This window comes from Idiomarina sp. A28L, from assembly GCF_000218785.1.
Classification (GTDB): Bacteria; Pseudomonadota; Gammaproteobacteria; order Enterobacterales; family Alteromonadaceae; genus Aliidiomarina.
On sequence record NZ_AFPO01000007.1, the window covers coordinates 57,672 to 115,342 of the forward strand.

A 57,671-nucleotide genomic window follows, 5' to 3' on the forward strand; every position below is an offset into this window, starting at 1 on the left:
GGGTGCCACAGCGGGCGCAGATAATATCGCTCGAGCACGGCGCACACATTATTGTGGGCACACCCGGCCGAATTCTTGATCATTTAAATAATCATCGCATCGATTTTTCTGAGCTTACTACATTGGTGCTTGATGAAGCCGACCGCATGTTAGAAATGGGCTTTCAAGACGATTTAAAAGCCATCACCAAAGCAACGCCAAGCACGCGGCAAACGCTATTGTTTAGTGCCACTTATCCGCCACAAATTGAACAGCTTGCCGCTGGCCTTTTAAAAGAACCAGAAACCATTATCGTGGCCGATGCTCCAGAACAAAGCAGCATTCGCCAGGTGTTTTATAGCCTAAATGGTGTACCACGCGATAACGCGGTGAAACGCATTCTGCAAGAATATCAGCCAGCCAGTTGTGTGGTGTTTTGTAATACCAAAAAGGCTACTCAAGCGATGGCCGATAGCTTGCGAACGCAAGGCTACAGCGCACTTGCACTGCACGGTGATTTAGAGCAAAAAGATCGCGATCAAACGTTGGTGCAATTTAATAACCGGAGTGCGCGCGTGTTAGTAGCAACCGATGTTGCCGCACGCGGGCTCGATATTACTGACCTAGATTTAGTTCTAAATTCAGAAATTGCCCACGATACCGATACTCACGTGCATCGAATTGGCCGCACCGGCCGAGCGGGCGCTGAAGGCCTTGCTGTTACTTTGGTAGGTGAAGGCGAAGAACATGGCTTAAGCCTAATCGAAGATCTGCTAGCCAAACAAAATCAACAATATCGTATTGAGCTACAGCAGCTACCTGAACAAAAGTTATTAACTCGCCCACCACTGGAAGCAGCAATGATCACGATTCAAATACTAGGTGGTAAAAAGCATAAATTGCGCCCGGGTGATATTGTGGGTGCCCTTACCAAAGATGATCAAGTGCCGTTTAGCGAGATTGGAAAAATTCAGGTACAAGCCGCTTGGAGTTATGTAGCCGTTACCCCGGGCAAAGAGCGTGTGGCCCTGCATATATTTAATAATAATCGTTTGAAAGGCCGCAGTTTCCGCGCTTTTCGTGTACGTTAGTTAATAATATTAGCAGCCTAGAAATAAGGGAAAACCATGAAATTATATGAAATGGCAGTAGCACCAAACCCTCGAAGAGTGCGCATGTTTCTTGCTGAAAAAGGCTTACTCGATAAGGTTGAGCGGATAGAAATGGATTTACAAAAGGGCGATAACCTTAAGCCCAATTTTGTGGCCAAGAACCCAATGAAAAAGGTGCCTGTATTAGAAACCGACGACGGTATTTTTATCTCTGAAACCATGGCTATTTGCCGCTACATTGAAGAAGCGCACCCAGAAACCCAAAGCCTGTTAGGCGATACCGCGCTTGAGAAAGCTGTTATCGAGCAATGGCTGCGCTGGATAGATTTCTACTTATTTATGCCTACCGGTATGAGTTTCCAGCACGGAAGTGGCTATTTCAACGATCGTATGAACTGTATTAAAGAATGGGCAGAAGAATGCCGCGGTAAAGCCGTTGAGTTTTTTGATTTTCTAGATGCACACTTCGCCAACAACGAGTTTGTTTGCTGCGAACGTTTTACCGCTGCCGATATTAATACATACACCACGGTACAATTTGGTAAAACTATTGGCCTGCGCGTAGGTGATGATCGCCCTCATCTAAAAGCATGGCACGATCGTATTCATGCTAGAGAAAGCGCTAAAGTTTAAGCATTGTTAACACTGCAGCTTATGGATTATGTGGCTTTGAGCTATTCAAGCTAACTTGCGGTTACCACATAATCCAAAGCAGCGAAGCTACCGAAACAATTAGCCAAAGCACTACCGCCAGCAGCATTGGCTTAAAGCCAGCCTGGCGAATAATATTTAGCGACATTGAAGCACCCACCAAATACAAACACACCACTAGCAAACGCTTGGCCCAATTGAAAATTTCGGTATACAGCATTTCACCCTGAGGTAGTAAGTTAGCAATCACTATCGCCAACACATAAAAAATTATGAAGGTAGGTATCAACTGCACTTTCGGCTTTGCCTCGGAAACCCTTCCTACATCACCTGAGGCTGAAGCTTGTGCTGCCCTACTTTGCTGAACGCGTTGATACACAAACGCCGAGAGCACCGCCAAAGGCGCAATAGCAAGCGCCCGCAACAGCTTTACTGAAGTGGCAACTTCAATCGAATCGCTGCTATACACCTCTGCAGCACCCACTACCGAAGAAGTATCATGAATAGCAATCGCCGCCCAAATACCAAACTCTTGTGGGCTCATGGCGAGCCAATGGCCTACCAGTGGGAAAACAATTAAACCCACTGCATTCAATACAAATACACAACCGAGCGCTACGGCAATTTGATCCGGGCGGGCTTGGATAGTAGGCGCCACAGCGGCCACCGCGCTACCACCGCAAATCGCAGTACCAGCACCAATCAAAGTGCCCGTTTTTCTGTCCATTTGCAGTAAACGCGAAAAGCCTAACGCCAGCAACAAGGTAACCACGATGAACACCACTATCATCGGCAAACTAGTGAGTGCTGCCGATTTAGCCGCAGCAAAACTTACGCCAAAACCTAGCCCAACAATTGAAATCGCTAGTAGTTTTTTCACCAATTTCGCTGGGTTAATTTGTGGTGGAACCCATTTGAGCAGTGCCATCGTTAACCCTAGCACTAACGCTAAAGATGAGGATATCAGCGGAGTTAAACAAAGCAGCCCAACAAACAGAAAAATAATATGTTTCAAAGCGATAACTTGCATTTAAGCTCCGGTTGCTGTGGTTATGTTCGCTTACCTTCTAATAGCAAAGAATATACAGTATTTGATACATAGATAGTAGAAAGCCGAGCCTATGTAAAGATAGGCTCGGCTGAGATTAAAAGCGAAACATATGGCTAATTAGATAAACTGCTTGAATGCATCGTCCACCGGAGTTTTCGCGATATGATTAATATAGTTACTCATGATTTTTTGCGAAACACCCAAAATTACCTCTAATACTTGCTGTTGCGTGTAACCAGCGCTAGTGAATTCTGCCAGTTCTTCCTGACTGATTTCACCACGTTTACGCACAACCGTTAAGGTAAAGTTAAGCAGGGCATTGAGTTTTTTATCACTGAGAGATTTTTTCTCACGCAGCGCATTGATGATCTCATCATCAACATTCATGCTTTTCGCTATGCCGGTATGCGCTGGAATACAATAATGGCAATCATGCTCCACGTTGATGGCTAACCAAATAACATTTAACTCGTTCGCGTTGAAGCTCGTTTCTGAAAACAAGGTATGCAAACGTTGATAAGCCTCAAGCACTTTTGGCGCTTCAGCCATTACCCCATGTAAATTTGGAATCATGCCAAAACTATCGCTCGAATCTTTTAATAACGGTTTGCTGCCTTCTGGTGCTGAATCGATATTATGAATTTTAAAATTACTCATTTATCACTCCTTCTTCATTTCGAGATCAAATCATTGTTACCCAATCAGGCAAATATTGAATTGCCCATATTTCTAAAACTTTATCGATACCGGTGAAAATTATTAGCGCAATAACTAACAACGAATAGCCCAGAATCAACTTTCCAATCTTTCCTGAAGTGCGCAATTTATTTAACTGCAAGCCAGCTGCATAGCCGATACCAATGAGAGGTAATGCTGTACCTAGCCCGAACGCTACCATCACTAAAAATGAGCTACCTAGGCTCTCGCCAGTTGATGCTAACGCAATAGCTGCGCCCAATGTTGGCCCTACACAAGGTAACCAAACTAAGCCTAGCGATCCGCCAACCAAAAATTGCATTGCCGTTCCGCTGCTCTGTACGTTCGTACCCGGTAATCTGCTTACCCAACCCGAGAGCACAGAACTAAACGCATTGGAAAGCCATGGAATTACCAAAACTAAGCCTATGATCAGCATTAATACTGCTGCAAAGCTGCGCATGATATCGGGTTGCAACCCTGCACTCATTAGCAAGTAGGTTAGTAGGGTGCCGCCTAACGCGAACGTTAGCGCTATACCCGCCGCAAGAAACCACAAGCCGGCTTTAGATGCCCGCATTGCCGAAGCAGTAACCGCGGGCACCATTGGCAAAACACATGGTGAAAGTAAACTCAAAATACCGGCAGCAAAAGCTAACGGAATTGCGGTAAATTCCATGCTTTACTCCGAACTTAAGCGTGCTTCTGCTTTTTTCAGCTCGCTGCTTATTGGCTCCTGCCGAGTTTCGGCAACACTAAACCATAATTGCTCTTCTCCATGAAAGAGAATAAACGTAGATTGACGTGGTGCTTTAAAGTAGCTCACCCATTCTTTTTGGCTATCGTAGTTCACTTCAAGAACTAAAATTTCGCTATCAGGGTTCGCTAGGAAATAATCATTTAAGCGATCTTGTTGGCGAGCGCAGGTTGGACACCATTCTGCCCATACATCCACAAGTATTATTTTATTATCAGCTTGAGCCGCTCTAAATACTGATTCAGTAAATGGCTGTTTTTGCTGCTCTAACGCCGTATTTTCTGCAGCTAGGCTTAATGGTGAAGCTAACATTAATAAAGTTGTGCTAGTGATAACCAGCATTTTTTTTAGGCATGAAAGAATTTTCATAAACCAACTCCTTTTATTGTTGAGTTGGTATTATTTTATGCCTTGGATAGGATTTCTTAGTGCTCTAAAACACCGATAAGATCAACTGAAATGCCGGATTTCGTGATGCTCCCGAAAATCACCAGGAGACATGCCAGAAAATTGTTTGAAAAAACGAATAAATGCGGTGGCAGATTGGTATCCAATCTTCTCTGCAATTACCTCTAACGGTAGTACAGTTTGCAAAAGTAGTTCACGCGCTTTTTGTAAACGTAATTCACCCACAAGATGCTTGGGAGCTAAACCCGTTATCTGGCGACAACGATCAGCAAACGCACTTTTTGATAAAAAACTAAGCTTCGCTAAATCTTCAACTGTCCATGGGTATTCTGGCTTATTCATCACATCAATAACAATTGTACGCAACTTTTCATCACAAATGGCCGCGAGTAATCCAGAGCTACTGACGTTGTCTTGCAGTGCTTGACGTAAAAAATACAGCACTAAAACATCACTTAATCGGCTTACCGCAACATCAGAACCAACACGCTGATTCTGGCTTTCGCTCATAATAAGTTGAATAAGCTGGTTTAAATCACCTGACTGCGCCTCTTGAGGAATGTGAACCACCTCGGGTAGCGATGAAAAAATTGTTTTGGTAAGTATTGATTGCACCTGAATATCGTAACAAACGAGGCCACCACTAACGTGATTGGGCTCACAATATTCGCCACCTATAGCTTTTCCAACATGCTCATTTTTAATGGGTTCCGCAGCAAACCAATGCCTTCGTGTAGCGGTAAACAAAACAACATCGCCAGCATTTAACACCAATTGATCATCTAAATTATCTGGGAAAGCTAACCAGCATGAACCTGCAGTGACAATATGTACACTTGGCCCAGTTGTTTCCTCATGCACTAAACGCCAGGAACCGCAAAGGCCCGATTCAAAAATAAGATGCGAATGAAAAGCGAGTTGCCCCAATAATGAATTTAGTGTTGCTTCATCGTTATCTAGTTTTTTTTGCTTCACCATACCCTCGATAAATTATTCGCTCGCAAACTTTGCACGCTTTGCCGAATACATAGCTTCATCGGCTTCTCTTAATAATTGATTAATATGCGTTGCTTTATCGGTTGTGTAATAGCCGATACTTACATCAATGGAAACGCTTTTCCCATTTGGCAAAATAATAGGTGCCCGAATAGCTTCGCGTAATCGATTACTAAATGCGGCTTCATCTATTTCTGCCTTATAGTTTTCGGCAACGATTATAAACTCATCGCCACCAAAGCGAGCGCACACCTCGTTTCCTCGAGCGTGAGAACGAATACGTTCAGCAGTTTGTTTCAAAACAAAATCGCCAACCTCATGGCCATGCTCATCATTTATCGGTTTGAACTCATCTAAATCGAGCATCAGCATCGTAATACTAGAATTGTTCCGCCGGCTTCGCTGCAGCGCCTCTTCTAATTTTTGATTCAAACCGTTTCTATTCAACAGCCCGGTGAGCATATCGGTAGTAGCCATAATACCAAGCTCGGCGGTGCGTGCGGCTACTTTCGCCTCAAGTAAAGCTTCTTGCCGCTGCATAGCATTCAGCATTGCGGCTTGTGCCCGCTCTTTTTGCCGCTTTAACTTGTTAAATCGAGCCGCTAGCGCAATCGAAAGCAACAGCATCTCAAACGCAGAGCCAATTTGAATGCCATACAAAGTGAAGAAATTAGAGGGCACTAAACCTAAATTACGTAAAGCAAATAAGGTAACACCCGTTAAGAATATTCCCCACGCAATAACGAACAAACGAGCACCCGGCACGCCTTTAACTGCACAATAAACACTGCAACTAACAATTAATAACGCTGTAATAAGACCATTAATATCCATCACATATAGCGCCAGTGGGCGGGGGAACAGCCAGGCTCCAACAACCGCAATAGGCACTAAACACAACCAAGCATTAAGTGCTTTATTCCATTTGGGGCTATGTATTTTCGTTTCTAAGAAATTTCGAGCAAACCAAGTGCCAAAGAATGCCGATAACGTAAAACCAAATATCATGATGCGGTTGCCATCGAACCCTAATTGCCCCCAGAACAGCATAGTGCCAAGCCCGTTCATAGTAACAATGCCAATACTAAACGAGCCCACAAATAATGCGTAAAGTAGGAACACTTTCTCTCTTAAGCCTATGGATAACAATAAATTATAGAGGCCAAGACCCAGCAGCATACCAAGATATACAGAAAGCCAAAAATTGCGGTAATCGTTTGCTGGAAAAAAGCTTTCTGGCGCTACCAAGTTAACATCAAGCGCAATACTGCCTTCGCTATCAATTAAGGCGAAAACTTGAATTCGTTCATTGGGCGCCAATTCAATCGGAAAAATAGGTTGGCGATTCGCCAACACCCGTTCATTGGCCGGCAACACATTGCCGCTGCGCATGATTTCAATATCATTCCCGCGTAAAACAAATACGGTTACTTGATCTAGAAACGCATACTCAAACTCAAGTAAACGCTGCTGCTTAGTGTTGGTTTGATTATAGATTTGGGTATGCAGCCAGATTCGATCTTGGGTGTAGCCAAAGTGCAAATCAGAACGGTTTGCTACCGGAGAAAACTCAGCAAGCCGCTCTTGAATATCAAAGAAGTTGAAGCTTTTAGTTGAATCGCGGAAAAACGATAAATGCTGCTCGAGCGGAGCACTTTCTAATCGTTCACCATTGATTTGCTCGGGGGCCTCGGAAGCAATAACGAAATAGTGTGGCTCGGCTGCTGCTGCAAAGTTGATGCAAGTGAAAATAGTAACAGCAAAAACATAACGAACGATCAATGCAACGCGGTACATTCAAGCCCCCATTTCAAACTTCCCGAATGCAACCTCAAAAAGCACGATCACATTTTGTTGTTATTCATCTGAATTTAACAAGTTTTTAAGCTGATCGCCAAGAACTTAGGAAAAAATGCCCATAGCTTGCCGAAACCTATAGGCTAACGCATACTCAAGATTATTCATCTAGAGGGTACTCACCATGAAAATTTCATTTGTTACCGGCATGTTATTGGCTATTGCCAGCTTTTCAGCACAAGCCAATTTACCTTGTAAAGAAACACGCACCATTCAGATGCAGTTAAACGCCGAATCGTTAGATATGTTAGAAGTAGCAATAGGTGCTGGTAAACTCGATATCACCGGCCACGATGAAAAGGCTGCTCAGCTTGAGATTCGCATGTGTGCCTCTTCACAAGAGCGCCTTGATAGAATGGCCGCGAACCATTCGCAGCGCGGAAATACAGCAGCTTTAAATTTAGAAACGGGTGGTGATAGTAATTCTTTTCGCGCTGGGTTATTTCGCAGTGCTAATTATGGCTATTTTAAAGTAACAGGATCTATTCCTGAACATTGGGGTATAGCACTAACATTAGGTTCAGGAAGTGCTGAACTGGAAAAAATAGCCCTACTTCGAGCAACTGTTGGCAGTGGCTCATTAACTGCAGAGCATATTGACGGTCATTCAATGGTGAGCATCGGAAGTGGTTCTATTGAGCTAGAACATACTCACAACATCGAAATTGGTACTGTTGGTTCGGGTAATTTTGCAGCTGAGGGAGTTCGAGGCTCAGTAACCATAGGCAGCATCGGTTCAGGTTCAGTTGAACTTGATAAAGTATCGGGTGGCGTAAGCGTAAACAGCATTGGCTCGGGTAGCCTTGATATTGACGGTGCGGGCAACGATGTTGGGATCGGCAGTTTAGGCTCCGGCAGCATTGTAGTGCGCAATGTGGATGGCAATGTGGTTGTTCGGGCTAAGGGGTCTGGCTCCGTGCGCACTCACAATGTTAGCGGTAATGTTAGCGTTCGCGATTAAGTTACCAGCGGCTCAGCCGATACTCACTAACTACCACCATAACTTTTCATATAAAAGTAAACTTTAGGAGTATCGCTTGCGCCATTTCCCAGTAGCACTACCGGCAACATTCATAGCCGCTTGTTTTGCGTTATCGGGTTGTTCACCTGCTGAACAATCCGCAACAGAGCCTACCTCTACGGCAACTCAAGCCAGCTTCGAAGCAGATAATCATTGGCGAGTAGAAACGCCCACAATTGATGAACACAGTTTTGCAAACAGCAATCAAGTGCGCACACCGCATTTACATCTTAGCTTGGCTGTTGATTTTAATGCGAAAGTGCTTTCTGGTTATGTGGAGTTTGAACTGGAATACTTAGAAGCAAATACCGATACCCTAATTTTAGATACCGAAATGCTCACCATTGCGCGTACTGAAGCCTATACCAACGGCGAATGGGCGCATACCGAGTTCAACCTTGGCGAACGCGATGTAATTCTTGGCACGCCACTTTCAGTAAGCTTACCGCCCGGTGCCGAAAAAGTTCGCGTGCATTATTCTTCTTCCCCAGAAGCCACCGGCCTTGATTGGGTTGCACCGGAAGGTACTGCAGGTGGTAAACATCCGTTTTTGTATAGCCAATCACAACCCCATTACGCTCGTACTTGGATTCCGATTCAAGATACACCAACTGAGCGCTTAACCTTTTCTGCCGAACTCAGAACACCCCCTGAACTCATTGGCTTAATGGGTGCAAATAACCCGCCGAATCCAGAACGAACTGGGGTTTACCAATTCGAAAGCCGGCAGAAAATACCTTCATATTTGATGGCTATTGCCGTGGGTGATTTGGCATTTCATGCGTTGAACGAACGCATGGCGATTTACGCCGAGCCCTCGGTGTTGGAATCTGCGGTTGCAGAGTTTGGTTACACTACCGATATGATGAACGTAACCGAAGAGCTATTCGGCCCGTTCGCGTGGGATCGGTATGACCAATTGGTATTACCGCCAAGCTTTCCGTTTGGTGGCATGGAAAATCCGCAACTCGCCTTTTTAACACCAACGGTGATCGCAGGTGATCAGAGTTTAGTGAGCTTGATTGCTCACGAGCTGGCGCATTCATGGTCAGGAAACTTGGTAACCAACGCTACCTGGCGTGATTTGTGGCTCAACGAAGGTTTCACCTCTTACGTTGAAAACCGCATTATGGAAGCCGTGTATGGTAAAGAGCGCGCGTTAATGGAACGTATGCTTGATGCACAATCACTTGATGCTGCTTTACCTAGCCTATCTGAGCGCCAGCAAGTTCTGCATATTGAACTTGCGCAACGGGATCCTGATTCTAGTTTCACTGCGGTGCCTTACACCAAAGCACAACAATTTTTATTCTTTTTAGAAGATCGTTTTGGCCGTGATACCTTTGATGCCTTTGTTCGTCAATACTTTGCAGATTTCGCCTTTCAAAGTTTAACTACTGAACAGTTTCAAGATTATATGGAACGTGAGTTAGTACTACCAAACCCCGGCCGGGTTTCACGTGAAGAAATTATGCAATGGTTATACGCACCCGGATTACCAAATAATTCACCGCGCCCACAAGTTGCTGCTTTTCAACGTGTAGCGGAAGCCCAAGAGCGCTGGTTTGCTGGCGAAACTATAGATATAAGTGCTTGGAGTATTCACGAACGTTTATATTTCTTAAGTAACTTGCCTGAAGATGTAAGCCAAAATCAGCTAGCCCGCATGGACCGCGAGTTTAATCTTACCCATACCAAGAATAATTCGGTTCTTTCAAATTGGTTGGTAATCGCCATTCAACATGATTATCAGCCCGCAATGCCAAGAGTTGAAGAAATGCTCATTAGCATGGGGCGTTTAGCTTATATACTCTCTGTTTATCGAGCGCTTGCAGCCACACCTGAAGGGTTAGAGCAAGCTCGGCTGATTTATGCAAAAGCGAAGCCGAGCTACCACGTACTTACTCGCGATCAAGTAGAAGATGTGCTGGGCTTGTAATAAAAAGAGCGTGTAAGGTACCGTTTTTTTAAAGTGCCGCCACAGGAAATAGCATTTAACCTTCCATGGCGGCAAACATTGATTGCACTTGATAACTAGAATTGTGAAAATCACTTATTCTCGCAGCTTCATTAGCCACGGTGTTTTTCATTGAAAAATCATATTCAAACTGCTCAACCTCTTTGAGCAAATCTCCGAGCGCTCCCTGATAGCGCAAAATAGCTTTACGAATCTGGTCCGATATATTCAATAAATCCAGAAAATCTTCTTTATCTACACCCAACAGAATATCGCAACCAGAGAGTAAGCCGGTGAGAAAGGCTTTGTTTCTTAGCGATTTATCCATGCTTTCGCTCGCCATTTCCGCACACATAAAAGCTCTAGTTAGCACTATACGCGCCTGCGCGGCCTCGGTGTGGCGCAACGAGGTGATTAACAAAACCCATTTTCGCAACGGCTCAATGCCGATCATTACAATTACTTCTTTCACCGATTCAATTTTTCGGCGCGAACCATAATAGGGGCTATTCACGATTCGCAATAGGTTCACCACCAAAACGGGATCTGAGCTCAGCGCCTCGGTTACTTCATCGATTTCTGGCTCATCACAAAACAACTTATCAATCAGCATAGTAAATTCAACCGCACCCGGCGGTACCTTAGTGCCCTCTATAATTTGTGGCCGGGCTAAATAAAATCCCTGAAATAAATCAAAGCCAAGATTTCGATAGGCATCATAGGTGTATTTATCTTCAACCCGCTCCGCTAACCAAAGTACATCAAGATGGCTGAATTTTTTAAAGAGCTTTGTGGCCTCTGAGAAAGTAGTTTGCTCAATATCAACCTTGATCATGCATGCTAACTCAAGCAGCGGCTCCCACTCAGGTTGAAATTCAAAATCATCAAGTGCAAACCGAAATCCCTCATTCACCCATGCACGAACCGCCCGAATAATTTCAGGTGTGGGAGTAATACGTTCTACCAATTCAATAATAACGAATTCAGGGTCTATCGGAAGGAAGGCTTTAGAAAGTAGGAATTCAGCAGAAACATTAATACAAACGGGTTGCTTGAAGTGCTCTACATACTCAGCGATACCGGTACATAAGTTATAAACAAGCTCCGTAGTTGCAGCTTCATCGCCGATATCAAGCGCAGTGAAGCCTTTATCGCTGCGATAGAGCAATTCGTGCGCATAAATCTCTTTGTTTCGCCCATAAATCGGCTGGGAGGCAAACAGTTGCTCAGCCATAAATATCCTTTTTTATCTGTTGTATTTAACAGAGAATGCACCGCAAAACATGCGCGTAATTCGGAATCATTCCACTGTTACAAAGATCGTTTTAAATCAATGCAATACGATGATGCTAACAACATAGCCTAATTTTTGTTCGTAATATAGCCACCTACTCAAATTTTCGTGAACTTAGAACACTAAAGGCCTATAGGTTCGCTTACAAAAACCTATCGCCGCCAGTTATGGAAACGCTCTAACCAACGCAAAGCGCCTGCTGGAGCGTTAGCTCGCCGCCAATTTCCGGCTACATATTTGTTCGCCTCGTTCATGGTTGGATAAATATGAATCGTACCTAGAATTTTATTCAAGCCGATCTTGTATTTCATCGCTAAAACAAACTCGGCAATCAAATCACCAGCCCTCGGGCCCGCAATAGTTACTCCAAGAATGGTATCTTTTCCGGGTTTAGTAAGCACTTTTACAAAACCATACGCTTGGTTATCGGCAATAGCACGATCCAGATCATCAATGCCATAACGCGTTACTTCATAATCTACACCGGCTGCGCGCGCCATTTCCTCATTCATACCAACCGTAGCAATTTCCGGCTGCGTGAAGGTAGCCCATGGAATAACTCGATAATCAGCTTTAAATTTTTTCAGCGGCGCAAACAACGCGTTTACGCTGGCATACCAAGCTTGATGCGATGCCGTATGAGTAAACTGATAAGGCCCGGTTACATCGCCTGCCGCATATATCGTGGGCACACTCGTTTGCATAAATTCATTACTGGGCAATATATGCGTGGTTTCGATGCCTAGCTCTTCGAGGCCAAAGCCTTTCAGGTTTGCTTGCCGGCCAACCGCCACAAGAACGGAATCAAATGCTACCTCATCATGGCCCACCACCTTGCCATTGGTATCCAATATTTCAAGTTGAGCAATGCCTTCAGATTGATTACCTGTGAAACCAATTACCCGATGCTGCAAGCGCAGATCAATGCCTTCAGCTTGCATGTGCTCAGCAAGCAATTCCGAAACTTCGGTATCCTCTTTACCCAACAAACGCTCGGCCATTTCTACTTGTATTACCGCACTTCCAAGTTGTTGGAATGCTTGTGCTAACTCGCAACCAATGGGCCCGCCACCCATTACCAACAAACGTTTTGGTAGTTTTTTGAGATCCCAGAGCGAATCGCTAGTTAACAGGTGCACTTGATCAATACCTGGTATCTTCGGCACCAACGGTTTACCACCCGTGGCTACAATAATGGCTTTCGTAGTTAGTTTTTGTTTTCCTGCTGCAGTTTCAATTTCCACTTCCCATGGCGAAACAATGCGGGCATAGCCAGAAACCACATCCACTCCAAGCTCAGTGTAACGTTCAATAGAATCGTGTGGCTCTATAGTTTTAATAACCTGCTGCACGTGCGCCATAACCTGCGGGAAATCAACTTCAGTTGCTACCGAAGGTAAGCCCATACCAGCAGTATTTCGCTGCTTAACTTGCCGCGCTACATTAATCAGTGCCTTTGAAGGTACGCACCCAGTATTAAGGCAATCGCCCCCCATTGCATTTGCTTCCACCAGCGTAACCTTCGCTTTAGTAGCCGCTGCAATATAGGCGGAAACCAAACCTGCGGAACCGGCACCAATCACCACTAAATTACGATCAAATTGCTTTGGTTTTTGCCAACCTTTCAATGCTCGGCGGCTTTCTAAAAAACCCAAAATAGCTTTGGCGATTAGTGGGAACATGCCTAACAAGGTGAAAGAAAGAAGCAACCGTGTAGAAAAGATATCGGCGGTACTCTCAATACTTGCCAGCTGCGTTCCGGCGTTTACATACACAGCAGTACCGGCAAGCATGCCCACTTGCGATACCCAGTAGAAGGTAAACGCCTTAATTTTAGTGAGCGACATTGCTAAGTTCACCACAAAAAACGGGAACAACGGCACTAAGCGTAGAGTAAGCAAATAGAATGCGCCGTCTTTGCGAAAGCGTTCATTAAATTTTTGCAGCCGATCACCAAATTTGTTCTGTACCCAATCATGCAAGAAAAAGCGCGCGATTAAAAATGCTAGGGTGGCGCCAAGGGTAGAAGCAAAAGATGCTATTAATAGCCCCCAGCCAAAACCAAATATGGCACCCACGCTGAGCGTCATTATGGTAGCGCCCGGCAACGAAAGCGCTGCTACAGTGATATAGACGGCAAAACAAATAACTACAAGCGTGACGAAATTCTGTTCCCGAAAGGCAACCAGCGATTGCTGTTGCTCGCGCAGTTGAGCGAGCGATAGATATTGGCCTAACTCAAGAACATAAAATGCCCCAATAACACCGGCGATAATAATGAGTAGCACAATCCTTATGAGGATTTTGGCGTTACCGTTCATGATTTGTCCTTGCTGTTAGTATTGTTTTTATCAGTTACTGCCGAGCGAGCATTAGCGCTCGTGAACGGCTGCAATAAAAGTGCGTGCAAACGATTGCGAGTTGACTCACGAAACTCATGGAGCCCCAACACCATACCTGCATGCCCATCTTTTGGATCACCTCGATAGGTATTAAACAACTTATCCCACCAAGGTAGATTAAACCCGAAATTACTATTGGTTTCTTCCTTATGCCAAGAATGATGAACCCGATGCATATCTGGGGTAACAACAAACCAACGGAGAACTTTATCTACTTTCTGCGGAAGCCGAATATTGCTGTGGTTAAACATAGAGGTGCCATTCAGTAGTACTTCAAAAAGTAGCACCGCCACTGCCGGTGCACCAAAGAGAACAACCACAGCCATTTTAATAAGCATAGAAAGCAGCATTTCCAAAGGATGAAAACGCACGGCAGTAGTAACATCAACATCTACATCGCTATGATGCATACGGTGCAAGCGCCATAACCACGGCACGTGATGAAACGTGAGGTGTTGCAACCAAATAGCGAAATCGAGCACTAAAATGGCAGCAATAACATGCAACCAAACTGGTAAGTTAGGAATTAAATAAAACAACCCAAACTGCGCTTCTGCTGCCCACAGTGCCGCACCAATGGCGGCAGTAGGAAAAACTAACCGCAATGCAATAGAATCAATAATGATAATGCCACTGTTGCTCACCCAGCGTTCACGGCGCGTGCGCTCACGTTTGCGCTTAGGTGCGAGGCCCTCCCATGAAAGGAACAAGGCTAATAACCCTAAAAAAGCGCTTAAACGCAGCCAAACTTCATAAGAAAGCAAGGTTTCCATTAAATTCTTTTCCCAGACAATGAACTATCATGATACACAGATACGTAATCTTTTCCTGAACATATTCATTTTGCTAAAAACTTTTCAAGCAACGGCAGTGTTTAACGCTATGATTAGAGAATACAACATGAATTGCATTTCTTGTTCTAATTTTGCGCATTCGAATAACTCGTTCTAGATTCAACTAATAACCAAAAATAAGAGGAAAGATTTATGAAGAAATTACTCTGCTGGATTGCCGGCCTTAGCGGCTTTGTAGCGCTGTTTATGCTATTTATATCTGGCCCACTATATCGCTTTGAAATTCTTGGCCTTGGCAATGCGTTTTTATTAATGCGCTGGGCCGCCTATGTAGGCATAGCTGCAATAGTTTTAGTGTTGTTAGCACTCATTATTTTACGCCCTAGTTCGAACAAGCATCGTGTTGTATTGGGCATTTCTTTGATTCTTGGCTTTATCTCCTTTTACATGCCCTACAGCCAACTTCAAACAGCGCGCAGCGTTCCAGCCATTCACGATATCACCACCGATACCGTTAATCCGCCTGCATTCGTTGCTGTTGCGCCATTGCGTGCCGATGCACCAAACCCTGTAGAGTATTCAGGCCCTGAAGTGGCGCGCCAGCAATTAGAAGCTTACCCTGATTTGCAAACTATGCGCTTCAATGAAGAACCTGCCGATGTATTTGCAGCGGCTCTAGCAGTGGTGCAAAGCCGTGGTTGGGATCTAGTAGCCGCAGCAGCTAATGATGGCCGCATTGAAGCAACCGTTACCACCACATGGTTCGGCTTTAAAGATGATGTGGTAATTCGTATTCAAAGCGATGGCGGTGAAACATTACTCGATATGCGCAGTAAATCACGTTTGGGTGGAAGCGATGTAGGCGCTAACGCAGCTCGCATACGCGGCTTCCGTGATGACCTGCAAAATCGCTTACGTTAATTTAAATTAAGTTTTTAATTAAGTGTGAGCAGGAATACCTGCTCACACTTTTCTAATTGCGGCGTTTTTGCAACCGGCGCTGCAAAGTTCTGCGGTGCATTTTTAGTGCCCTTGCCGTGGCAGAAATATTGCCCTCATGCTCTTGCAGGGCGCGCTGAATCATTTCCCATTCCAAGGTATCTACACCAACCGGCTCACTGCTAAGCTCTGGTGCTTCTTCATCGCCGGCAATAGCTTTTAATAATTGATTCATCTCTATTGGTTTCGTAAGGTAATCAACCGCACCGTGCTTGATAGCATGTACCGTAGTTGCAATGCTTGCATAGCCAGTAAGAATTATAATTCGAGCCCGAGGCCACTTTTCTTGTAGTGCCTCTAAATGCTTCAAACCAGATTCGCCCTGTAGATTCAAATCAAGGAGAATTACTGCAAAATCTTCACTGCCATAATTAGCGAACGCTTCTTCTGGTGAAGCACAGTGCACCGCTTGCCAATCGTGGTGGCTCAACCTTCTCACCATAACGCGAGCGAACGGCTCATCGTCGTCTATCATCAGTAGCTGCATATCAATGCTTCCGCTCTAGATATAATGGAATGCGAACTTCTTGAACTACTAAATTTTTGCGTGGCAAACTTACCGCTAAAGAGCCAGCGAAGCGCTCTAGCGTTGCATTACTGAGCAGCATACCAATACCAAACCCGTTCTCACTAGGGGTACGTTTGGTACCAAGGCTTTCAAGCCTTTCTTCTGTCATGGATTGATTGGGATTTTCTATCCGCAATAACCAATGCGTTTCGTTGTGTTGCGAAAAAATACTTACTTTACCCGAGCCAATTTTTTCAACTTCACGAGCGGCATTACGAATTAAATTTAATAATGCCGGCAATAACGCATGATCAGCTCGAATAGAGGCGCCACTATCGCATTCACAAGTAAACTCTATTGCCGCGGAAGCATGCGCAATAGTAAGTTGTTCTTTTAGCTCATTAAGCACCTTATCAACCAGAAAAACCTGCATTTCGCTATCGTCTAAAGAATGGGTTACTCGGCGCAAATCATTCAGTAATTGAGTAACTCTGGAAAGTGGCTCTGCCATTTCTGCTAACACTGGGTGTTGCGGAAACTCTTCCCTAAGTTCTTCATGTAACAGGCTTATCGTAGCCAAAGGTGTGGCAAGCTCATGCGTATATTGCGCCGAAGCTGTAGCAACCGCCAAAATTTGCTCTTGCCGCAACTGCTCTTCCCGCATCTTCTGCAATTTTATTTGGCTGTTTTCTAACCGTTTTCGCACGATTCGAATCATGCTAGCTAACAGCGTTGCCGCCACAAAGAAAGTGAACGACATAGCTGCATAATGATCAGCTAGCGCACTATTAGCGTGGCTACTGTTTTGCATATTCCAAAAAAATAGCCCCTGAGCAATAAATGTGGTTAATAAAATAACCCAAGCTCTAGGAGCCGAAAGCATTAAAAATGCAATCGCGATAGGCAGAAGTAAAAAGGAATTCGCTGGGTTCATGGCACCGCCTGAAAGTGCTAACGCGCAAACCCACACAATAACCATGATAAATATTTGCGCAAACGCGAGAATCTCTGATTTACGCCCTCGCAGAAGCCATGTGATAGCCCCCACAACTGCACTTAACAACCCCAAAGCTAGCCAAATCAAAAGCAACGTAAACTCTTGCTGCGGTATTTGCATCAGCGCCATTACGATAAAAATAATCGCCGAGGCGCTATACAGAACGCGAATAAGCCATGATGTAGAAGCAACCACTCGTTGCATAATGAACCTTTAATGTTAGTTGCTTGGCTAATTAAATTGGTTAGTAACATTGGTGCAGATATGGCCACCGGCCATGGTCCACTCGATGAAACTATTCATATTATGATGTTCATTTTAAATTACAGCGAGTTTGCCCCAGATTCAACTAATCACTTCAACGCGGGTGTTGAATATTGCCCCACAAATGCAGATGAACTGAAGTATTTTTAAGCGTAAGATGGTTGAAAAATATTAAATTGGAAATAAGTATTTATGAATAACAACAACCCACAAAAACGCATTTTCATTACTGGCGGCGCCAGCGGCTTCGGTTTGGCCATTGCTCGTTTTTACGCGAAGCAAGGCTGGCGTGTGGCGATCGGTGATATCTCCGATGAGCACGCAAAAACTGCGGTTGCCGAGTTAGAGCAGCATGCAGCCGAAGTTCGATATTTCCACTGCGATGTTACCCGCGACGAAGATTTGCAAAGCGTTGCTGATACCCTAGCAGAAGCTTGGAAAGGTGTTGATGTGGTTGTGAACAATGCCGGCGTGGCTCAAGTAGGAGCCATTGATGATGTAAGCATGGCAGATTGGGAATGGATAACACAAATTAATATGCTTGGCGTAGTGCGTGGCTGCCGGGCGTTTACACCTATGCTTAAAAAACAGCGCCAAGGCCATATCGTTAACGTGGCTTCCATGGCGGGCTTACTTGATTTACCAAATATGGCTGCCTATAACAGCACCAAAGCGGCCGTAGTGTCTATATCTGAAACCTTAGAGAATGAGCTCGCACCGTTCAATATTGGTGTTACCTTGGTATGCCCTTCTTTTTTCCGAACGAACCTCGGTAACAGTATGCGAAGCACCGTGCCTGGAATGAGAAAAACACTCGATAAGCTCATGAGCAAAAGCGATCTCACCGCCGATGATATTGCTACACAGGTAGCGGCTGCCGTTTCACAACGGAAATTCTATGTACTACCGCACGCATTAGCTCGCCGTACTTGGCGCTTAAAACGTTGGTTACCACGCAGCCTTTACGCGAAGATGATTCAGAAGCAATCTGCAAAATTTGGAGGCCGCAAGTGAGCGAAAACAAAGAAATGCAGCGTTTATTTTCCGCTCAAAAAACACATTTCAACAACACCCCTTATTGGCCCGCTGCCGAGCGAATCGATCGCCTGAACAAGTTAAAAGCTGCGCTGTTAAATCAGCAAGAATTACTGATTAACGCTATTAATGAAGATTTTGGCCGCCGTTCTGCCGATGAAACCCGATTAGCCGAGTTGTTACCTTCCGTTGAGGGTATCAATTACGTGAACAAACGAATTCGTAGATGGATGCGCCCTTCTCGCCGCAAGGTAGGTTTGGCCTTTCAGCCGGCATCAGCGCGAGTAGAATATCAACCGCTTGGTGTTGTTGGCATGATTGTGCCTTGGAACTACCCACTCTATTTAGCAATGGGGCCGTTAACCGCAGCCATCGCTGCTGGCAACCGCGCAATGATTAAAATGAGTGAGTTTACCCCTGCCACAGCGGCGGCTTTCCGCACCTTACTTGCGGAAGTATTTCCCCCTGAAGAAGTATGTGTAATAACAGGCGAAGCCGAAGTTGCAGCAGAGTTTTCTCGTTTATCGTTCGATCATATGCTTTTTACCGGCGGAACCAATATTGGCCGCCATGTAATGAAAGCGGCTGCTGAAAATTTAACCCCAGTAACCTTAGAATTGGGTGGGAAATCACCGGCTATTATTGGCAAAGCCGATACCGATATAGCTTCGGCGGCTGAACGTATTGCTTTTGGTAAAGCGCTTAATGCAGGGCAAACCTGCGTTGCACCCGATTATGTTTTATGCCCAGAAGAACAGCTCAGCACGGTAGTTGCCGAACTCACTCATGCATTCACAAGCATGTATCCAAGCTTTAAAGATAATACCGATTACAGCTGGATTATTAACGCTAAACAGTTCGACCGCCTGCATGATGTATTACAAGATGCCATTACCCGTGGCGCCAACGTAACGCCAATTAATCCGCAAAACGAATCGTTCTCTGGAACTCGCATTATCCCGCCTACTTTAATTACCGGCGCTACTATGGAAATGAAGGTGTTACAGAGCGAAATTTTCGGCCCGGTACTACCCATTATTACCTACCGTGAATTTAGTGAAGCACTGGAATACGTGCGTAAAGGCGATCGGCCACTTGCGTTATATTACTTTGGTGATGATCGTGCTGAGCGCGATCTCGTATTAAAAACAACTCACTCCGGTGGTGTTTGCATTAATGATACCGTATTTCATGTTGCTCAAGATGATCTGCCTTTCGGTGGTGTTGGCCCTTCAGGGATGGGGCATTACCATGGCCACGAAGGTTTCCTTACTTTCAGTAAGGCGCGGGCGGTATTGCAAAAAGGCAAATTGAACAGCGCTAAATTAATTTACCCTCCATATGGTGGGAAATTGCTAAACACGATTTATAAGCTGTTCATTCGCTAACGCTTTTGTTGGTAAACAGTGATTGAAGAAGGTTAACGTTGCCCATGCCCAAACATAATATTGATGGAAACCACATTGATAAAAGCCGCCGCGGTTTCTTGAAGCTCAGCGGCCGTAGTGCTTTTGCGCTCGCCGCGGTAGGCACTGTGGCAAGTGTTGTGGGCTACACAGGTTTCCGTTGGCAACAGCGCAGTAATGCTGAATCAGCCAATAGTTTCGCCGTGCTTCGGCCACAAGATCTAATGTTATTTAGTGCATTGCTACCGGTAGTGCTCGGGCCTAACCCAACTTTTCGTAAAGGCTTTGATGAGGTTCAGGGTAAATCGAGCTCTGCGGTAGTAGAAAACACCTTGCTGCAACTCGATAGTATGTTGGCGCACAGCAGCCCCGCCATGCAAAAGCAAATTCGAGATTTGGTTGATCTCCTTACCTTCTCTGCTACTCAAGGCTTGGTTTCTGGATATTGGGGCACTTGGCAGAATGCCAACCAAGCTGATATCGAAACCTTTCTAAAGCGCTGGCGGAACAGTAAAACTCAATTATTTCGCTTTGGCTATCAAGGCATTTGCCAGCTTTGCCAAATGGCTTGGTATGGCCGCCCAGAATCATGGGCAGATATTGGCTATCCAGGCATACCTGCTTATTTGCGAGGTTCTCATGCCCGTTCCTGATATGTTTCGTGAAGGCATGCAACGCGGTTGGTTGGTTGTTGATGGTAGCCAGCCGCTACCGCATCTTCCCAGTGCTGATGTAGTTATTATTGGTTCTGGTGCCGGCGGCGCAACCGCGGCGGAAATACTCAGTGAGGCTGGCTTACAGGTTTACATTCTAGAGGAAGGCTCGTTAAAAACGTCCACCGATTTTCATAACGATGAGCTGAAAGCATACGCTGAAATGTATCAAGAAGGTGCACTGCGCACTTCGGCCGATGGTGGTGTTGCCATATTACAGGGCCGCACTGTGGGCGGCACCACCACGGTAAATTGGACAAGCAGCTTTCGCACACCGAGCTCCACCCTGGCGCAATGGCGTTCACAATGGGGTATTGATTACGCAACCGATTCGGCAATGGAACCTTGGTTTGCCCGAATGGAACAACGGCTAAACGTTAGCCGCTGGCAAATGGCGCCAAATGCAAATAATGATGTAATTCGGAAGGGTTGTGAAGCATTGGGTTGGGGCTGGGATATCATTCCACGCAACGTAAAAGGCTGTTGGAACTTAGGTTATTGCGGCACCGGCTGCCCAGTAAACGCGAAACAATCTATGTTAGTAACCAGCCTTCCGGCCGCGTTAGAAAAAGGTGCGGTATTAATCCATAGCTTGCGAGCAGTAAAGCTTGATCACCACAAGGGCGAAGTGCTCGGCGTGCAATGCCAAGGTATGAATGGCACCCTAACCTCAGCTAATGGCCCGAAAGTAACCTTACATGCCCCCCGCTTTATTCTTGCTGGCGGCGCCATAAATAACCCTGGCTTACTGTTGCGCTCAAAAGCACCAGACCCACACAAGCAACTTGGTAAACGCACCTTTTTGCACCCCGTTTGTATGACACTAGCAACTTTTAATACGCCTATTGATGGCTTTTACGGAGCACCACAATCGGTGTATTCCGATCATTTCAACGAAGTACCCGCCGAGAGCCAACGCATGGGCTTTAAGCTTGAAGTACCGCCTATGCAACCTAGCATAGTAGCGGCCCTAATGGGAGGCTTTGGCGAGCAGCATTATAATCGTATTCAGGATCTATCGAAGAGCAACCTTATGTTGGCGTTAATGCGCGATGGCTTTTTTGCCGATGACCCCGGTGGTAGTGTAAGATTGCGCAGTAATGGCGATGCAGTGCTTGATTATCCGTTAAATGAGCGCCTTTGGAATACAGTAGCCGAAGCTTATGTAAGAATGGCAGAAATTCAGTTTGCTGCAGGCGCTAAAGAAGTAACGCCTTTGCATATAAATGGCTTGGCAACAGGCTCAATAGAAACCTTCAAAGCGCAAACCTACAAGCAAAAAAACGAGCAAGGCTTTACCGGCAGCTTGCGCTATGAACCGATATCAGTTCGCCTTTCTAGCGCCCATGTAATGGGCGGTTGTGCGATGGGTGCCGATGAACGTAGAAGTGTTGTGAACACTGATGGCCGGCACCACCAATTGCAAAATTTAATCGTGATGGACGGCTCTTTGTTTCCCACCAGTGTTGGTGCGAACCCACAATTAAGCATTTATGCATTGGCGGCACGTTTAGCTACCGAATTTATTAAGAAATAAGGTTCATATGGCAATTGAGATAAAGCCTCAGGAAAGTATTTTGTTGCCGGGTTTACGTAAAGCCACGGAAGCAGCACATCAGCAAATTGAGCGCCAGCCCAATATGGTAAGGCTTATGGCGAGTGATTTAAAATTACACGAGTACATCACAGTATTGTTGGGCTTCACCCTTTTTTTTCAAAAAATAGAGCCTCAGATCATAGATCAATTTGAGATTTATTCTGCGAATAATGCCGGTAATAATTTAAGTTATACTTACACACCAAGGCTGCCATTATTAGCCGAAGATATCAAAGCAATGCAAAATAAAATAATGGATAGCAGTGATGCTGCAGATATTTTATTTCTGCAACAAGGTTTATCGAAAAACGCTGGGCAGCAGGAGCCACAACCATCGGAGTTGGAAAATATTACTTGGCCTAATATTTCCAACCATTTGGAACTATTAGCCGTTCTTTACGTATTAGAAGGTTCAAGCCAAGGCGGAAAGATTCTTGCTCCCCGAATCAACCGAACTTTGTCGCTAAACGAAGCCGGATGTAAATATTTCAATTTATGGATAAAACCCTCAAATAGTTGGATACAATGGCAAGAGTGGTGTAAACAAATAGAAGCGCAAGAATCGAGCAAATTTCTAGCGTTAAATGCACCTAAGATTTACCACACAGCGAAACAAACTTTCACGGCTATATCGAATTGCATGGATAAAGTTGGGGCACAATTGTTAAGCCCCCATAGTTGAAGCGCCAAGTGATGAACTTCTTGGGTTAATTTCTCAAGTTAATGCCTCGAGTTAATGCCTTAAGTGATCGTTAAGAAGGAAGAATAAATGTCAGCAGATCTGGGCTCAGATGATATAAGCAAACTTATCGCCGCGTGCGATCAAGAGCCCATTCATATCCCTAACGCGATACAGCCGTTTGGTGCAATGCTTATCGTTGAAAAGGATACGCAACAGATAGTTTACGCCAGTGCGAATAGCGCTGAGTACTTTTCTGTGGCTGATAACACAATTCATGAGCTCTCTGATATTAAACAGGCAAACATCAATTCCTTGCTCCCTGAGCATTTAATTAGTGGATTAGCGAGTGCAATTCGGGAAAACGAACCTATTTGGGTAGAAACCGATAGGCTCAGTTTTCTCGGATGGCGACACGAAAATTACTATATTATTGAGGTTGAGCGTTATCACGTACAAACGAGTAATTGGTTTGAAATTCAGTTTCAACGAGCATTTCAAAAGCTCCGGAATTGCAAAACCCATAACGATCTAATCAATACACTCACTCGGTTAATACAAGAAATTTCAGGTTATGATCGGGTAATGATTTATCAGTTCGATCCGGAATGGAATGGCCGTGTTATAGCTGAATCAGTGCGCCAACTATTTACCAGCATGCTCAATCACCATTTCCCTGCCAGTGATATTCCAGCGCAGGCTCGGGCTATGTATAGCATTAACCCGATTAGAATCATTCCGGATGTAAACGCAGAACCACAGCCTTTACATATGATCCACAAACCACAAAATACTGAGGCAGTTAACCTTAGCAGTGGCGTTCTACGAGCGGTTTCACCTCTGCACATGCAGTATTTACGCAATTTTGGTGTATCTGCCTCTACCTCAATAGGGATATTTAACGAAGATGAGCTATGGGGCATTGTAGCTTGCCATCATACTAAACCGCGGGCTATTGGCCGCCGTATTCGCAGGCTTTTAGTACGAACCGTTGAGTTTGCGGCTGAGCGATTATGGTTAATCCATTCTCGTAATGTAGAGCGGTACATGGTAACCGTGCAAGCAGCTCGCGAGCAGCTTTCAACTACCGCAGATGATAAACATTCTTCGCATGAAATTGTAATCGAGCACGCGGCTGATTGGTGCAAATTATTTCGTTGCGATGGTATTGGTTATTTGCGCGGTGAAGAGCTTACCACTTATGGCGAAACACCAGATCAAACGACCATCAATAAGTTAGTAGAGTGGCTCGAAGAAAACGGAAAAAAAAGCTTGTTCTGGCATAGCCATATGTTAAAAGAAGATGCGCCCGGGCTATTGCCTGACGGTTCGCGCTTTGCAGGTTTACTAGCTATCCCTCTGAAATCAGATGCCGATCTTTTTTCCTATCTACTGTTATTTCGTGTTGCTCAAAATGAAGTGCGAACCTGGGCCGGTAAACCAGAAAAATTATCGGTAGAAACGTCTACTGGAACTATGCTTGGCCCTCGAAAATCGTTTGAAGCTTGGCAAGATGAAGTTAGCGGCAAGAGCCAGCCATGGCGAACAGCACAGTTGTATGCCGCTCGCGATATTGCCCGTGATTTGTTGATCGTGGCCGATTCTATGCAACTTAATTTATTAAATGATCAACTCGCTGATGCAAATGAAAATCTCGAGAAATTGGCCAGTTTTGATGATTTAACCGGTATTTTTAACCGCCGGAGAATGGAAGATAGATTAGAATCAGAGGTGAAAGAAGCGCAACGCTATAAAAAGCAATTCGGTATTTTGCTCTTCGATTTAGATAAGTTTAAATCTGTAAACGATACCTATGGCCACAATATTGGCGACCAAATATTGCAAAATACCTGCGCGGCAGTATCTGAAACACTCCGTGATACCGATAAATTTGGCCGCTGGGGTGGCGAAGAGTTTTTAATTATTGCCCCACAAACCGGAATGCCCGAATTAATGCAATTAGGCGAACGTGTACGAGCAGCCGTAGAGAAAATGCAGCACAAAGATTTACCCGCAGTAACCATCAGTATTGGTGTAGCGGAATTTCAAAATGATACACGCTGGGATCATATGATTGATAGGGCTGATAAAGCCATGTATCGAGCCAAAGAAAACGGCCGCAATCAAGTGTGCTCACAGTAGTTTTTGAGTATCTCGTTACTGTTAAAAAGCTTGACCAGTGTTGGGCAATAACGCTAGTTAATGCCCAACACTAAATTAGATTACCAAAGAATAGGCTGTGCCATTGCCAAATGGAAGATAATAGCCAGCTGTACGAATGCTAAAATAGCCGCCACAATGCGCGTACGTTTTGGAAACTTCGGTTTAATTGCGAAAACACCTGCCACAATATAACCAATCAAAAACAATACTTTCAATAACAACCACGAATGCTCAAGCACGTTTAAACCAGTGATAATTAACAGGGAAATGGCCATCACGAGCAAAATGGTATCGTTTACGTGCGGAATCCAACGTAACGGTGTGCTACGCCAATTCGGCTTACCCAATGCATCAAGGCCTAAGCGTACAATCAGAAACAGCCCAGTAAGATAGGCGGCAAGCATATGTATGCCTTTAACAGGTGCGTAAAATTCCATGGTAGTGCTCTCTTTTTTGCTGTTAGTTGCATAAACTGAATTGTTCATACTCGATGATCTCTATCCTACCGGAATATTCTCAGCGTGCATTAACTATTCGCCGGTTTGTGGCAGATCAATGTTCTGCAACACGGAAAAAATTATACTTTTACGCATCACATTCAATACCAAGCACTTTAAAAGGTAGGCTAGCTTATTACTGCGGCTGAAATAAGATGGTAATCTGAAGCAGGAACATAACCGATCGCTACCTAGCTGATTTATGAGCCCCAAACCTGATAGCGATTGCGGCCTGTTTTTTTACCTGCATATAACGCTTCGTCGGCATGGCCAATTACATCCATTGGCTCCGCACCATGCTCGGGCCATATTGCAATACCTACAGTACAGCCGATACTTAGTTCTAAATCATCAATCAGCAACGGCATGTTAATCGCATGAATAACGCGTTCAGCAACCATTATTCCGGTATCTCTGGGGCATTTTTCATCGGTGCGCAGAATCATTAGAAACTCATCGCCCCCTAACCGCACTACGAGCTCATTGCTGCGAATAATTTCTTGCAGTCGATTAGCTACCTCTATGAGTATTTCATCACCTATTTTGTGGCCGTGGGTATCATTTATTGGTTTAAATTTATCAAGATCTAAATATAAAAAAGTAAGCGTTTGATTGCGCACCTGTGCATCATTTTTCGCCTTTCTTATATATTCGGCTAATGCGTTGCGATTTGGCAAGCCTGTGAGGGCATCGCGATGAGCTTTCAACTCCATATCATCAAGAGCCCCTTCAGCCTCATCAATACTGTTTAACAACCGCTGCAACGATGATTCCAACACCTCAATTTCTTTAATGCCTTTATGGCGAGGAATCGGAATAATATCGCCGGCACTAATTCTGTTTGCTGCATAGGTAATATCGCTTAACGGCTGGCTGATGCGGCCTCCCAAATACCAACCCAAGGCACCAAAAACCACTACGAAAAATGCCCCTAACAACCAAATATAGCGCTGAAAATCATCAACTACCGCGTAGGCTTCCGAAACCGATTGCCGGAGTAAAATTGTCCAACCTAAACCAGGATAAGTTTCATAGCCTGATGATTGCACATACCCTGTAAGGTAGCGTTCGCCATTCGGCCAATCTTCTTCTAAAAAACTATTCGTGCCAGTTCGAGAGGCCCATACGCTTTGCAACGATAATTGTTGGCCGATGGTTCCGGGCGGCCCAAGTAAAACGGTATCATCTTGCTCGCTCACTACAAACATTTCTACATTGTGGCGCTCACGCAATGGCACCATTATGCTTTGCTGCACAATTCTGGCCCATTCCCAGCTTAAATGAGCTGCCAGTACGCCTCTAAATTCACCTGTGTTATCGAACACCGGGTAACTAATATCAACAAACTCTAGCGGAAAGCCATCCTTACTTGGAATCAACTCCGCAAGCAATTTAGCCTCATGAACATCGCCATAAAAAGGGCTTTTTTGCGCCTCAACGAACACCGGGCGAGTTGAAATATCGAAACCCACCAAAAACCCACCCGTTGCTGCGGTTACCGTACCTCGGCTATTTGTTAAACCGATCCAAGAAAACGAAGGAACCGCTTCTTGCACGCCATTTAAAATATGTTGGGTAGCTTCAAGATCGGAGCCAGAAACACCAAACCGGCTCAGTAAAGCCACTTCGGTAGCGCGCGACCACATGTATTGATCAAGCTTATTCGCCATTAAAAATGATAAATCAGCTAAGCTCACGCCTACTTCATTACGCATCGCGCGGCTAGCATTTTGCGCAACCATGAAGTTTAAGATCACGGTAAGCAAAGCAATGGTAAGTACAGAGGTGATGGTAATTCTAGCTCTCAGGCTCAGTGATTTACTTTTAAATAAAACCATATTCATTGTTTTTTAGGGTGAATTTTCGCCTACTAACAACAGTAACTGTGGGCACAGAATTATAAACGTGGACATAGATCATACACTGAACGCGTATAAATACACCTTACCAAATGTTAGATAGCGGCTGCCTTGAACAAAGATTGAATATGTACATCAACTGTAACGGTTAGCTTTTCAAGCCGTTGCGCCCTTTCTATACCTGCTGCGGGAGCACGAAATAGGTGTGGGGTCATGGCTAAAAGGTTGTTGATCTGGGTTTGGTTTTCTAAGGTAAGCTGATAATTTGCAGAGAGCGGAGGCTGTATCTCAAAATGCTCCGGTTGCAGTTTTGCCGGCTTTTCTGATTTTAAATCGGGGTATATCACTTCGCGTAGTTCACGCAAATGCTCTGGCCCCGGATCAACCATAAGTAAAAGGCCTCCCGGTTTTAAAACGCGTAAAAACTCGGAATATACTGGAAAACCAAAAACACACAGTACAACATCTACCGAAGCATCCTGTACGGGTATATGTGCGTTACTCGCCACAAACCACCTGGCCGTATTTTCAGATGTTGCGGCTAGGTTTGGTGATGGTAATGGAAGCCCTTGCTTGGCCGCAGCAAGCACCGCCCATTTAGAAATATCAAAACCGGCAATGCTTAACTGCTCTGCGCCGGCGTTGGCGATTAACTCCCTAAGGTAATAACCTTCTCCACATCCGGCATCAAGAACATTCAATGGGTTCTTTGCAGAAACCAATTGCTCATCAGCATAACGCAATATTTCTTCAGATATACTCGCGGCTAAAGGCTGATAAAAGCCACTATTTAAGAAATCACGCCGAGCAACAACCATTTCCTTACTATCACCAGGATCTTTCGAACGCTTTTGCTGTACCGGTAATAAGTTTAGATAGCCTTGTTTGGCAACATCAAAACTGTGGCCTTGGCTACACCGCCATGATGATAGGTTTTCTGCAGGATGAAGAGGTTCACCTTCAATAGGGCACTGTAACTGATTAAACGCAACGCTTGGCATATAAGTAGCAACTTTTATCGTGGGTTGCCCAAATAATAACGCCTATAGCCAGCGCTGGCTAATCGATTTTACCCTAACGGCTTATTGCCACTTCTTCACCCGCTTGTAAACCGGCCGCAACTTCCACATGCTGCGCTCCTTGGTAATTGAGCACTTCACCAAGCCTAACTAACCGGCGTTCGAGCCGATTATTTCGCCAAACCTGAACATAGTTAAGCTGCCCAATTTGGGTTACCGAAGCAACCGGAATGTGAGTAATTTCACGGCTACCCGCAGGAACCGAAACGGTTCCATACATTCCCGGATAAAGGCCTGCAACGGTTGCCGGCACTAAGCGAATAATGAAGCTACGCGAAGCCGAATCAGCGGCCGGCTCAATTTCTACAATGCGGCCAGCCAATGTTTTATTTACTGCATCCAGTGAGATTTTCAGTTCATCGCCAATATTGATATTAGTTAATACCGATTCACTGATTGCCGCCTCTAATCGCAGGCTTTCCGGCTGATATAAACCCACTAACAACATACCCGGCGTTGCGGTATCGCCAGTAAAAACGGCTCTTCGGCTAACAATGCCTGCAAATGGTGCCAAAATCACGCTAAAGCTTTCGCTAGTTCGGGCTTCAGATAGTGATTCCCGGGCGCGAATTAAATCAGCCTCAGCACTATCTCGCGTAGCACGAGCTTCATCAAGGCTGGCTTCGGGCAGCACACCTTGCGCTACTACTGCTTCAATACGTTGAAAACTCAAACGCGCTTCATTCGCGCGAGCCTGAGCTGCAGCCAGTGTTTGTTCTTGTTGGCGAACCCGTGAACTTAGATCAGCATTTTCTAAGCGTAACAATACATCACCTGCTTCCACCCTATCGCCAGCATTTACTAAAACTTCGGCAACACGCGCTGTTATTCGAGCTGAAATCGCAGCTTGTTGGCGAGCTTGAACAGTTCCACTAAATGCTCGGTGCTGTTCCATGGCTTCGCTGCGAACCAGTGCCGTTTCCGGTTTTACTTGATTTTGCTCTGCCCGCGCTTGTGTATCTAATTTTGGTGTAAACCCATTTGCGAGCCAAACAAAAACGATGAGTAAACCTACCAACCCAGCGGTAATTGCAAGTATACGTTTCACGTTCATGCTTCATGCTCCTGTTGCGGCCTAGGCTCGATAGCGTGCCCAGCAGCATTGTTATACATCATGTAATAAACCACCGGAATAACCAGCAAAGTGAACAACGTTGACGCTGTAATACCGAATATTACTGCCCAAGCTAAACCGTTGAAAATGGGGTCAAGGGTTATCACAATATTCGCCAGCATAGTGGTGCCGGCCGTAAGCAAAATTGGCCTAGTGCGTGCGGCACCGGCATCAAACAACGCCTCTTTCAACGTACAGTTTGTTTGTAATCGCTGTTGAATAAAATCAATCAAAATTAATGCGTTGCGAACCACGATTCCGGCCAAGGCTATCATGCCGATCATCGCCGTTGCCGTAAATAACGCGGGGTTCGGGTAGCCAGCAATATCGGCACTGAACATATTCAAAAACCAAAAACCCGGCATAATACCAATCACCGTAAGCGGTATCGATAACATCATAATACCGGCAACCGCTTTCAAACCAGTTTGTAAAACCATTACGATATAAACACCAAGCAACGCTACCGCGTAAGCAATACCTAAATCACGGAATACATCGAGCGTAATTTTCCATTCCCCCTCGCCACTCCAAACAACGTTAATATCGCTCGGTACCTGCCAGCCTATGCCTGAACCATTATTGAAATAGTGCCGTTGCCAATGGGGCACTACAGAATTACCATCGCTGTTTTGGTCAACCATCACATCGGCAACTACATCAGCAGGCACTCGGCCAACAGGTTCAGCATACACATACACCACGGGCCGCAAGTTTTTGTGTAGAATTGGCTTATCAGCATTTACTTGAACAAACTCACCGAGCTCTGCAAGCGGAACTAAAGGCGCCGGTGCCGAAGTTAACCCTAAGCCACTACTTTGTTGCGCAAGCCCAGTTTGCCCACGCACATAGAGTGATAAAAGATGATCCGGATTATCACGGAACCCTTTCGGCAACCGAATTTCAATTGGCAACGGGTTAATTTCGGTGTCTTGCTGCAAGAAATCTATCGTCCAGCCACCACTAGCGGCGGCAATACTCTCGTGAATATCGTTCGCATTAATGCCAGATAATGCCGCTTTTTCACGGTTGATAACAAAACGCCAAACTTGCTGATCGTGGGGAACAGAGGTATCCACCTCGCTCACGAAATCTTCTTGCCGCATTCGGTCTGCTAACACTTGTGCCGCTTCTTCTATTTCTGCATAAGGCGTTTCATCGCCACCATAAAGCTCAGCTACTATAGTGGCCAGAACCGGAGGACCCGGCGGCATCTGCACAATTTTCAACTGCGCATTCACCTCCTTTGCTATCGCCTCAAGTGGATCACGTAAACGATTAGCCATTTCATTCGATTGCATGCTTCGCCGTGATTTATCTGCCAACACCACGCGAATTTCACCCTGCCACGGCTTATTACGATGAGAGTAGTGGCGCACCATGCCGTTAAAATCTATTGGCGAAGCTACACCACTGAAAGTAGCAATAGCTTTCACTTCCGGAACGGTTTGCAGGTAGGAAGCCAACCGTTCAAGTGCCATAGCTGTATTTTCTAGAGGTTCACCTTCACGCATATCTAAAACGAGCTGAAATTCATTTTTATTATCGTGTGGCAGCAACTTCAACGGAACTAGGCGCAACACTGGTAACAGCGCTGCGAGCACAAATAAACCCGCCACGCTCCATAAAAATATTTTGCTGCGCTTGCGCGAATCTAACAAGGGTTCAAGAATTTTTCGATAGCCTTTATAAATTAAAGAACTACTTGGATCATAAGCGCCTTTTTGCTTCGCTTTGCCCATAATTTTCCAAGCAAGCCAAGGGGTAATGAAGAACGCAGTAATCGTAGAAAACACAACGCTTATCGGCACGTTGAAGGCCATCGGCCCCATATATGGGCCCATCATGCCGGTGATGAAGAACATTGGCGTGAAAACAATCACTATGGCTAAAGTAGACATCAGCAAGGCGCTGCGAATTTCAACCATCGCGGCAATCACAGCGCGCTTTGAAGCTTTTCCTTCTGCCCGCATGTGCCGTTCGATATTATCAATTGCAGCAATTGGGTCGTCGACAATAAGGCCGAGAGCTAGTATCAGCGCAAAGAGGGTTACACGATTAATCGTATAGCCGAACAGGAGATCCATGCCTAAGGTAGCGCCATATGCGATTGGAATTGCGATAGCTACCACTATAGCCGCGCGCCAATTAAGGAAGAGGCCAACGAATACCACAACAACTAAAACCGCAACCACAAGGCTGCTTACTAGCTCAGATACTTTTTCATCAGCCGTTTCACCATAATTACGAATGATAGAAACAGCAACACCTTCGGGCAACCACGCAGCCTCTAACGCCTTTAACTCTGCGATTACATCATTAGCTACCCATACCGCATTAGAGCCACGTTGCTTAGCCGCTGAAATATATACCGCTGGGTATTTTTCGCCTGCGAAAGCACCCCCATTAGATATATTACTACTCACCGTTCCTTGGAAATCAGGCCCGGGATAAAAGAAAGTATAGTTACTCGGTTGTTCGGGGCCATCGGTTACGGTTGCCACATCGCGAAGAAAAACAGGCTGGCCATTTAACACGTTTACAACGGCATTTTCGAGTTCAGTAGCGCTTGCGAAAAACACACCACTCTCAACTTGAATAATGCGCCCCTGCTGGTGTAGTTGCCCAGCCGTTACTTGTGTATTAGTAAGTTGTACCGCTCTTCTGATATCAGCCAGCGTAGTTCGATGTGCCGCTAGGCTCACGCTATCGAGTGCAATCTGAATAGTTCGCGCTTGCCCACCAACCACAGCTACTTGATTAGTATTTTTCACCGATTTTAATTTTTGCGTGGCCTGTTCAGCTATTCTGCGCAGCGCAAACGCATCATGCTGCTCTGGGTTGGTGCTATAGAGTGCTGCAATTACGATCGGAACATCATCTATTTCAACAGGCTTCACTACCCAATTTGCCACAACAGCAGGTATCTGATCTTGGCTTGAATAGAGTTTATTATAGAGTTTTACTAGTGAATCTTCCCGATCTTCACCCACGTAAAAACGCACGGTAACGTTGGCATAATCACGGTTAGATTGAGAATACACATATTCAACGCCATCGATTTGGGAAACGAGGCGTTCAAGAGGTTCGGTTATTTGCGTAGCAATTTGCCGCGCGGAAAGCCCTGGCGCACTTACCATTACATCCGCCATAGGCACTACAATTTGCGGATCTTCCTCGCGCGGCGTAAGTAATAATGCAAAAACACCGAGTAACAGGGCTAGGCCTATCAGTACAGGTGGAAAGGTACTATTTAAAAACCAACCCATTACGCCACTTTTGGCGTTCACCGGCGCTTCCGTATCACTTACTGCTTGCTTCATTGCGTTAACCGCTCTTTTATTTAAATGCTTGGCCTGGCTTAAAACCGGCTGCTTTCAAAATTTTTGCCAACGGACAAAACCCAGTGAAAGCGGCTTGCAAAAGATTTAAACCTACTAGCGCGGTTAATATCAACCAAGCTTGGTTAGCTTGCCAAGCTAGTAATACCGACACCAGCACCAAAGCACCTGCAAACGCGAATACAAATCTATCGATATTCATATCATCACCTTTCATTAGATATACCTAATATTTAAACGCTGAAAAAATCACTCGCAAAAAATACCATGCAAGCTTTCGAGGATTTGTAACGCTTTTTCATCGGCTATGCGATAAAGAACGGTTGTACCTTCTTTCCGAAAGCCGACAATATTTTGCTCACGCAGTTTTGCTAGATGTTGCGAGAGCGACGATTGCGACAAACCCACTTTTTTCTCAAGTTCACCAACAGACATCTCACCGTTTACGAGATGGCAAAGCACCATTAATCGATGGCTATTAGCCAACGATTTCAACAAGCTCTCTGCCGCGCTCGCATTTTCTTGCATTTGGTTAATCGAAATAGTTTTCATGGTTTTATTATATTAGCTTTTACTAATTTAACAAGAGCATTACTCATTTTTCGATGCCTGCATACTGATAAATAGCTCAATATTCAATATAATGACAATTTACTGATATGCATCAAAGTATTTTCACTTCTAATAGGAGGTAATGGGAACTCGATAGCCACCTTATTCCCAAAGGTAGGCGGAGCAAACATTATGAGTGAATTAAACAGCGTATATATCATTGAAGAGCGAACAAATTCGCTTTCTTTAGTTGAGGAAGCGCTAAAAAACCACATTGGTATAATTGCGCCATTGAAGCTACCGATGGCCCAACAATCGGTTAATACTGCGATAGCCAGCGAACCGGATTTAATTGTTTTGGAAGCTTCTAAAAGAGGCTTTGCCGCTTTAACAAAGCTTCGTAGTAGTTGTATTCCCTCTAGAGTAATTATGTTTTCTGCTTCAGATGCAGAAACAGATATTTTTAACGCTATTCGTAACGGCGCAGATGGCTATTTACTGAAAGATACCAAGCCTGAGCACCTATCGGCTCTGCTCACTAAAGCATTACAAGGTAAGATGGCGTTAAGTGATGGCGTTATTGAAATTTTAGCAAAAGCGTTACGGTATTCAGAACAACAATCGCAACAAGCATCATTAAAAGTACTTACAAATCGAGAAAAGGAAGTACTGCACCTGCTCACAGAAGGAAAGAGCAATAAGGTTTTAGCGGCAGCATTAATGATTTCAGAAGGAACGGTGAAGGTTCACATAAAAAATATCTTAAAGAAGCTGGGGTTACAATCGCGCATGCAAGCAGCTTTATGGAAGGTTAAAGGTTAAGGCACCATTTCAGATACCTTAACCCTGCTAAATGGGTGATTTTAAAAAGCCGTTAACCCAGTTTGCGCCCTACCGAGAATTAACGCATGCACATCATGGGTGCCTTCATAAGTATTCACTGCTTCTAAATTCATTACATGCCGAATTACATGATACTCATCTGAAACACCGTTACCACCATGCATATCTCGTGCAGTTCGCGCAATATCAAGAGCCTTACCACAACTATTCCGCTTAATTAAACTTATGGTTTCCGGTGGCAAAGCGTTGTTATCAGCCATTCGGCCAGCTTGCAGAGCACCTAGTAAGGCTAAACTAATTTCTGTTTGCATATCGGCGAGTTTTTTCTGAATAAGCTGTGTTGCTGCTAGTGGCCTTCCAAACTGCTCGCGCTCCAAGGTGTATTGCCGTGCGGCATGCCAGCAAAACTCTGCGGCTCCCATGGCGCCCCAGGCAATACCATAGCGCGCTTTGTTTAAACATTTGAACGGGCCTTTTAAACCTGTTATTTCTGGAAACATATTTTTTTCTGGAACAAACACATTATCCATTACAATTTCACCGGTTATCGATGCTCGAAGGCTAAATTTACCTTCAATTTTAGGCGCACTTAACCCCTCCATGCCTTTTTCGAGCACAAAGCCGCGAATAACACCCTCGAGCTTTGCCCACACTACAAACACATCGGCGATGGGGCTGTTAGTAATCCACATTTTGCTACCGGTTAAGCGAAAACCACCCGCTACCTTCTTTGCTCGTGTTTTCATACTCCCCGGATCAGAGCCAGCATCGGGTTCAGTGAGGCCGAAACAGCCAACCCATTCGCCAGAAGCTAATTTGGGTAAATATCTATGCCGTTGTTCCTCTGTTCCGAATTCAAAAATGGGGTACATCACTAATGAACTTTGCACACTCATCGCACTGCGGTAACCACTATCAACACGTTCAACTTCGCGAGCAATTAAACCGTAGCAAACATGATTTACGCCTGCACCACCGTAAGATTCAGGAATCGTTGCGCCGAGTAACCCAAGCGCTCCCATTTCATTCATGATTTCACGATGAAAATGTTCCTCACGATTTGCCATCAATATTCTGGGCTGCAGATTTTCTTGGCAGTATGCATGTGCGCTATCGCGAATCATGCGTTCTTCATCAGTTAATAACGATTCTATTTGGAATGGATCTTGCCAATTAAACACTGGTTGCTTGCTCATTTAACCCTCTATTTATTTGTCCTACTCAACCTTTCGCTTAGTTTCAATGATTACGGTAGCGGTGCCTGCTTCTTGATTTTCAAACGCCATAATTGTGCCATTATTGAACCAATCTTCGCTCTTTAAATAACGATATAGAACGCTGGTATTAAATGATTCGCTTGGCTCACTGAGTTGAAGCGAGAGCTCGCAATAACTGGTGCGGCATTCAAGGCTGGTAAGATTTAAGTGCCTAAATTCCTCTTCTCGTATGAAGAAATCTTGCAGGCTTTGCTCAATCGGATAAGCCCAATCTGGATCAACTGGTTCTAATTCACGCCGTATTGCCATATCATCGTTGCTCAAATAACCCTCTTGAGCGTTTTGAACAGCTCGCGCTAACGCTTCGCTGCTATTACTTCTTAATTCGTCCACATCTCTTCTGTTTTCAGGCTGGTTTTCTTCGATAAGCGCCACTTCACCTAATTCCGACCGAAGTTCCGTTAATAGATGTTCCTGTTCTAGCAACTGTTCTTCTAAGGTCCTATTTTCAGCCTGTAACTCACCCACTAACGCCTCTAGGTTAGTGGCGCTATTCTCCAGCTGAGTTGCTAACTGGGTATTTAATCGATCTTCGCCAGACACTCTTTCATCGCTCTCTCGGCTGCTTTCCTGCCACAACAAAATTGCCAACACAGAAATGATAACCACATAGGTGATATGGATGAACTTAGCCATGATTATATCCTTGGTTGCCGTTATACCTGTTCTGCTATTGATTAAATCTTAGCTAATATAGCTAGCGTTATAAAGCACCTACAAGCTTTCCAACTCTATTTAACCGGTTACTTTGATTTTGCTTAAGTTTTTGTTGTATTTTTTGTTTTTAAAAAAGCAAAAAGGCACCCGAAGGTGCCTTTTTTAAACTATTTTTCTAACTGAAATTAACGAGTACGTGGAACTCGGATTTCAACAGATAATGCAGCTTCAGTACGACGGTTGCGCTCGTTAGCAGATAAACTAATTTCGTTTACTACTGGGCGGCTCATACCGTGACCTACTGTAGTGATACGGCTACGGCTAATTCCATGAGTGTTTACAAGGATATCAGCAACAGCTTTCGCACGACGGTCAGATAAATCGCGGTTATATTCAGCAGAACCGATTAAATCGGTGTGGCCGTTGATAACTACTTCAGTATCTGAATGCTCTTTCATGAAATCAGCTAAACGGCGTACATCACCATTATAATCGCTAGTTACACGAGCAGAATCAAATTCGAAGCCTACACGTAGGTTTTCAGAAACTTGTTCAGTAGTGTAAACAGTACAACCACGGCTATCTACAACATGATTACGTGGAGTGTTTGCACAATCATCACGGTAATCTGGAACGCCATCACCGTCGCTATCAGTTTGACGATCTGTTGGCGCTGGAGTTTCTTGAGCTACTTCGCGAGTATCACGCGAGCCCCAAGAATCTAACATTGGCTGTGCTGTACCAAATGCATAGTTAGCACTAACGATGAACGAGATATCGTTGTAATCAGAGCTAAACTGTGGCGCTACTTCAGCGCGCAGGAACAGCTTATCGGTAAGCGCATGGCGATAACCTAAAGTTGCACGGAACATCATATCGCGATGGCGCTGAACACGAGTTTGGTTTAAACCAGCACCCAAATATACATTTGAGTTAAGGTAGTAAAGTGCATCAGTACCAAACATATGGCCTGTTGCGCTTGCACCAGTGTTATCTACGTCAGTTTTTACGCGATCCCAGTATGTGCGAACTGCCCAGCGGTCAGTAAGTGGAACTGAAAACTCCAAACCGAACTGCGGCGAATTGAAGCCATCGTCAATTGAGTAACCGATGTTATCGGCATCAATATATAAACGATCACTGTCAAATGAGCTTATGTTTAAACGAGCACCGAAAGAAATTTGCTCGTTACCTGCAAAGTTTTCGAAAGCGGTTGCTTGCGGGCTAGCTATAAGCAGACCGGCAATGGCTGCAGGTATTGCTATTCCAGTAAATTTGTTCATAAGGGATTCCTTCTTTCCTTTAGCTGCTCCACTAACCCGGGAGGGTTGGGGGGGTATCAACCCTTATTCTGGCTTAACTAACTAACAACTGTTGTTAACTTTACCAAAACTTTTAAAATTAGATGTCTACTAAGTAATAAAACTTAATGTTTAGTTAAAACCAAAGCGTATAACACAAAGCCTACACCCGAAGCTCCTTGCAGTATAACATTTAACCTCAGAAGATCAATGTTGTACCAACAAACTATTTCGTATAGTTTGCACCGTCTTCTTAGCAATTTATTCGGTATGCCTTTTTCTAAAAAATTTAAATCTACTCAAGCACTTAAAACTGTATATTTTTAGGAGCTTTGAATTCGTCGAATTCACCGCTATTCCGGCTGTAACGCTATTCCGGCTGTAAATAATAGATTGCATAACCCTGAGAGTCTTCTGCATATTTTTCTACATTGGTTATTTTTTTCGCCTCTTCGATACCCGCGGTACTATTGTTGCCACGAAACTCAAGAATAACGCCTGGCGGTATAAAAAGTGACCAGTTATGGGCTAAGTTAAGAGGCAACACACCATCATTTGCCGCGGTCATCTCACGGGCATAATCGGCGATAACTTGCCGAACTTCTTCGCCACTAGAATGCACAATTGTAGTGCCATCTAAACCCGGAAAACCGCCACCACCACCAGCACGGTAGTTGTTAACTGCAACTAGGAAACGTTGCTCCAAATTTAATGGTTCACCCGCATACATCACATCAACAACGCGCCTTGCATCGGCATTAAGTAAATCACCATGCACGTTATAACGCGCAGGCTGGGCCAAATCAAAGCGATACTCTAAACCACTTAAAACATCGAAATTGAAACTAGGGTTACCGGTAAATAATGTCTGTGGCTCGCTCATTTCAGGAACAATTTGTTCATAAGCCAATGCTGACATTTCCAGCCACTCAACTAATTGAGCGCCGGTTACTTCAACTACTTGCAACGTATTTGGATATACATATAGATCCACCAAATTCCCAAGTGTAAAGGCGCCAGCTTCAATTACCGTGTAATCTTCGGCGCTTTGAAAGCCATTACGAAACGGAGCCGCGGCACTTAATACTGGCAAATCAGCGGCTATATCGCCACGCTCCTGCAATGATTTTACCAACCATGTTTGTGCATCATTAATCAGTTGCACTGCGGTGCTTGGTTCAATACGCGCAAATAACGTTGAAATTCGTTCGCCAACTTCGCCCAATGGCTCATTCAGCATAACAACCGTTTCTTCATGCTCGGCTATAAGCATTGCTTCCAACTCGGAATCTTTTCGTTCATCAACCGGGCGAACCGCTACTGAGCTGCCAGTTACACTCCAACCGGTACCATTATGTTGCAGTTGTAAATCGATAATTCCGAGATGATCACCCCAATAACCAGGGGCTACTGCTGGCACGCCGCGCACATAGCCCGCCTCATTATCAACTTCAGGCAAATCGTTATAACCCTCAGAACCTGGGAATAATTGATGCTGATGACCAAACAAAATGGCATCGATACCCTCAACCCCAGCTAATTGATAACTTGCCTGCTCCGCAAATTGCGGGTAATTATCGTATATACGAAGCCCTGAATGCGGTACCGCCACCACAACATCGGCTCCCTCTGCCCGCATTTTTGGAATAAAATATTCGGCGGCTTCAACCATATCGCGAACACGCACTTTACCCGCTAAGTGCTGCTGATCCCAACGCACTATTTGCGGTGGCAAAAAGCCAATAAATCCCACTTTAATTTCATGTGCATTACCATGTTGGTCTTGCATCTGTTTCGCCAAAATCACATACGGTTCAAACATTGGGTTATCCCAACCTGAACTCACCTTACCGGAATCGGCAACTGAATCGGCATGAAACACATTGGCGCTGATATAAGGGAATTCAGCTCCTCCTACTGATGCTTGCAAAAACTCAAGGCCATAATTGAATTCGTGGTTACCCATATTACCTAAATCATATTCAAGGTAATTGAGCGCGCGAATAATCGGGTGCGCGTTCTCGGCAACATACTCAACACCATTACGTGCAACCCAATCGCCAAAGGCACTACCTTGAATTAAATCGCCGTTATCAACTAAGAAGTTGTTCGGGTTTTCAGCTCGAGCTTCGTGAATCAAAGCAGCAGTATGCACTAGGCCATAGGAATCAGTTGGCTGTTGTTGAAAATAATCATAACCCAGCATGTAGGCATGCAAATCCGTGGTTTCAATTAAACGTAATTCAACTTCTGCTGGCTCTTTAGGCTCGCTACAACCACTTAATAAAAAGCTTGAAACGAGCACTGCACTAATGGTGATTTTTAGCATTTTCATAGTTATTCCCATCACTTAAATTTATCTTAATTTGCCTATTCCGCAACGAGCCACGATTGCGCCAGCTTTGCAGCATCACCGTATTCCGGCAAGATTGGCTGCATGAACGCCTCTATTGTGCTATCCAGTTGCCACGGTGGGTTCACAATTAACATCCCAGCCCCATACATACCGCGTTCTCCGGTGTTGGCTTGATAGTGAAACTCACTTTGCAAAACCGGTAGTGTAACTTCTGCTTTTATCTGCTCTAAAAGCGTTTCGTGCTTTGCTGCCGGTAAGAGTGGATACCAAATTAACACCACTGCATGACGGCAACGTTGCAGAACTTTGATTGCCGCAGCAGCTACATCATCATACTCAGTTTTGTTTTCGTAAGCAGGATCGATCAATACCAGTAATCGTGGGGTTTTCGGAGGTAACTGCTTCAGCACTCCTTGCAAGCCATCCCCATATACTACACGGCCTGTTTGTTGCTCACCATAGCCACTCAATACATCATGCTCGGCAGGATGCAGCTCGAAAACTGTGTGCCGATCTTGTGCTCGCCGTAATCTTGAAATCCAGCCCGGAGAACCAGGATAAAAACGCAGCTGATCTACTTTATTCAGCTGGCCACGGTTCGTTTGCTCTGCATTTGCAGAATCCAGCGCAGCAAAAAATTCCGCCCAAACTGGATTTATAATTAGGCGTTCGCGCAAAGGAACCATACGCGCTACACCCGCTGCAAATTCGCCAGTTTTCTGCGCTTGGGCATCGGTTAAATCATAATGCCCCTTGCCTGCATGAGTATCAAAATAGTGAATAGCACTTTCTTTTGCTTGTAAATGTTGCGTTACCGCAATCAGCGTAAGGTGCTTGTGCACATCGGCGGCATTGCCAGCATGATATCCGTGCTGATAACTGAGCATAGTGTTAAATTCCGTGGTTTTGAGGGGATAAATTTCTTGCTACAACAAAATCTATATTCATAGAGCGTAGATTACCTTGAAATCACTTTATTGTCGCGGCTCTGTGAGCTATAAACTATGCAAATCTCTTTCTCGGTACTTGAAATTTATGGCCTTCATGGAAAAAGCGTTGGTGGTTTATCCTGCTAGCGAATATCGTTTACTCGAGCGTGTTCACAGCTTTGCTCTTACTCACAACATTCAATTGATTGACGTTGAACAAGAGGAGTTTTTTGCGCATCCGGGGCTCTATTCCGATCAAGCCGATCACATAGTGGCTTTTGTTACCGATCAAACCGCTCACAAACTCATTGATATCGCAAAAACTCTCAATTTTTCCTTAGGATTTATACCATTAATTCAGGGTGGGCCTTTAGCCGCTTGGTTTAAATTCCCAAAGGATGAAACTGATGCTATTCGCTTAGCACTAGAAGATGACCCTGAAGCTATAGATATCCTGCGCTGTAACAATGAAGTGGTGTTAGGCTCAGTAACAATTGGTAACACCCCATTCGTAAACCAGCGCAGCAGCACTTCGTTGCAGCGCGATCAGAGCGCCGGGCGATTTGCTCTGTATTGGCTAGCACTGTTGTGGCGAAGCTTACGGCACCTCTTTTCTATATCGGTAGTGCCGATCACGTTGAGCACCGATAAAAAGCAATTTAATACCGCCATTTCTGGCATTGTGGCCATCGAAAATGATGTGCATTCAGCCGCAGCAAGGCTACTTGATACCACTATTTCGGTTCAAGACAACCGAGTTTCTGTCGTTATTATTTCGCCGAAATCCATAGGCCAATATGTTTCGTTTTTATTCGGCTCGTTACTTAGAAAAAAATATAATCGGCGCTTACCTACTTGTATTAGTTACATTAAAACTAGGCGTTTGAGCATTACCAGCCCGAAGCCGATTCGGCTGGTGCTTGATGGCCGTTCACGCAAAACTGATACTATTGAACTGGAGGTTTATCCACGCGCTGTTCGAATCAATATGAGTGATACTTATCACGATTTCCACGATCCCATTGATGATAACAAAGACACCATGCGCACTGATAACTTGCCGCAAAACCAAGAACGCGTAGCAATGATTACCCGACACCTACCAATTTTCACTCATGCTCTGGAAGAAGATTTTCGCGAATTATTTTTACAAATTCGCGATAGCGCAGTAGCGCACCCGCATTATATTGGCCTAATGATTTTAAGCTCTATCGTTGCTACCTTGGGCCTATTTCTCAGTAGTACTGCCGTTATTATTGGCGCCATGGTTTTGGCTCCTTTAATGGCCCCCATCGTTGCGATTGCTATGGGGCTTTTGCGAAGTGAGCGCGCACTTACATTGCAAAGCGCGAGGACTATCGGGATCGGTGTATTAATAGGCCTTTCCGTTTCAGCCTTTCTTGCCATTCTTGTACCGGTAAAAGAGCTTACGCCAGAAATTGCCGCCCGTATTCAGCCTACTTTGCTTGATTTAGGGGTGGCAATAGCCTGTGGAATCGCTGGTGCGTATGCTTATGCACGGGCAAGTGTAATGCGCAGCCTGCCGGGCGTTGCCATAGCCGTAGCGCTAGTACCTCCTTTATGCGTAGCCGGTATCGGTATCGGTTGGGGTAGCTTAAACATGATTATTGGCGCTGGGTTACTATTACTCACTAACCTATTCGGCATTGCCGGTGCCGCAGCCCTTACCTTTTTGGTTCTTGGTTATGCACCAGTTCAAAGGGCCCGTAAAGGCCTTATTGTTACGCTTACTTCAGTAGTAATTATCAGCGTGCCTCTCGCTTTTGCGTTTTCTTCTATTTATCAAACTTGGTCGATTGAACGCGATATTGGCACCCAACGAATGTATGTGAGCGGCCGAGAGATTCCGCTTACTAACGTAGAGGTAACGGTTGGCCGTAATAGTATTCTTGTGCGAGCTGATACTGTGGGCACTACCCCCATTGATGAAGTGACCATGCGCGATTTAAAGCAGCAGTTAGAAGTAAAATGGCAGCGCGAAGTAACCTTAGAAATTGGTTTTCGTTATCGAATTTAACCGCAGGTTCAAATGTATATCTAGGGTGGGTTCGGTGGGTTGAAATGCAATTCGTGCCTATTTGCATTACTCTAGAGAAAATAAAAAATAATGGGATCATCATGGTAAAACTACTACGTAAATCGGCAATGTTCGCCAGCATCACCGCCGCACTTGCCCTCAGCACCCAAATTGCCTGTGCCAACACGGCTGAATCGATCACTAACGTTGAGCCGAAGCTCGGCGATTTACACGAGCACATTGAGCGTACACGCCAGCAATGGGGCATTCCGGGTGTAGCCATTGCCGTTGTGCAGAACGATAAAATAATTCACCTATCGGGATATGGTGTGCTCAAGCAAAGTGAGCGCGCCACGGTAAACCCAGATACCTTATTTGGTGTTGCTTCAACCTCTAAAGCAATGACAGTAGCCACTCTAGGCATGTTAGTAGACGAAGGTAAGCTGGATTGGGATGATCGAGTTATTGACCATTTACCTTGGTTTCAACTTTCCGATTCTTGGGTAACCAATGAAGTAAGAGTGCGTGATTTACTTACTCATCAAGTGGGCGTGGGCCGCATGACCGGCAATCGAATTCAATTTATGCCCACCGCAGATCGGGAAACCGTGATTCGCCAAATGCGCTATCACGAATTTGAGGCACCCTTTCGTTCGCGTTATGTTTACAGCAATGTAATGTATTCGGCTGCTGGCGAAATTGTAGCGGCCATCACTGGCAAGAGCTGGGATACAGTAATGGCCGAGCGCCTATTTGCGCCACTAAATATGAATCGTTCTAACACCTCAATTACCCAATTTGCCGATACAGATAACAATATAGCTTGGCCACACCAATGGATCGATGGCGAGCTAGTAGAAATACAGCGGCGTAACTTCGATAACGTTGGGCCTTCTGCATCAGTAAATACTACTGCCTACGATATGGCGCAATGGATGCGTTTGCAGTTGGGCGAGCCTGGCGTTTATGCGGGCGAGCGCTTACTAAGTGAAGCCGTAATGGCCGAAATGCATAGCCCGCAAGTAGCACTTGGCCGCGGCGATCGCACTGATGGTGTTCGCGCCTACGGTTTTGCATGGACACTCGATGAATATAAAGGCTTGCAGCGAAGCCAACACGGTGGTGCTACAGATGGATTCAATACTTCGTTAGTGCTGGTGCCGGAGCTGGATTTAGGTATCGTGGTGATTACCAATACGTTCAGCACCTACATGCACGCATTGGTAAATACTATAGTTGATCGCATGGCTGAATTACCGGAACAAGATTGGAACGGTGAATATTTCGAGGCCTATAATGCCCAATATGAACGCGTTTTAGCTGCGCGCCAAGAAATTGAAGCGCAACGCGAACTGAATACTACTCCAAGCATGCCTAGCGAACAGTTAATTGGTAACTATACCGATAATCAATACGGTGAAGTAAAGGTTTTTGAAAATCAAGATGGTGGTTTATCACTGCATTTTTGGGATGATGGTGTTTCTATTCTCGATTTAGAACATTGGCATCACGATACATATCGTGCCGCTTGGCGGAACCAAGCACAACGAGAAAAATTCGTTAACTTTACGCGTGGCCGCGATGGCAAACCCATAAGCCTAGAAGTAACTTGGACATTACGCCCACATATGCTGCAAGTAGGTATTTATCCAACATCGTATTATCGCGATGTGAGCTTTAAGCGCCAATAATTCATAGCGAATTCGCAAGCGTTTTCACACTAAAAAAAACACATACAAAAACGCCAGTGATGGCTACATCACTGGCGTTTTGAGATTAATCAGAAATTATAAATCATCGAGTATATGCGAGCGTATTCGCTTAATAGCTTGGCTATGCAGCTGCGATACACGAGATTCGGTAACATCTAACACCGCGCCAATTTCTTTCAAATTTAGCTCTTCTTGATAATACAACGCCATGACCAACTTCTCTTTTTCCGGCAAACTACCAATTGCCTGCGCAATTAACTCTTTGCGTTCACCAGAAAACAGCGCTTCAGCGGGTGAATCATGCGCATTACTATCGCTGCTTAATTCAGTTTGTTCAGTAACTACTTCATCGTAAGAAAGCACCAAGCCATTATTCGTATCAAGCAGTAACTTCTGGTATTCATCCAATGGCATATCGAGCGCAGTGGCTATTTCACGCTCCTCTGGAACCCTGCCTAATTGATGCTCGAGCTTGCGCATACAAGCCTCTACATCGCGAGCGCTGCGCCGAACACTGCGCGGCAACCAATCACGTGAGCGTAATTCATCAATCATAGCACCACGTATGCGCTGATGGGCAAAGGTGGAAAACGCGGCACCAGCGGTTGGATCAAAGCGGCCAAAGGCATCGAGCAAGCCTTCCAAGCCAGCCTGAATTAAATCATCAATATCGACACCGGCCGGCAGCCTCACCTGCAATGAAAGCGCTTGCCGCCTCACTGTTGGGTAATATTGCTGCAGAACCGTTTCACGATTCATTTTGCCTTGTGCTGTGTACATAAACTCGTGTTCGCCTCTGATTCTAGTTTACGTGCTTTACTCTTCAGTATTGATATTTTCATTTGAATAACGCACGCAAATTAAATCAATATTAAAGAAGTTGCGGGCGCAATCACGAACGTTATTAATTAAACCACGAGTAGAAACCACCGGCGGATGTAACAATAAAATACGCCTTGGTCCATCGTTTAAATGCATCTTGCGTAACGCATAATAAGCTCGTTGGAAGCCATTTGTGTCCGGTTCAACCCATAATGCCCAGCGCGGAAACCGCTGTGCAAGCTCTTGCATATCGGTGTGTACGAATTCCGCAGGAATTAATTCCCACGAATCAGGGTCGCCCACCCAACGCCGGCCTTGCTCAGCTAATGCGCTTAACTGTTTGCGCACCGCTTGAGTATCGCCATCGCCGCGCGAAGGTAAACCCATTATCACCATTGAACGCCCTGGTGATGCCGCACTCTCGGTTGGTTTATTTTTATTTGCCCAATCTCTTAATCCGGCGGCTTGATCACTACTCACTTCGAACTCCTGCTGCCGACATAATTTGCATTGCCGCTGTAGCTTCAAGCAAATGAATTAAACCTGCTAAAATCTTTTGTGCATTAGCTTTACCACGTTTACCCGGCAAACTAAGTAACCGCTGCCGTGCCGTATTAAATGCCGGTACCATGCTATGTTCAACATGAATGGCACTCGCCGCTAAACTTGTTGCTAATGCTACCAAAACGTCTTGAGGCAAATGATCATACCCCGCTTGCTGCAATAACCCAAAAGCCTGGCGCGTTAAACTCGCAGCCTCATCACCTAACAATTGCTTGATAATTAGGCCTTTGGCACTTTCCTCAGAAAGCGTCGCTGAGGTTAACCAAAATCGGCGCACTAAATCAGCATTGCGTTTGCTTGCGTTCAGTTCGCCATACCACAACTTATAATCGTTACCGTTGCTACTCAAACGTACCAAAGTATAGCCTAGCGATAACTTTGCAGCTTCGCCCCGGTAGGGCAGTTGAGAAACAGCTACTTTATGCATTTTTTGGCGTAATGCCAATGCCGCTACCCGCTGATCATTTTTCTTGGCAGAACTAATGTAAACCCTTTGATTACGGTTGATAACCGAAACCCACTGCTTTTCTTGCAGCCAATCTAATTCTTTTTCTACTGGTAGTAGTTGGAAAATATGCTGCTGTAATTCGAGTTGCTTGCTGATACCGGAAATATCTCGGGGTTCTGCGGCATTTAGCGGTAGTGGCAATAGCAACCCTTCCGCATTACCCGGCAGATTCGCAAGATGCCACTTCACTCCGGCAACCGGTTTTGGCCGTGCCCAATGCATCACCAGTGGCTTTATATTCACAGCCAAGGCATTAGTTTTTTGCTGCCACTGCTCCAGCCCAAACGCTTGTTGCTCTGCTGGCGCATCAGCAACAGATAGCAGCTCTTCAAGATTAGCAAAGCCCGGCAAATCTTTGCGTAGCTGTTCGTATAAACTCGCCAGTGTTTTTCCCTGCGCCTGTAGAGTGCTCGATGTAGCTCTCCCACTTGTGGCAGTTTCAGTGTTGTAATTTGCAAGCCACTGGCTAAATTCTGCATACTCCGCGGCAACGCTATTTAATGCCAAACTAATCAGAGTAGGCATATCTGGTAATTCCAAATCTTCCGGCACCCGCTGACCGTTAGAAACGAAGTGCAATACCAACCCATGGCGAATCAACACATCAATAGCACCACCCAAACGAACTGATTCATCAACTTTAGAAATAATACAATCGTTGATTACCATATCGGTTTGTTTTGCCATTTGCTGAAACAGCTGCACCACTTCATCTAAACTTTCGCGCTGGCTCGCGCTATTTAGCAATAGTACCAACCGCGTTTTAGTGGCGCTTTGCGTTCCAGTTTGTAAATCAGCAATACGCTGGGTAAGGCGCTGATCGCGCTGGCTCATACCAACCGTATCAATAAGTACCAGTTTTTTCCCACGCATTTTATCTTGTAGCGTATCTAGCTTTTCGCCTTCTTCCAAGGCGTGCATATCTACATCTAACAGCCCGGCATATATTTTTAGCTGCTCGCGAGCACCTACTCGATAGCCATCGGTAGTTACTAATAACAATTGCTCAGGCCCAAACTGCATCACGTAATGTGCGGCAAGTTTTGCTGTGGTGGTAGTTTTGCCAACCCCAGTAGGGCCAACTAGCGCAATAACACCATCGGTAAATAGCTCAGCCGGAAAGTTTGGTAATTGAATGCGTTGCTGAAGTTGCTCGTGTAACCATGCGCTTACATCGGTGCATTGCTTTGGCATCACCGTTGCTAATTCGCGAATAAGCTCGGTACCAAACCCTGCTGCTTGCAGAATATTAACCATTTCGCGAATCGGGTGTATGGCCGGAGTTTCTTTTTTCTGCTGCTTGTTGAGCATGCTGCGCATTTCTTGCACTTCACTTAACAAGCGCTGAGCAAGCGCGGCAAAATCGTTCGGCGGCGGGTTTTCAGCCTCAGCCACTTTCGCATCCAAGGCGTCTTCTGCCATCGCCAAAATCTCGTAACCATCATCAAGCTGGCGCGAAGATAAAATCATGGCTTCAGGCCCCAAGCTCTCACGAACTTGGCGCATAGCGTCACGATTATTGGCACCAAAATAGCGCCTTACACTCATTGTTTATCTCCGATTAAAGCTGTAATTTTCAGCGTTCGATCATCAGGAATTTCCGCTTGCGACATTACCACTAAATAACGTAATTGTCGGCGCAAGAAGTGGGCCAATAGCGGGCGTAAACCATGCGCTACTACCAGTACTGGCGGCTCACCCATCGATTCTTGCCGTTCTAATGCAATTCTTGCCTGCTCTTGCAATGTAGCGGCAAGGCCCGGCTCCAATGCGCCACCATTATTCATAGCTTGCATCAATACTTGCTCTAACCGCACGTCTAAACCGAGCACGTGGAGCTCACGTGCGCCAGCAAACCATTTTTGTGTAATTGCCCGGCCTAATGCCAAGCGAACTTGTGCGGTTAATTCGTGAGCTTCTGGCTGCTGCCCCTCGAATTCAGCTAGTGTATCAAAGATGGTGCGCATATCTCGAATTGGAACTTCTTCATCCAACAAGTTTTGTAGAATACGTTGCAGCACAGTAAGTGAAACACATTTTGGCACCACATCTTCAACCAAGCCTTTATTCTCTTCAGCAAGCTTATCTACCAGCTGTTGAACTTCCGAACGGCCTAGTAGTTCGCCCGAGAACCTTTGTAGCAAGTGGTTCAAATGAGTAGCCACAACGGTACTGGCGTCAACTACTGTGTACCCATATATTTGCGCGTGCTCCCGTTCTCCGGCCTCTATCCAAATAGCCTCCAGCCCGAATGCAGGGTCTGTAGTTTTAATGCCATCCACTTCGCCCGTTACTTGCCCAGGGTTAATGGCTAACCACTTATCAGGATAAATATCAGCACGCCCCACTTCACCACCTTTTAAAGTAATCACATAACTATTCGGTGGTAATTCTAAGTTATCTCGAATATGAACCACGGGTGGCAAGAAACCAACATCTTGTGCAAACTTTTTCCGCACACTTTTAATTCTGCCCAGCAATTCACCTTGCTGGCGATCATCTACCAACGAAATTAACCGGTGTCCAACTTCCATACCCAATGTATCAACCAGCTGAACATCCTTCCAACTCGCTTCCGGCGATTCAAATTGAGCAACAGGGCCTTCTTCTACTGGCAGCGCCGTAGCATTTTTCTTTTGCTTTACCATGATGCGCCAAGCCATAAAGCCCAAAGTGGCGGTAAACAAAAGGAACACAAAATTTGGCATGCCCGGCACTAAACCGAGTAAACCAATTACGATTGCTGCCAGTATCATCACTTTCGGGTTAACGAAAAGTTGGCTCACCATCTGCTGACCAACATCTTGGTCGGTGTTTACCCGAGAAACGGTAACACCCGCAGCGGTAGAGATAACCAACGCTGGAATCTGTGCTACCAAGCCATCGCCGATCGCTAGCAAAATATAAACTTGTGAGGCATCTGCAAAACTTAAACCATGCTGCATGGTACCAATTAGCAGCCCGCCAATGATGTTAACCACCATGATAATCAAACCGGCTACAGCATCACCCCGAACGAATTTACTCGCACCATCCATCGAGCCGTAGAAATCTGCTTCTTGTGCTACCTCAGTGCGGCGGCGGCGAGCATCTTCTTCACCAATCAGGCCAGCATTCAAATCAGCATCGATCGCCATTTGCTTACCCGGCATTGCATCGAGCATGAACCGCGCACCAACTTCCGCAATACGGCCGGCACCCTTGGTGATAACCATGAAATTGATGATTACGAGAATTAAAAATACCACTAAGCCAACAGCAAAATTACCGCCTACTAGGAACTGACCAAAAGATTCAATTACCTTACCCGCTGCATCGCCACCGGTGTGTCCATCCATCAATACCACACGAGTAGATGCCACATTCAGGGATAACCGGAGCAACGTAGTAAAGAGCAAAACGGCTGGGAAAGCTGCGAAATCTAAAGGCTTCTCGGCAAACATACTTACCAAAAGCACCATCAGTGCAAGCGCAATATTAAAGGTGAAGAGTAAATCCAACACGAATGGCGGCAATGGTAAAACCATCATCGCCAAAATCATCAGGATCAGAATCGGGCCGATGAGCATTTGCAAACGGCCGTCGGTTAACTTACCGAACTGATTCAGTGAAGGCATTATCCCCTTCATTCATTCCCCTCCCCGGGAGTTTGCGTGGGCTCACCATTATCTTGATGACGCGGGTGTACTTTTCGTTCCGCCATTTGTTTTGGCACACTAAGGTTCTTCGGCGTTGGCGGAATATCACCACCCTCAACCTTAATTTGTTTCAATCGGAATGCCCATGCTAATACTTCAGCTACTGCAGTGTATAAAGCAGTAGGAACTTCTCGCTCTAGATCCACGTTATAGAACAATGCGCGGGCTAACGCTGGTGCTTCAAGGCGCGGAATATTATGCTCTTCGCCAAGCTCTCGAATCTTTGCCGCTACGGCATCTGAACCTTTGGCTACTAATCTCGGCGCGCCCATTTTTTTATCATCATACTTTAAAGCCACCGCAAAATGCGTTGGGTTTGTAATAATTACATCTGCTTCAGGAACTTTACTCATCATGCGGCCGCGAGAAATGGCTTGCTGCTGAGCCCGAATTCTCGCTTTAACATGCGGGTCGCCTTCAGTTTCTTTATGTTCCCGCTTTACTTCTTCTTTTGTCATTTTTAGCTTTTTCGTATGGCTATAAAGCTGATAAGGCACATCGATTAGCACTACTACAATTAATGTAAGCACCATTAATACAGCTGCTTCAGCGGCGAGCTTTAATGCATTAGTAAGTGCTAATTGCACTGGCTGCCCCATCAGGCCCATATATTCGCCTTGGCGAGTAACCAAAAACACCACTAGTACGCCACCCACAAGTGCCGTTTTTGCTATCGCTTTGCCAAGTTCAGCCAAGGCTTGGCTCGAGAATATTCGTTTCAAGCCTTTAGCAGGGTTCAGTTTCGATAATTGCGGCTTCATTCCCTTTGCAGAAACAATCCAGCCACCGAGCAACGCCGGCGCAACGAGAGCCAATACCACCATTAGGATAAATAATGGCATTAATGCATATAGGCTTTGCAGTGCTAAATTAGCTACTTTCGAGAGCATTGGTTCGGGCTCAAAGGCATGCATTCGTTCAAATAAAAATGCCTGCTCCATCACCGTTCCAAGCTGCTCATAAAGAATCGAGCTCATCCCCCACAGGCCAATAATACCACCGAACAACAACACAAAAGTGGTCAATTCTCGAGATCGCGCAACTTGCCCCTCATCCCGCGCTTTTTGTAAGCGCCTGGGCGTGGCGGGTTCTGTTTTTTCAGAATCGTCGCTTGTACTCTGTTCTGCCATTTTTAAGCGTTTCTCTAGGCATTATCGGGGATTTGGCTGATATTCTGCCAGAAGGCAAGGAAATTCGAATGGAAAAAAAGCGCCTGTTTATTGGCGCTTTTCATTTTATTCTTTGTTTACAAGCAAACGATTAGGGCTAGAGAAAAAAGCCTTGCGGATCTTCATCTAAAGAAACACCGCCTTCGCCAAGCTCCGCTTCTAAATCTTCTTCCAATAAGCGCTCAAATTCCTCAGAATCGCCAGGCAGGAGCCCCTGACGGCGAATAAACTCTGCTGATTGCTCAGTATGTAAAATCAAAGTAATTCTTCGGTTCATTGGATCACGCGGGCTAGCACCCTCTAATGGAATGCGATCGGCAACACCCGATATTGAAAGTAATTTCTCCGGATCTAAACCACCGGCAATCAATTCACGGCGTGATGCATTTGCTCTATCTGATGATAATTCCCAGTTGCTATAACCCACATAACCGCCCGCATAAGGAATGCTATCGGTATGGCCACTAATGGTTAAAGCATTATCTACTGAGTTCAAAATTGGTGCTACGGTTCTCAACAACCGGCCCATATACGGCGCTACGGTTGGCGAGCCAATTTCAAACATTGGCCGTTGTTCGGTATCCATCATTTGAATACGCAAACCCTCACGGGTTAAATCTAAACGCATCTGAGCTTCGAGTTGACGTAAAACCGGGTCAGCTTGAATAGCTCGTTCTATTTGCCGTTGAATATTCTGAAAGTGGCGGCGCACATCAGCAGGCCGTGTTTGCATTCGATAATCAATTCGAGCTCGCTCACCATCAGAATGCATAGTATCCGGCCCACCACCCTGAATCGCAGAGCTTGCCGAATTATCTCTATCACCACCAACCATTGCTACTGCCAGGGGCGTTCGAAAATACTCAGCTACGCTCTGGCGTTGCTCATCATCCGCCATCGAAAGTATCCACATCACCAAGAACAACGCCATCAACGCCGTCATGAAATCGGCAAGTGCGATTTTCCATGCCCCACCATGGTGGGCATGAACCACCTTTTTCCGGCGGATGATTATCGGGCGATGTTCTTCAGCCATATATACTACTCCGCAGGTTTATTGCCACGAACATGATCTTCGAGCTCGTTGAACGATGGCCGTTCAACTAAATCAAGTGCCTTACGGCCAAACTCTACGGCGAGTTGCGGCGCATAACCATTCATACTAGCTATCAAAGTTACGCGCACACATTGAAGTGATTTCAGGCCCTCAGCAATTTGCCGTTCAATCCGGGTTGCTAATGGGCTAATAAACCCGTAGCCCAATAGAATACCGAGGAACGTACCAATCAATGCGTGTGCAATCATCTCACCCATTACATCAGCAGATGCATCGGCATAGGTTAGTGCTTTTACTACACCTAATACAGCGGCAACGATACCAAAGGCTGGCATCGCATCACCTACTTTAGCAATCGCATCTGCCGGCACATGAGCCTCGATCTCAAAGGATTCAATTTCGTGCAGCATTAGCTCATCGAGTTCATGTGGATTCATGTTGCCACTGATCATTAGGCGAAGGTAATCGGTAATGAAATTACGCAACATATCGTCGCCCAGAATCGCAGGATGCTCCTGAAACAACACACTTTCTTGTGGTTCTTCAACATCGCGTTCAACCGCTAACATGCCATCACGGCGCATTTTATTAAGCAGCTTGTATAATAAAGCCATTAAATCCATGTACACCGCTTTGTTGTACTTGGTGGTGGCTTTTAATTTTTTGGTAACATTAAAGGTAGCTTTAATCGCCTTGCCATTGTTTGCTGCAATGAACGCACCTACGCCGGCCCCACCAATCATTACGATTTCCAATGGTTGCCATAACGGCCCGAGCTGCCCGCCGGCCATTGAGAAGCCGCCAAAGACAGAGAAAATAACAACTAAAAACCCAATCGCGATGAGCACCAGATACCCCTCATTTATTACTTTCGTAGGTAGTTTCGCTAACCATGCAATACTAAGTGGAGCATGCAAAAATTGCTTAAACTAATCGTGTTTATTAGCTATCGGCTTTCGCAGGAAAAACTTAAGTATTAATTTACGTATTCTTCACGGGTAGGGTGCCGAAAAAACTACGATTCCTTCAGTTTCGGCTTAGTTTTTTTCTTACCCGGCTTTCCTGCTCGGGAAGGCGGTTGGCAAATACCACACACGTATTCATCATCCGGTGTATGAGCGTGATTTACGAAAGGTAATGCACATTGTTTACAGGTAGAAAGCTGAAACATATTACTTTCAAAGAAACGCAATAGTGTCCAAGCTCGGGTTAAGCCCAATATTTGCTCGCCACCGGTAGAATCAACATGTTCATTATATAAACGATAGGCTTTCGTAAATGCCGTCATGCGATCTATTTTCTCGCTATCAGAAAGCTTGAGGTAGATAGAATAGAATAAGGAAGAATGGATGTTGGGTAGCCAGGTCATGAACCAATCAGTGGAAAAAGGCAACAAGCCTTTCGGAGGAGATTCTCCCCGTACTTCTTTATAGAGGCGAACTAAGCGGCCTCGGTTTAACTCTACTTCTGATTCTAATACTTGTAGCCGTGCCCCTAATTCAATTAGCTCAATAGCTAGCTGAACTTGATTCATTTCATCAAGAAGCTTTTTTTCTGACAAAGCGTTACACCCTACTGCTTCTCTAATCGCATGTTAGCGCGTAGAGGCCATTAACATTGCAAGATGCGTGTGCGTTAAACCCGTTTCACGTTTGCTGCGCAAAATATGGGCTAATTGCTCTGCATTATCAGCGCAAGGGCGGAGTACAAACTGCCCCTGAGTGGCCAACCAAGTAATTTCGCGAACCGACATCGACGATATCAAATCAGCCATTTCGTTCGATAGCTTTAACCGAAACATTGCGGAATCGCGATCTTCTGAAAGCATTTTCTGTATCAGAAGCAAATATGCGAGGTTGAGTTCTTGGAACTCTTCAATTGTTTTTGTGGTTTCCAAAATCTAATCCCCTGTGCCTCTCCGATGGAGAATGAGCGCATATAATAAAGATGTTTATGTATAATAAATATACACTTGCATCAAATTGATTAACTATTATTTTTGTCTTCTGTTAACCATATGTTATTGATACAGGCTATCGAACTATCCGTCAAACCATGACGTTATGATCTTTAGCCATTAGGTTTACAATAAATTTATAACCTATGGTAATCCAGAAATATGTGGGGGGAAACCCTAAATGTTTGTAAAGACTGTAAGTCATTGCTGAACATTAAGGTTATAAAATAGACAGGCTGAAATTTTACAGAAACCTCGAAATTGAAGCTCACGGGAGTTCTTAGAGATAATGTACCAAACGTGGGTATTGAGTTTTACTAGTTTAAATAAATACAGGCTAATATTTTTGTGATTCACTTGTATGCATAGGCCTAATTATCATCCGCAACTTCTTGCAACCATACTAAAAGCTCTACCAAAACCTCTTTTAAAGAATCAGGTAAGTAATCATTTGGGTTTAAATGCATCAATAGGCCGACAAGCTCGGGTGCATCATGAACGAATATGCCATGCTTTTCCGCTTCAAAAATAATTCGCTCAGCAAATTCACCATACCCTTGCGCGAGCACTTCCGGTTGATTCGCTTGGTTATAGCCGAGTGCTACCGCTCCACGGCGTTTGTCCCAGTTTTTATCGCTCATTATTTTCAGCCTCAACGGCAGAATCATCCTCGCGTTGCCGAGTTTCAACCGTAACCTCAGAAAGCCCGAGTTTGCGTAACCTATCGCGTAAAATACTCTCTTTTGATTCTAGCTTGGCAACCACATCATCATTAGCCACAAACAATAGGTGCAGGTGCTTCTCTTTTAAATGCACCCCAACAGAAAGTGCACCCAACCCCCGAACAGTGAGCTCTAGCTCCGAGCGCCAGCTGCGATCTTTGTTTTTATCACTTTGCTGGTTTTGTTCTGAAGGATTGCGAGGTTCAACCTGCCCTGGCTGCAGAAACAAGGCCATAAAAATACCCGACCACAAATCGCCTTCCCAACGCAAAACTGGGGTAGTTAACATTTCAAGCTGCTGGCGAACGATCGGTTGTAAAGCTTCGGGAACTGGCCCTGTAAGAACTCGACCTTCCTGCGGCTGGGCAATATTTTGCATTTGTGGTTGTTGTTGTAGCGCTGAGCGCGGCACTTCGCCACGAAACCAACGGCCTAACGTGCTTTCGTAAAACACACCACTATTGCGAATACTCGAATCAAGCCTATCTGCCAAAAGTGTTGTTGTGATAGTTTCGCCAGATTGAATCAAAGGTACGCCAGGGCGAATCGTTGAACCCGGAGCTGGATATTGCATAAGCACATCGGCAATAGTTTTGCCGGCACTCGAAAGAGCTATTTGCGCAGAGGGAGGGCTTGGTAAGTTAGGTTGAATTTGTTGATAGGTTGCTTGCGCTAATTTGCTGCCAGTACGCAAATGGGGTTGCACAGCATGCGCTTGCGAATTAGCTCTAGAATCGAGCCGTGAATCGCTTTGTAACGCGCGCGGCCCCTCGCCCGGATCTACCGGACGAACAGGTTGGTTTAAGTTTTTTTGCGCTGTAAGATCGCCCTTGGGGCCGAGAACTTGGTGTAACAGCGTATCAAGTAACGGAGTAATGCCGCTCATCCTACACCTCCGTTAATCTTTCGTACTAAAACCAATGCTTGAATAAATTAAGAAAGGTACGCGTTATCCACTTTTCTTTTTTTCGATGCCGTTGAAAGCATTTTTTCTAATTCAGCACGGCGCTGTGTTAACCGCTGACGAATTTCTTTGTCTTGCTTCAATAGCGTGTCTAAGAACACAAGTTTCTGTTCCTGCTGCTGTTCGGTTAACATGGCATCAAGCTCATGCTTTTGTAACCGCTCAACTTCGCTAACATAAGCCACTTCGCTTTCGATAAGTTTGGTCCAATCATCTTCGCGCGCATGCTCAAGCATGGTGGAAGAGAATTCTAATAGCCGTTCATAAGCACTAATCACTTCTGCCCCATCCATTACCGGTTTCAAATACGCACGAGCGCCCACGTTTACGCGCCCTGCTTCGCTGATGCTGCCTGCTGTCCAATTTCTTTCCATGCTGAACCTATATTTAGAAGTAGTTCTGCTGCTTCATCGAGCTTCGCAGTATCATTATGGATATTCGCTTTCATCAGCAAGCCCGAAATGTAGTTATAGAGGCTCTCTAAGCGTTCTGCCAATTCGCCACCTTTTTCTTTATCAAGGGCGGCCAACAAACCACTGTTCACAATATCCATCGCTTTTGATATTGCTTTCGCTTTTTCCGCAATATTGCCATTAGCCATGTGCAATTTTGCCGCTTTAATCGAAGCTTGAGCACCATCGAATAACATCGAGATCAGTTGGTGTGGGCTGGCTGAGAGAACATTACTTTCAACACTCACTCTGCCATAAGCCGCTGCTCCGCGCATTGCATACATAACTGTTCTCCTATCTTATGGTTTCCCAGCACAACCGGTACTACCTTTACTGATTATTTATAATTACTTACGGCCCAACTGAGCATTTAACATATCAAATTGCTGTGTTATGTAGTTACTCGTTGAGTTCATGTTCGCTATCATGGAATCGAGTTGAGAAAACTGTGTACGATATCGATCAATGGTTTTCCCTATACTTTCTTCCATGCGCACAAATCTGTCGTCAAGTCTGCCAATGCTATCTTGCAAACCTTTGGTGGTGTTCTTAATCGGCCCGTCACTTTGTAATAACTGAGTAATGCTTAGATCAATTTTTCCGCTTAAACCGCCGCCTGCTGAAGTACCCGCGAAGAACGTGCTTACATCACTCATATTGTTGGCAATCATTTCTTTAAACTTGGTTTCGTCCAAAGTTAATTTACCATCGAGTTCCAGATCAATACCGACATCACGCAGCATACGCGCATTTCCCGTATCAACCCCTTCACCGATAATACTTCGCATACTCTGTTGTACGTTTCGAAGCGTAGAATCACCCAGCAATTGGCCATTATTGCCGCTCTCACCACCAAAGCGCGTAAGG

52 protein-coding genes (2 of these 52 cut by a window edge) are annotated in these 57,671 nt (G+C 45.1%); 15 read left to right on the top strand and 37 right to left on the bottom strand.

Features of this window, described 5'->3' with window-relative positions:
- Both dbpA and A28LD_RS02050 read left to right on the top strand, forming a co-directional pair.
- Window positions 1–1,070, top strand: the 3' portion of a protein-coding gene (dbpA, locus tag A28LD_RS02045; RefSeq protein WP_007419394.1) for an ATP-dependent RNA helicase DbpA. Its footprint begins 325 nt before the window's first position; 1,070 of the gene's 1,395 nt are visible here — the last part of the coding sequence; the start codon falls outside the window, past its left edge; its stop codon occupies window positions 1,068–1,070.
- A gap of 36 nt (window positions 1,071–1,106) precedes the next feature.
- On the top strand, window positions 1,107–1,724 hold the full coding sequence (locus A28LD_RS02050; RefSeq protein ID WP_007419395.1) for a glutathione S-transferase family protein: 618 nt from the start codon (window positions 1,107–1,109) through the stop codon (window positions 1,722–1,724).
- Between the two features lie 61 nt (window positions 1,725–1,785).
- On the opposite strand, the gene A28LD_RS02055 is transcribed toward A28LD_RS02050, so the two are convergent.
- The 6 genes from A28LD_RS02055 to A28LD_RS02080 form a co-directional block, all read right to left on the bottom strand.
- On the bottom strand, window positions 1,786–2,772 hold the full coding sequence (locus tag A28LD_RS02055; protein ID WP_007419396.1) for a YeiH family protein: 987 nt from the start codon (window positions 2,770–2,772) through the stop codon (window positions 1,786–1,788).
- A gap of 138 nt (window positions 2,773–2,910) precedes the next feature.
- The gene (locus tag A28LD_RS02060; RefSeq protein WP_007419397.1) at window positions 2,911–3,450 is read right to left on the bottom strand and encodes a carboxymuconolactone decarboxylase family protein; all 540 of its coding nucleotides are present in this window, start codon (window positions 3,448–3,450) and stop codon (window positions 2,911–2,913) included.
- Between the two features lie 25 nt (window positions 3,451–3,475).
- Window positions 3,476–4,168, bottom strand: coding sequence for a cytochrome c biogenesis CcdA family protein (locus A28LD_RS02065; protein WP_007419398.1), 693 nt, complete (start codon window positions 4,166–4,168; stop codon window positions 3,476–3,478).
- 3 nt (window positions 4,169–4,171) lie between these two features.
- On the bottom strand, window positions 4,172–4,615 hold the full coding sequence (locus A28LD_RS02070; RefSeq protein WP_007419399.1) for a thioredoxin family protein: 444 nt from the start codon (window positions 4,613–4,615) through the stop codon (window positions 4,172–4,174).
- 81 nt (window positions 4,616–4,696) lie between these two features.
- The gene (locus tag A28LD_RS02075) at window positions 4,697–5,632 is read right to left on the bottom strand and encodes an AraC family transcriptional regulator (protein ID WP_050795124.1); all 936 of its coding nucleotides are present in this window, start codon (window positions 5,630–5,632) and stop codon (window positions 4,697–4,699) included.
- Window positions 5,633–5,644: 12 nt separating this feature from the next.
- Window positions 5,645–7,447 (bottom strand): diguanylate cyclase, encoded by a 1,803-nt coding sequence (locus tag A28LD_RS02080; protein ID WP_007419401.1) that lies wholly within the window; start codon window positions 7,445–7,447, stop codon window positions 5,645–5,647.
- Between the two features lie 184 nt (window positions 7,448–7,631).
- Between A28LD_RS02080 and A28LD_RS11825 the strand changes: the two genes are divergently transcribed.
- On the top strand, window positions 7,632–8,468 hold the full coding sequence (locus A28LD_RS11825) for a hypothetical protein (protein ID WP_007419402.1): 837 nt from the start codon (window positions 7,632–7,634) through the stop codon (window positions 8,466–8,468).
- 76 nt (window positions 8,469–8,544) lie between these two features.
- Window positions 8,545–10,467: a M1 family metallopeptidase gene (locus A28LD_RS02090; RefSeq protein ID WP_007419403.1), complete on the top strand. Its 1,923-nt coding sequence runs from the start codon at window positions 8,545–8,547 to the stop codon at window positions 10,465–10,467.
- Between the two features lie 55 nt (window positions 10,468–10,522).
- Here the strand turns inward: A28LD_RS02090 and A28LD_RS02095 are convergent, their stop codons facing one another.
- The 3 genes from A28LD_RS02095 to A28LD_RS02105 form a co-directional block, all read right to left on the bottom strand.
- A complete protein-coding gene (locus A28LD_RS02095; protein ID WP_007419404.1) occupies window positions 10,523–11,719 on the bottom strand; it encodes an EAL and HDOD domain-containing protein in 1,197 nt (398 codons plus the stop codon).
- 212 nt (window positions 11,720–11,931) lie between these two features.
- A complete protein-coding gene (locus A28LD_RS02100; RefSeq protein ID WP_007419405.1) occupies window positions 11,932–14,100 on the bottom strand; it encodes an FAD-dependent oxidoreductase in 2,169 nt (722 codons plus the stop codon).
- Window positions 14,097–14,954, bottom strand: a complete 858-nt coding sequence (locus A28LD_RS02105) for a sterol desaturase family protein (RefSeq protein WP_007419406.1) — start codon at window positions 14,952–14,954, stop codon at window positions 14,097–14,099. Before A28LD_RS02105 ends, A28LD_RS02100 begins: the two co-directional genes overlap by 4 nt.
- A gap of 213 nt (window positions 14,955–15,167) precedes the next feature.
- Here A28LD_RS02105 and A28LD_RS02110 point away from each other — a divergent pair, with 213 nt between their 5' ends.
- The gene (locus A28LD_RS02110) at window positions 15,168–15,896 is read left to right on the top strand and encodes a DUF1499 domain-containing protein (protein WP_007419407.1); all 729 of its coding nucleotides are present in this window, start codon (window positions 15,168–15,170) and stop codon (window positions 15,894–15,896) included.
- A 52-nt stretch (window positions 15,897–15,948) separates the two neighbouring features.
- On the opposite strand, the gene A28LD_RS02115 is transcribed toward A28LD_RS02110, so the two are convergent.
- Both A28LD_RS02115 and A28LD_RS02120 read right to left on the bottom strand, forming a co-directional pair.
- Window positions 15,949–16,461: a response regulator transcription factor gene (locus A28LD_RS02115; RefSeq protein WP_007419408.1), complete on the bottom strand. Its 513-nt coding sequence runs from the start codon at window positions 16,459–16,461 to the stop codon at window positions 15,949–15,951.
- 1 nt (window position 16,462) lies between these two features.
- A complete protein-coding gene (locus A28LD_RS02120) occupies window positions 16,463–17,683 on the bottom strand; it encodes a sensor histidine kinase (protein WP_007419409.1) in 1,221 nt (406 codons plus the stop codon).
- Between the two features lie 12 nt (window positions 17,684–17,695).
- Here A28LD_RS02120 and A28LD_RS02125 point away from each other — a divergent pair, with 12 nt between their 5' ends.
- The 7 genes from A28LD_RS02125 (at window position 17,696) to A28LD_RS02155 (ending at window position 25,315) form a co-directional block, all read left to right on the top strand.
- Window positions 17,696–17,893, top strand: a complete 198-nt coding sequence (locus tag A28LD_RS02125; RefSeq protein ID WP_139043493.1) for a hypothetical protein — start codon at window positions 17,696–17,698, stop codon at window positions 17,891–17,893.
- A 42-nt stretch (window positions 17,894–17,935) separates the two neighbouring features.
- Complete coding sequence (locus A28LD_RS02130; protein ID WP_007419410.1) at window positions 17,936–18,757, top strand: SDR family oxidoreductase; 822 nt, start codon at window positions 17,936–17,938, stop codon at window positions 18,755–18,757.
- Complete coding sequence (locus tag A28LD_RS02135) at window positions 18,754–20,166, top strand: coniferyl aldehyde dehydrogenase (RefSeq protein WP_007419411.1); 1,413 nt, start codon at window positions 18,754–18,756, stop codon at window positions 20,164–20,166. The genes A28LD_RS02130 and A28LD_RS02135 overlap by 4 nt, the downstream gene beginning before the upstream one ends.
- Before the next feature lie 44 nt (window positions 20,167–20,210).
- Window positions 20,211–20,837, top strand: a complete 627-nt coding sequence (locus tag A28LD_RS02140) for a hypothetical protein (protein WP_007419412.1) — start codon at window positions 20,211–20,213, stop codon at window positions 20,835–20,837.
- Window positions 20,824–22,434 (top strand): GMC family oxidoreductase, encoded by a 1,611-nt coding sequence (locus A28LD_RS02145; protein WP_007419413.1) that lies wholly within the window; start codon window positions 20,824–20,826, stop codon window positions 22,432–22,434. The genes A28LD_RS02140 and A28LD_RS02145 overlap by 14 nt, the downstream gene beginning before the upstream one ends.
- Window positions 22,435–22,441: 7 nt before the next feature.
- On the top strand, window positions 22,442–23,176 hold the full coding sequence (locus A28LD_RS02150) for a biliverdin-producing heme oxygenase (protein WP_007419414.1): 735 nt from the start codon (window positions 22,442–22,444) through the stop codon (window positions 23,174–23,176).
- Between the two features lie 87 nt (window positions 23,177–23,263).
- Window positions 23,264–25,315 (top strand): sensor domain-containing diguanylate cyclase, encoded by a 2,052-nt coding sequence (locus A28LD_RS02155; RefSeq protein ID WP_007419415.1) that lies wholly within the window; start codon window positions 23,264–23,266, stop codon window positions 25,313–25,315.
- Window positions 25,316–25,395: 80 nt separating this feature from the next.
- Here the strand turns inward: A28LD_RS02155 and A28LD_RS02160 are convergent, their stop codons facing one another.
- The 7 genes from A28LD_RS02160 to A28LD_RS02190 form a co-directional block, all read right to left on the bottom strand.
- Window positions 25,396–25,821, bottom strand: a complete 426-nt coding sequence (locus A28LD_RS02160; RefSeq protein ID WP_007419416.1) for a SirB2 family protein — start codon at window positions 25,819–25,821, stop codon at window positions 25,396–25,398.
- 212 nt (window positions 25,822–26,033) lie between these two features.
- On the bottom strand, window positions 26,034–27,671 hold the full coding sequence (locus A28LD_RS02165; protein ID WP_040486913.1) for a diguanylate cyclase domain-containing protein: 1,638 nt from the start codon (window positions 27,669–27,671) through the stop codon (window positions 26,034–26,036).
- A 116-nt stretch (window positions 27,672–27,787) separates the two neighbouring features.
- Window positions 27,788–28,693 (bottom strand): putative RNA methyltransferase, encoded by a 906-nt coding sequence (locus tag A28LD_RS02170; RefSeq protein WP_007419418.1) that lies wholly within the window; start codon window positions 28,691–28,693, stop codon window positions 27,788–27,790.
- A 73-nt stretch (window positions 28,694–28,766) separates the two neighbouring features.
- Window positions 28,767–29,825 carry an efflux RND transporter periplasmic adaptor subunit gene (locus A28LD_RS02175; protein WP_007419419.1) on the bottom strand — a complete coding sequence of 353 codons (1,059 nt, stop codon included), beginning with the start codon at window positions 29,823–29,825 and terminating at the stop codon, window positions 28,767–28,769.
- Complete coding sequence (locus A28LD_RS02180; protein ID WP_007419420.1) at window positions 29,822–33,208, bottom strand: efflux RND transporter permease subunit; 3,387 nt, start codon at window positions 33,206–33,208, stop codon at window positions 29,822–29,824. Before A28LD_RS02180 ends, A28LD_RS02175 begins: the two co-directional genes overlap by 4 nt.
- 16 nt (window positions 33,209–33,224) lie before the next feature.
- On the bottom strand, window positions 33,225–33,443 hold the full coding sequence (locus A28LD_RS02185) for a YgaP family membrane protein (protein WP_007419421.1): 219 nt from the start codon (window positions 33,441–33,443) through the stop codon (window positions 33,225–33,227).
- 32 nt (window positions 33,444–33,475) lie between these two features.
- The gene (locus A28LD_RS02190) at window positions 33,476–33,778 is read right to left on the bottom strand and encodes an ArsR/SmtB family transcription factor (RefSeq protein WP_007419422.1); all 303 of its coding nucleotides are present in this window, start codon (window positions 33,776–33,778) and stop codon (window positions 33,476–33,478) included.
- A 192-nt stretch (window positions 33,779–33,970) separates the two neighbouring features.
- Between A28LD_RS02190 and A28LD_RS02195 the strand changes: the two genes are divergently transcribed.
- A complete protein-coding gene (locus A28LD_RS02195; RefSeq protein WP_007419423.1) occupies window positions 33,971–34,600 on the top strand; it encodes a LuxR C-terminal-related transcriptional regulator in 630 nt (209 codons plus the stop codon).
- A 41-nt stretch (window positions 34,601–34,641) separates the two neighbouring features.
- Here A28LD_RS02195 and A28LD_RS02200 read toward each other — a convergent pair whose 3' ends face one another.
- The 5 genes from A28LD_RS02200 to A28LD_RS02220 all read right to left on the bottom strand — a co-directional run bounded on the left by A28LD_RS02200 (window position 34,642) and on the right by A28LD_RS02220 (window position 41,099).
- Complete coding sequence (locus A28LD_RS02200; RefSeq protein WP_007419424.1) at window positions 34,642–35,817, bottom strand: acyl-CoA dehydrogenase; 1,176 nt, start codon at window positions 35,815–35,817, stop codon at window positions 34,642–34,644.
- A 21-nt stretch (window positions 35,818–35,838) separates the two neighbouring features.
- Complete coding sequence (locus A28LD_RS02205; protein ID WP_007419425.1) at window positions 35,839–36,534, bottom strand: hypothetical protein; 696 nt, start codon at window positions 36,532–36,534, stop codon at window positions 35,839–35,841.
- A gap of 206 nt (window positions 36,535–36,740) precedes the next feature.
- Complete coding sequence (locus tag A28LD_RS02210; RefSeq protein WP_007419426.1) at window positions 36,741–37,838, bottom strand: OmpA family protein; 1,098 nt, start codon at window positions 37,836–37,838, stop codon at window positions 36,741–36,743.
- Between the two features lie 388 nt (window positions 37,839–38,226).
- Window positions 38,227–40,191, bottom strand: a complete 1,965-nt coding sequence (locus A28LD_RS02215; protein ID WP_007419427.1) for a bifunctional 2',3'-cyclic-nucleotide 2'-phosphodiesterase/3'-nucleotidase — start codon at window positions 40,189–40,191, stop codon at window positions 38,227–38,229.
- 35 nt (window positions 40,192–40,226) lie between these two features.
- A complete protein-coding gene (locus A28LD_RS02220) occupies window positions 40,227–41,099 on the bottom strand; it encodes a 23S rRNA (adenine(2030)-N(6))-methyltransferase RlmJ (protein WP_007419428.1) in 873 nt (290 codons plus the stop codon).
- Window positions 41,100–41,247: 148 nt separating this feature from the next.
- Between A28LD_RS02220 and A28LD_RS02225 the strand changes: the two genes are divergently transcribed.
- Window positions 41,248–43,179: a DUF389 domain-containing protein gene (locus A28LD_RS02225; protein ID WP_007419429.1), complete on the top strand. Its 1,932-nt coding sequence runs from the start codon at window positions 41,248–41,250 to the stop codon at window positions 43,177–43,179.
- Window positions 43,180–43,280: 101 nt separating this feature from the next.
- Window positions 43,281–44,870 carry a serine hydrolase gene (locus tag A28LD_RS02230; protein WP_007419430.1) on the top strand — a complete coding sequence of 530 codons (1,590 nt, stop codon included), beginning with the start codon at window positions 43,281–43,283 and terminating at the stop codon, window positions 44,868–44,870.
- Between the two features lie 96 nt (window positions 44,871–44,966).
- On the opposite strand, the gene A28LD_RS02235 is transcribed toward A28LD_RS02230, so the two are convergent.
- The 14 genes from A28LD_RS02235 to fliD all read right to left on the bottom strand — a co-directional run.
- Window positions 44,967–45,671: an RNA polymerase sigma factor FliA gene (locus A28LD_RS02235; protein WP_007419431.1), complete on the bottom strand. Its 705-nt coding sequence runs from the start codon at window positions 45,669–45,671 to the stop codon at window positions 44,967–44,969.
- A 36-nt stretch (window positions 45,672–45,707) separates the two neighbouring features.
- The gene (locus A28LD_RS02240) at window positions 45,708–46,193 is read right to left on the bottom strand and encodes a hypothetical protein (RefSeq protein ID WP_007419432.1); all 486 of its coding nucleotides are present in this window, start codon (window positions 46,191–46,193) and stop codon (window positions 45,708–45,710) included.
- Entirely contained in the window at window positions 46,186–48,333 is a 2,148-nt protein-coding gene (flhF, locus tag A28LD_RS02245) for a flagellar biosynthesis protein FlhF (RefSeq protein WP_007419433.1), read from the bottom strand. Before flhF ends, A28LD_RS02240 begins: the two co-directional genes overlap by 8 nt.
- Window positions 48,330–50,414: a flagellar biosynthesis protein FlhA gene (gene flhA / locus A28LD_RS02250; protein ID WP_007419434.1), complete on the bottom strand. Its 2,085-nt coding sequence runs from the start codon at window positions 50,412–50,414 to the stop codon at window positions 48,330–48,332. Before flhA ends, flhF begins: the two co-directional genes overlap by 4 nt.
- Complete coding sequence (gene flhB / locus A28LD_RS02255) at window positions 50,411–51,613, bottom strand: flagellar biosynthesis protein FlhB (RefSeq protein WP_007419435.1); 1,203 nt, start codon at window positions 51,611–51,613, stop codon at window positions 50,411–50,413. Before flhB ends, flhA begins: the two co-directional genes overlap by 4 nt.
- A 136-nt stretch (window positions 51,614–51,749) precedes the next feature.
- Window positions 51,750–52,688: a flagellar motor protein MotB gene (motB, locus tag A28LD_RS02260; RefSeq protein WP_007419436.1), complete on the bottom strand. Its 939-nt coding sequence runs from the start codon at window positions 52,686–52,688 to the stop codon at window positions 51,750–51,752.
- 5 nt (window positions 52,689–52,693) lie between these two features.
- On the bottom strand, window positions 52,694–53,557 hold the full coding sequence (motA, locus tag A28LD_RS02265; protein ID WP_007419437.1) for a flagellar motor stator protein MotA: 864 nt from the start codon (window positions 53,555–53,557) through the stop codon (window positions 52,694–52,696).
- Between the two features lie 167 nt (window positions 53,558–53,724).
- On the bottom strand, window positions 53,725–54,270 hold the full coding sequence (gene flhC, locus A28LD_RS02270) for a flagellar transcriptional regulator FlhC (protein ID WP_007419438.1): 546 nt from the start codon (window positions 54,268–54,270) through the stop codon (window positions 53,725–53,727).
- 33 nt (window positions 54,271–54,303) lie between these two features.
- The gene (locus tag A28LD_RS02275) at window positions 54,304–54,606 is read right to left on the bottom strand and encodes a flagellar transcriptional regulator FlhD (protein ID WP_007419439.1); all 303 of its coding nucleotides are present in this window, start codon (window positions 54,604–54,606) and stop codon (window positions 54,304–54,306) included.
- Window positions 54,607–55,037: 431 nt separating this feature from the next.
- Window positions 55,038–55,307, bottom strand: coding sequence for an EscU/YscU/HrcU family type III secretion system export apparatus switch protein (locus A28LD_RS02280; RefSeq protein ID WP_007419440.1), 270 nt, complete (start codon window positions 55,305–55,307; stop codon window positions 55,038–55,040).
- Window positions 55,297–56,274, bottom strand: coding sequence for a flagellar hook-length control protein FliK (gene fliK, locus A28LD_RS02285; RefSeq protein ID WP_007419441.1), 978 nt, complete (start codon window positions 56,272–56,274; stop codon window positions 55,297–55,299). Before fliK ends, A28LD_RS02280 begins: the two co-directional genes overlap by 11 nt.
- Before the next feature lie 47 nt (window positions 56,275–56,321).
- On the bottom strand, window positions 56,322–56,726 hold the full coding sequence (gene fliT / locus A28LD_RS02290; protein WP_007419442.1) for a flagellar protein FliT: 405 nt from the start codon (window positions 56,724–56,726) through the stop codon (window positions 56,322–56,324).
- Window positions 56,678–57,088 carry a flagellar export chaperone FliS gene (gene fliS, locus A28LD_RS02295; protein WP_007419443.1) on the bottom strand — a complete coding sequence of 137 codons (411 nt, stop codon included), beginning with the start codon at window positions 57,086–57,088 and terminating at the stop codon, window positions 56,678–56,680. The genes fliT and fliS overlap by 49 nt, the downstream gene beginning before the upstream one ends.
- A 63-nt stretch (window positions 57,089–57,151) precedes the next feature.
- On the bottom strand, window positions 57,152–57,671 hold the 3' portion of the coding sequence (gene fliD / locus A28LD_RS02300; protein WP_007419444.1) for a flagellar filament capping protein FliD. 830 nt of this gene lie beyond the right edge of the window; 520 of the gene's 1,350 nt are visible here — the last part of the coding sequence; the start codon falls outside the window, past its right edge — the gene reads right to left on this strand; its stop codon occupies window positions 57,152–57,154.

Coding starts and splice junctions, on each gene's coding strand:
- A28LD_RS02050 (WP_007419395.1), top strand. CDS start 1,107: ATGAAATTATATGAAATGGCAGTAGCACCAAACCCTCGAAGAGTGCGC.
- A28LD_RS02055 (WP_007419396.1), bottom strand. CDS start 2,772: ATGCAAGTTATCGCTTTGAAACATATTATTTTTCTGTTTGTTGGGCTG.
- A28LD_RS02060 (WP_007419397.1), bottom strand. CDS start 3,450: ATGAGTAATTTTAAAATTCATAATATCGATTCAGCACCAGAAGGCAGC.
- A28LD_RS02065 (WP_007419398.1), bottom strand. CDS start 4,168: ATGGAATTTACCGCAATTCCGTTAGCTTTTGCTGCCGGTATTTTGAGT.
- A28LD_RS02070 (WP_007419399.1), bottom strand. CDS start 4,615: ATGAAAATTCTTTCATGCCTAAAAAAAATGCTGGTTATCACTAGCACA.
- A28LD_RS02075 (WP_050795124.1), bottom strand. CDS start 5,632: ATGGTGAAGCAAAAAAAACTAGATAACGATGAAGCAACACTAAATTCA.
- A28LD_RS02080 (WP_007419401.1), bottom strand. CDS start 7,447: ATGTACCGCGTTGCATTGATCGTTCGTTATGTTTTTGCTGTTACTATT.
- A28LD_RS11825 (WP_007419402.1), top strand. CDS start 7,632: ATGAAAATTTCATTTGTTACCGGCATGTTATTGGCTATTGCCAGCTTT.
- A28LD_RS02095 (WP_007419404.1), bottom strand. CDS start 11,719: ATGGCTGAGCAACTGTTTGCCTCCCAGCCGATTTATGGGCGAAACAAA.
- A28LD_RS02100 (WP_007419405.1), bottom strand. CDS start 14,100: ATGAACGGTAACGCCAAAATCCTCATAAGGATTGTGCTACTCATTATT.
- A28LD_RS02105 (WP_007419406.1), bottom strand. CDS start 14,954: ATGGAAACCTTGCTTTCTTATGAAGTTTGGCTGCGTTTAAGCGCTTTT.
- A28LD_RS02110 (WP_007419407.1), top strand. CDS start 15,168: ATGAAGAAATTACTCTGCTGGATTGCCGGCCTTAGCGGCTTTGTAGCG.
- A28LD_RS02115 (WP_007419408.1), bottom strand. CDS start 16,461: ATGCAGCTACTGATGATAGACGACGATGAGCCGTTCGCTCGCGTTATG.
- A28LD_RS02120 (WP_007419409.1), bottom strand. CDS start 17,683: ATGCAACGAGTGGTTGCTTCTACATCATGGCTTATTCGCGTTCTGTAT.
- A28LD_RS02125 (WP_139043493.1), top strand. CDS start 17,696: ATGTTAGTTGCTTGGCTAATTAAATTGGTTAGTAACATTGGTGCAGAT.
- A28LD_RS02130 (WP_007419410.1), top strand. CDS start 17,936: ATGAATAACAACAACCCACAAAAACGCATTTTCATTACTGGCGGCGCC.
- A28LD_RS02140 (WP_007419412.1), top strand. CDS start 20,211: ATGCCCAAACATAATATTGATGGAAACCACATTGATAAAAGCCGCCGC.
- A28LD_RS02145 (WP_007419413.1), top strand. CDS start 20,824: ATGCCCGTTCCTGATATGTTTCGTGAAGGCATGCAACGCGGTTGGTTG.
- A28LD_RS02150 (WP_007419414.1), top strand. CDS start 22,442: ATGGCAATTGAGATAAAGCCTCAGGAAAGTATTTTGTTGCCGGGTTTA.
- A28LD_RS02155 (WP_007419415.1), top strand. CDS start 23,264: ATGTCAGCAGATCTGGGCTCAGATGATATAAGCAAACTTATCGCCGCG.
- A28LD_RS02160 (WP_007419416.1), bottom strand. CDS start 25,821: ATGAACAATTCAGTTTATGCAACTAACAGCAAAAAAGAGAGCACTACC.
- A28LD_RS02165 (WP_040486913.1), bottom strand. CDS start 27,671: ATGGTTTTATTTAAAAGTAAATCACTGAGCCTGAGAGCTAGAATTACC.
- A28LD_RS02170 (WP_007419418.1), bottom strand. CDS start 28,693: ATGCCAAGCGTTGCGTTTAATCAGTTACAGTGCCCTATTGAAGGTGAA.
- A28LD_RS02175 (WP_007419419.1), bottom strand. CDS start 29,825: ATGAACGTGAAACGTATACTTGCAATTACCGCTGGGTTGGTAGGTTTA.
- A28LD_RS02180 (WP_007419420.1), bottom strand. CDS start 33,208: ATGAAGCAAGCAGTAAGTGATACGGAAGCGCCGGTGAACGCCAAAAGT.
- A28LD_RS02185 (WP_007419421.1), bottom strand. CDS start 33,443: ATGAAAGGTGATGATATGAATATCGATAGATTTGTATTCGCGTTTGCA.
- A28LD_RS02190 (WP_007419422.1), bottom strand. CDS start 33,778: ATGAAAACTATTTCGATTAACCAAATGCAAGAAAATGCGAGCGCGGCA.
- A28LD_RS02195 (WP_007419423.1), top strand. CDS start 33,971: ATGAGTGAATTAAACAGCGTATATATCATTGAAGAGCGAACAAATTCG.
- A28LD_RS02200 (WP_007419424.1), bottom strand. CDS start 35,817: ATGAGCAAGCAACCAGTGTTTAATTGGCAAGATCCATTCCAAATAGAA.
- A28LD_RS02205 (WP_007419425.1), bottom strand. CDS start 36,534: ATGGCTAAGTTCATCCATATCACCTATGTGGTTATCATTTCTGTGTTG.
- A28LD_RS02210 (WP_007419426.1), bottom strand. CDS start 37,838: ATGAACAAATTTACTGGAATAGCAATACCTGCAGCCATTGCCGGTCTG.
- A28LD_RS02215 (WP_007419427.1), bottom strand. CDS start 40,191: ATGAAAATGCTAAAAATCACCATTAGTGCAGTGCTCGTTTCAAGCTTT.
- A28LD_RS02220 (WP_007419428.1), bottom strand. CDS start 41,099: ATGCTCAGTTATCAGCACGGATATCATGCTGGCAATGCCGCCGATGTG.
- A28LD_RS02225 (WP_007419429.1), top strand. CDS start 41,248: ATGGCCTTCATGGAAAAAGCGTTGGTGGTTTATCCTGCTAGCGAATAT.
- A28LD_RS02230 (WP_007419430.1), top strand. CDS start 43,281: ATGGTAAAACTACTACGTAAATCGGCAATGTTCGCCAGCATCACCGCC.
- A28LD_RS02235 (WP_007419431.1), bottom strand. CDS start 45,671: ATGTACACAGCACAAGGCAAAATGAATCGTGAAACGGTTCTGCAGCAA.
- flhF (WP_007419433.1), bottom strand. CDS start 48,333: ATGAGTGTAAGGCGCTATTTTGGTGCCAATAATCGTGACGCTATGCGC.
- flhA (WP_007419434.1), bottom strand. CDS start 50,414: ATGAAGGGGATAATGCCTTCACTGAATCAGTTCGGTAAGTTAACCGAC.
- flhB (WP_007419435.1), bottom strand. CDS start 51,613: ATGGCAGAACAGAGTACAAGCGACGATTCTGAAAAAACAGAACCCGCC.
- motB (WP_007419436.1), bottom strand. CDS start 52,688: ATGGCTGAAGAACATCGCCCGATAATCATCCGCCGGAAAAAGGTGGTT.
- A28LD_RS02280 (WP_007419440.1), bottom strand. CDS start 55,307: ATGAGCGATAAAAACTGGGACAAACGCCGTGGAGCGGTAGCACTCGGC.
- fliK (WP_007419441.1), bottom strand. CDS start 56,274: ATGAGCGGCATTACTCCGTTACTTGATACGCTGTTACACCAAGTTCTC.
- fliT (WP_007419442.1), bottom strand. CDS start 56,726: ATGGAAAGAAATTGGACAGCAGGCAGCATCAGCGAAGCAGGGCGCGTA.
- fliS (WP_007419443.1), bottom strand. CDS start 57,088: ATGTATGCAATGCGCGGAGCAGCGGCTTATGGCAGAGTGAGTGTTGAA.